47 protein-coding genes (2 of these 47 only partly in view) are annotated in these 57,671 nt (G+C 71.9%); 25 read left to right on the top strand and 22 right to left on the bottom strand.

Annotation, left to right across the window (positions count from 1 at the left end; genetic code table 11):
* The 3 genes from WMF19_RS09200 to WMF19_RS09190 all read left to right on the top strand — a co-directional run.
* Positions 1-2,758: the 3' portion of a CHAT domain-containing protein gene (locus WMF19_RS09200; protein ID WP_437898745.1), read on the top strand. Its footprint begins 29 nt before the window's first position; the window shows 2,758 of its 2,787 coding nt (coding positions 30-2,787); its start codon lies off the left edge, out of view; its stop codon occupies positions 2,756-2,758.
* A gap of 45 nt (positions 2,759-2,803) precedes the next feature.
* Positions 2,804-3,055, top strand: coding sequence for a hypothetical protein (locus WMF19_RS09195; protein WP_437898744.1), 252 nt, complete (start codon positions 2,804-2,806; stop codon positions 3,053-3,055).
* A gap of 403 nt (positions 3,056-3,458) precedes the next feature.
* On the top strand, positions 3,459-3,899 hold the full coding sequence (locus tag WMF19_RS09190; protein WP_437898743.1) for a hypothetical protein: 441 nt from the start codon (positions 3,459-3,461) through the stop codon (positions 3,897-3,899).
* Between the two features lie 58 nt (positions 3,900-3,957).
* On the opposite strand, the gene WMF19_RS09185 is transcribed toward WMF19_RS09190, so the two are convergent.
* From WMF19_RS09185 to WMF19_RS09160, 6 genes are all read right to left on the bottom strand, one after another.
* On the bottom strand, positions 3,958-4,251 hold the full coding sequence (locus WMF19_RS09185; protein WP_437898742.1) for a type II toxin-antitoxin system RelE/ParE family toxin: 294 nt from the start codon (positions 4,249-4,251) through the stop codon (positions 3,958-3,960).
* Entirely contained in the window at positions 4,248-4,463 is a 216-nt protein-coding gene (locus WMF19_RS09180) for an addiction module protein (protein ID WP_437898741.1), read from the bottom strand. Before WMF19_RS09180 ends, WMF19_RS09185 begins: the two co-directional genes overlap by 4 nt.
* A 374-nt stretch (positions 4,464-4,837) precedes the next feature.
* The gene (locus tag WMF19_RS09175) at positions 4,838-5,428 is read right to left on the bottom strand and encodes a Uma2 family endonuclease (RefSeq protein ID WP_437898740.1); all 591 of its coding nucleotides are present in this window, start codon (positions 5,426-5,428) and stop codon (positions 4,838-4,840) included.
* Between the two features lie 57 nt (positions 5,429-5,485).
* Positions 5,486-6,106, bottom strand: a complete 621-nt coding sequence (locus tag WMF19_RS09170; RefSeq protein ID WP_437898739.1) for an RNA polymerase sigma factor — start codon at positions 6,104-6,106, stop codon at positions 5,486-5,488.
* Positions 6,088-6,720, bottom strand: coding sequence for a hypothetical protein (locus tag WMF19_RS09165; RefSeq protein ID WP_437898738.1), 633 nt, complete (start codon positions 6,718-6,720; stop codon positions 6,088-6,090). The genes WMF19_RS09170 and WMF19_RS09165 overlap by 19 nt, the downstream gene beginning before the upstream one ends.
* A 93-nt stretch (positions 6,721-6,813) precedes the next feature.
* A complete protein-coding gene (locus tag WMF19_RS09160; protein WP_437898737.1) occupies positions 6,814-6,945 on the bottom strand; it encodes a hypothetical protein in 132 nt (43 codons plus the stop codon).
* 371 nt (positions 6,946-7,316) lie between these two features.
* Here WMF19_RS09160 and WMF19_RS09155 point away from each other — a divergent pair, with 371 nt between their 5' ends.
* The 3 genes from WMF19_RS09155 to WMF19_RS09145 all read left to right on the top strand — a co-directional run bounded on the left by WMF19_RS09155 (position 7,317) and on the right by WMF19_RS09145 (position 9,627).
* Positions 7,317-7,973, top strand: a complete 657-nt coding sequence (locus WMF19_RS09155) for an RNA polymerase sigma factor (RefSeq protein WP_437898736.1) — start codon at positions 7,317-7,319, stop codon at positions 7,971-7,973.
* Positions 7,970-8,692 carry a zf-HC2 domain-containing protein gene (locus WMF19_RS09150; RefSeq protein ID WP_437898735.1) on the top strand — a complete coding sequence of 241 codons (723 nt, stop codon included), beginning with the start codon at positions 7,970-7,972 and terminating at the stop codon, positions 8,690-8,692. The genes WMF19_RS09155 and WMF19_RS09150 overlap by 4 nt, the downstream gene beginning before the upstream one ends.
* A 71-nt stretch (positions 8,693-8,763) precedes the next feature.
* Positions 8,764-9,627 carry a DsbA family protein gene (locus tag WMF19_RS09145; RefSeq protein ID WP_437898734.1) on the top strand — a complete coding sequence of 288 codons (864 nt, stop codon included), beginning with the start codon at positions 8,764-8,766 and terminating at the stop codon, positions 9,625-9,627.
* A 188-nt stretch (positions 9,628-9,815) separates the two neighbouring features.
* Here WMF19_RS09145 and WMF19_RS09140 read toward each other — a convergent pair whose 3' ends face one another.
* Both WMF19_RS09140 and WMF19_RS09135 read right to left on the bottom strand, forming a co-directional pair.
* Entirely contained in the window at positions 9,816-13,490 is a 3,675-nt protein-coding gene (locus tag WMF19_RS09140; protein WP_437898733.1) for a serine/threonine-protein kinase, read from the bottom strand.
* A gap of 105 nt (positions 13,491-13,595) precedes the next feature.
* Positions 13,596-14,651: a hypothetical protein gene (locus WMF19_RS09135; RefSeq protein WP_437898732.1), complete on the bottom strand. Its 1,056-nt coding sequence runs from the start codon at positions 14,649-14,651 to the stop codon at positions 13,596-13,598.
* 239 nt (positions 14,652-14,890) lie between these two features.
* On the opposite strand from WMF19_RS09135, the gene WMF19_RS09130 reads away from it, so the two are divergent.
* Entirely contained in the window at positions 14,891-15,808 is a 918-nt protein-coding gene (locus WMF19_RS09130; protein WP_437898731.1) for a hypothetical protein, read from the top strand.
* Here the strand turns inward: WMF19_RS09130 and WMF19_RS09125 are convergent.
* Positions 15,774-16,004, bottom strand: coding sequence for a hypothetical protein (locus WMF19_RS09125; protein WP_437898730.1), 231 nt, complete (start codon positions 16,002-16,004; stop codon positions 15,774-15,776). The genes WMF19_RS09130 and WMF19_RS09125 overlap by 35 nt on opposite strands.
* Positions 16,005-16,719: 715 nt before the next feature.
* Here WMF19_RS09125 and WMF19_RS09120 point away from each other — a divergent pair.
* The gene (locus WMF19_RS09120; RefSeq protein WP_437898729.1) at positions 16,720-16,995 is read left to right on the top strand and encodes a hypothetical protein; all 276 of its coding nucleotides are present in this window, start codon (positions 16,720-16,722) and stop codon (positions 16,993-16,995) included.
* Between the two features lie 45 nt (positions 16,996-17,040).
* On the opposite strand, the gene WMF19_RS09115 is transcribed toward WMF19_RS09120, so the two are convergent.
* Together WMF19_RS09115 and WMF19_RS09110 are read right to left on the bottom strand one after the other, a co-directional pair.
* The gene (locus WMF19_RS09115) at positions 17,041-17,457 is read right to left on the bottom strand and encodes a hypothetical protein (protein WP_437898728.1); all 417 of its coding nucleotides are present in this window, start codon (positions 17,455-17,457) and stop codon (positions 17,041-17,043) included.
* Between the two features lie 801 nt (positions 17,458-18,258).
* Positions 18,259-21,723, bottom strand: a complete 3,465-nt coding sequence (locus WMF19_RS09110) for a nitric oxide synthase oxygenase (RefSeq protein ID WP_437898726.1) — start codon at positions 21,721-21,723, stop codon at positions 18,259-18,261.
* Between the two features lie 636 nt (positions 21,724-22,359).
* Here WMF19_RS09110 and WMF19_RS09105 point away from each other — a divergent pair.
* Positions 22,360-23,208, top strand: coding sequence for a DUF5995 family protein (locus WMF19_RS09105; RefSeq protein ID WP_437898725.1), 849 nt, complete (start codon positions 22,360-22,362; stop codon positions 23,206-23,208).
* On the opposite strand, the gene rlmN is transcribed toward WMF19_RS09105, so the two are convergent.
* On the bottom strand, positions 23,186-24,388 hold the full coding sequence (gene rlmN, locus WMF19_RS09100) for a 23S rRNA (adenine(2503)-C(2))-methyltransferase RlmN (protein ID WP_437328347.1): 1,203 nt from the start codon (positions 24,386-24,388) through the stop codon (positions 23,186-23,188). The two genes, WMF19_RS09105 and rlmN, sit on opposite strands and share 23 nt — an antisense overlap.
* Positions 24,389-24,956: 568 nt before the next feature.
* On the opposite strand from rlmN, the gene WMF19_RS09095 reads away from it, so the two are divergent.
* Positions 24,957-26,651 (top strand): hypothetical protein, encoded by a 1,695-nt coding sequence (locus WMF19_RS09095; protein ID WP_437898724.1) that lies wholly within the window; start codon positions 24,957-24,959, stop codon positions 26,649-26,651.
* On the top strand, positions 26,652-27,638 hold the full coding sequence (locus WMF19_RS09090; protein ID WP_437898723.1) for a hypothetical protein: 987 nt from the start codon (positions 26,652-26,654) through the stop codon (positions 27,636-27,638).
* Positions 27,639-27,737: 99 nt separating this feature from the next.
* Here the strand turns inward: WMF19_RS09090 and WMF19_RS09085 are convergent, their stop codons facing one another.
* The 4 genes from WMF19_RS09085 to WMF19_RS09070 all read right to left on the bottom strand — a co-directional run bounded on the left by WMF19_RS09085 (position 27,738) and on the right by WMF19_RS09070 (position 33,233).
* The gene (locus tag WMF19_RS09085; protein ID WP_437898722.1) at positions 27,738-28,634 is read right to left on the bottom strand and encodes a hypothetical protein; all 897 of its coding nucleotides are present in this window, start codon (positions 28,632-28,634) and stop codon (positions 27,738-27,740) included.
* Between the two features lie 8 nt (positions 28,635-28,642).
* Positions 28,643-30,919: a hypothetical protein gene (locus WMF19_RS09080; RefSeq protein ID WP_437898721.1), complete on the bottom strand. Its 2,277-nt coding sequence runs from the start codon at positions 30,917-30,919 to the stop codon at positions 28,643-28,645.
* An 11-nt stretch (positions 30,920-30,930) separates the two neighbouring features.
* On the bottom strand, positions 30,931-31,872 hold the full coding sequence (locus WMF19_RS09075; RefSeq protein ID WP_437898719.1) for an alpha/beta hydrolase: 942 nt from the start codon (positions 31,870-31,872) through the stop codon (positions 30,931-30,933).
* Between the two features lie 230 nt (positions 31,873-32,102).
* Entirely contained in the window at positions 32,103-33,233 is a 1,131-nt protein-coding gene (locus tag WMF19_RS09070) for a CAP domain-containing protein (RefSeq protein WP_437898718.1), read from the bottom strand.
* An 846-nt stretch (positions 33,234-34,079) separates the two neighbouring features.
* On the opposite strand from WMF19_RS09070, the gene WMF19_RS09065 reads away from it, so the two are divergent.
* From WMF19_RS09065 to WMF19_RS09030, 8 genes are all read left to right on the top strand, one after another.
* Complete coding sequence (locus WMF19_RS09065) at positions 34,080-34,919, top strand: SDR family oxidoreductase (protein ID WP_437800165.1); 840 nt, start codon at positions 34,080-34,082, stop codon at positions 34,917-34,919.
* A gap of 10 nt (positions 34,920-34,929) precedes the next feature.
* Positions 34,930-35,262, top strand: a complete 333-nt coding sequence (locus tag WMF19_RS09060; RefSeq protein WP_272101253.1) for a hypothetical protein — start codon at positions 34,930-34,932, stop codon at positions 35,260-35,262.
* Positions 35,263-36,408 (top strand): S-methyl-5-thioribose-1-phosphate isomerase, encoded by a 1,146-nt coding sequence (gene mtnA, locus WMF19_RS09055; protein ID WP_437898717.1) that lies wholly within the window; start codon positions 35,263-35,265, stop codon positions 36,406-36,408.
* A gap of 97 nt (positions 36,409-36,505) precedes the next feature.
* Positions 36,506-37,663 (top strand): lipoyl synthase, encoded by a 1,158-nt coding sequence (gene lipA / locus WMF19_RS09050; RefSeq protein ID WP_437898716.1) that lies wholly within the window; start codon positions 36,506-36,508, stop codon positions 37,661-37,663.
* Between the two features lie 224 nt (positions 37,664-37,887).
* Positions 37,888-38,457, top strand: a complete 570-nt coding sequence (locus WMF19_RS09045; protein WP_437898715.1) for a tellurite resistance TerB family protein — start codon at positions 37,888-37,890, stop codon at positions 38,455-38,457.
* Between the two features lie 203 nt (positions 38,458-38,660).
* A complete protein-coding gene (locus WMF19_RS09040) occupies positions 38,661-39,851 on the top strand; it encodes a thiamine pyrophosphate-dependent dehydrogenase E1 component subunit alpha (RefSeq protein ID WP_437328337.1) in 1,191 nt (396 codons plus the stop codon).
* A gap of 161 nt (positions 39,852-40,012) precedes the next feature.
* On the top strand, positions 40,013-40,987 hold the full coding sequence (locus WMF19_RS09035; RefSeq protein WP_272101248.1) for an alpha-ketoacid dehydrogenase subunit beta: 975 nt from the start codon (positions 40,013-40,015) through the stop codon (positions 40,985-40,987).
* A gap of 3 nt (positions 40,988-40,990) precedes the next feature.
* Positions 40,991-42,427 (top strand): dihydrolipoamide acetyltransferase family protein, encoded by a 1,437-nt coding sequence (locus WMF19_RS09030; protein ID WP_437898714.1) that lies wholly within the window; start codon positions 40,991-40,993, stop codon positions 42,425-42,427.
* Positions 42,428-42,584: 157 nt separating this feature from the next.
* Here the strand turns inward: WMF19_RS09030 and WMF19_RS09025 are convergent, their stop codons facing one another.
* Entirely contained in the window at positions 42,585-43,382 is a 798-nt protein-coding gene (locus WMF19_RS09025) for a class I SAM-dependent methyltransferase (protein ID WP_437898713.1), read from the bottom strand.
* 213 nt (positions 43,383-43,595) lie between these two features.
* On the opposite strand from WMF19_RS09025, the gene WMF19_RS09020 reads away from it, so the two are divergent.
* Positions 43,596-44,408 (top strand): hypothetical protein, encoded by an 813-nt coding sequence (locus tag WMF19_RS09020; RefSeq protein ID WP_437898712.1) that lies wholly within the window; start codon positions 43,596-43,598, stop codon positions 44,406-44,408.
* 149 nt (positions 44,409-44,557) lie between these two features.
* Entirely contained in the window at positions 44,558-45,040 is a 483-nt protein-coding gene (locus WMF19_RS09015; protein ID WP_437898711.1) for a hypothetical protein, read from the top strand.
* A 137-nt stretch (positions 45,041-45,177) separates the two neighbouring features.
* Here WMF19_RS09015 and WMF19_RS09010 read toward each other — a convergent pair whose 3' ends face one another.
* Both WMF19_RS09010 and WMF19_RS09005 read right to left on the bottom strand, forming a co-directional pair.
* Entirely contained in the window at positions 45,178-45,549 is a 372-nt protein-coding gene (locus WMF19_RS09010) for a VOC family protein (RefSeq protein WP_437898710.1), read from the bottom strand.
* Positions 45,550-45,900: 351 nt separating this feature from the next.
* Entirely contained in the window at positions 45,901-46,860 is a 960-nt protein-coding gene (locus WMF19_RS09005) for a hypothetical protein (protein WP_437898709.1), read from the bottom strand.
* 879 nt (positions 46,861-47,739) lie between these two features.
* Here WMF19_RS09005 and WMF19_RS09000 point away from each other — a divergent pair.
* From WMF19_RS09000 to WMF19_RS08990, 3 genes are all read left to right on the top strand, one after another.
* Positions 47,740-49,035, top strand: coding sequence for an RNA polymerase sigma factor (locus WMF19_RS09000; RefSeq protein ID WP_437800146.1), 1,296 nt, complete (start codon positions 47,740-47,742; stop codon positions 49,033-49,035).
* Positions 49,032-50,168 (top strand): hypothetical protein, encoded by a 1,137-nt coding sequence (locus WMF19_RS08995; protein WP_437898708.1) that lies wholly within the window; start codon positions 49,032-49,034, stop codon positions 50,166-50,168. The genes WMF19_RS09000 and WMF19_RS08995 overlap by 4 nt, the downstream gene beginning before the upstream one ends.
* Before the next feature lie 165 nt (positions 50,169-50,333).
* Positions 50,334-51,461 carry a hypothetical protein gene (locus WMF19_RS08990; protein WP_437898707.1) on the top strand — a complete coding sequence of 376 codons (1,128 nt, stop codon included), beginning with the start codon at positions 50,334-50,336 and terminating at the stop codon, positions 51,459-51,461.
* Between the two features lie 319 nt (positions 51,462-51,780).
* Here the strand turns inward: WMF19_RS08990 and WMF19_RS08985 are convergent, their stop codons facing one another.
* The 3 genes from WMF19_RS08985 to WMF19_RS08975 form a co-directional block, all read right to left on the bottom strand.
* Positions 51,781-51,999 carry a serpin family protein gene (locus tag WMF19_RS08985; protein WP_437898706.1) on the bottom strand — a complete coding sequence of 73 codons (219 nt, stop codon included), beginning with the start codon at positions 51,997-51,999 and terminating at the stop codon, positions 51,781-51,783.
* 51 nt (positions 52,000-52,050) lie between these two features.
* The gene (locus WMF19_RS08980; RefSeq protein ID WP_437898705.1) at positions 52,051-53,847 is read right to left on the bottom strand and encodes a glycoside hydrolase family 15 protein; all 1,797 of its coding nucleotides are present in this window, start codon (positions 53,845-53,847) and stop codon (positions 52,051-52,053) included.
* A 371-nt stretch (positions 53,848-54,218) separates the two neighbouring features.
* Positions 54,219-55,301 carry a TIGR03118 family protein gene (locus WMF19_RS08975; protein ID WP_437898704.1) on the bottom strand — a complete coding sequence of 361 codons (1,083 nt, stop codon included), beginning with the start codon at positions 55,299-55,301 and terminating at the stop codon, positions 54,219-54,221.
* Between the two features lie 1,096 nt (positions 55,302-56,397).
* Here WMF19_RS08975 and WMF19_RS08970 point away from each other — a divergent pair.
* Positions 56,398-57,671, top strand: the 5' portion of a protein-coding gene (locus tag WMF19_RS08970; RefSeq protein WP_437898703.1) for a spondin domain-containing protein. Its footprint extends 139 nt past the window's final position; only the first 1,274 of its 1,413 coding nucleotides appear in the window; the start codon lies at positions 56,398-56,400; its stop codon lies off the right edge, out of view.

The raw sequence follows: 57,671 nt of genomic DNA, 5'->3' as shown, positions 1-57,671 counted from the left end.
GATGCCGCCCCTCCGCCCCGCGCGCGGCGCCCGCCGCCGCGCGCGGCTCCTCTCGCTCGCGGTGGCGGCGCTCGTCTCGGCAGCCCGGCCCGCGCCGATCGCGGCGCAGCCGAGCCCCGCCGAGCAGGCGAGCGAGGACCTCTCCGCGGCCCGCCAGCGCTGGAGAGCGGCCGTGGAGAGGGACGATCTGGCCGAGAGCGCTGCCCTCGCCGACAGGTACTTTGCGCTGCTGGAGGACACCTCCGAGCTCGACAACGATCTCGCGCATTTCTACCTCGGCTACGGCGACTACGCGCGCGCCGAAGCGCTGCTGGTGCGGGGCCTGACGCGCGAGCAGCCCTCCTTCAACGACGAAGGGATGCTCTATGCCCGGCTCGCCAACGTCTACATCGACCTCGGGGACCTCCAGAGCGCCGAGGAGCTCCTGAAGCGAGCCCAGCCGCTCCTCCAGGGCTGGGGCGAGTTCTATGCCGTCGACTCGCTCGCGCGGCTGTACCTGGAGCGACGCGCGCTGCGCTCCTTCGCGGAGGCGCTCGACAGGATGCGCGCGATCCTCAAAGAGGCCAACGGCGGCTCGGGGTGGGCCTACGCGATCCCGGATCTGCGCGCCGCGCAGCTCTGCTTGCGGCGCGGGCAGGTCGAGGAGGCCGAGCGGCGCCTCCTCGACCTGCGCCCGCGGCTCGAGCCCGCGCTCCCGGCGCAGAGCGCTGTGCGCGCCGATCTGCTGGAGGAGCTCGGCGTGCTCTTCACCCGCAAGGGCGATCCCGCGGCGGAGGCGCTGCTCCTCCAGGCGCTGGTGATCCGCGAGCGGCTCTTCGCGCCGGATCACCCGGCCATCGTCCGCGCGCTGGGGCACCTCGCGAACCTGTACGTCGCGCAGGGCCGGACCGCCGTCGCCGTGCGGACGCGCGAGCGGGCCGCCGGCCTCCAGGACCGGAGCGCCCGGGCCAACCTGGCGAGGGGCTCCGAGCGGCAGAAGCGCCTGGTCATGGGCCTCGTCCAGCGCGACACCGACGCGACCCTCTCGCTGCACCTCCAGGGTGCCCCGCGCGACCAGGCCGCGGCGCGGCTCGCCCTGCGGTCGATCCTCCGGCGCAAGGGGCTCGCGCTCGACGCCATCGCCGAGAGCTTCGCGTCGCTGCGGCGCGACCTCGACGCCGAGGGCCGGGCGCTCCTCGGCGCCCTCACGCAGCTCGACGCGAAGCTGTCCGCCGCGATCACGCGCGGCCCGATCGACATCCCCGCCGAGGAGCACCAGCGCGAGGTGCAGCAGCTCGAGGCCGAGCGCCAGCGGCTCGAGTTCCGGCTGGCCGCGCGGACGTGCGCCGCGCGCCCGGCGGACGCGAAGGAGCCGCCGATCACCGTCGAGGGCGTGCAGGCGGCGATCCCCGACGGGGCGGCGCTCGTCGAGATCGTCCAGTACCGGCCCCACGACCCGTTCGGGCCGCCGGTGAGGCCGACGTGGGGCAAGCCTCGCTACGCGGCCTATGTCGTCGGGCGGCGCGGGGACGTCACGGGGGTGGATCTCGGCGACGCCGCCGCCATCGACGCGGCCGCCGCGGAGCTCTCGCGGGACCTCTCGAACCCGGAGCGAGACCCCCGGGAGCGCGCGCGTCACCTCGATGCGCTCGTGATGCAGCCGATCCGGGCCGCCCTCGGCGCGGCGCGCTGGATCCTCCTGAGCCCGGACGGCGCGCTGAACCTCGTGCCGTTCGCCGCGCTCGTCGACGAGGACGGCGGCTATCTCATCGAGCGCGCCTCGTTCACCTATTTGACCAGCGGGCGCGATCTGCTGCGCACCGCGGGCGCCGCGGCGCCACAGGCCGCGGCGCCGCGTGGAGGCGTGCTGGTCATCGCCGATCCCGCGTTCGGCAGCCTCTCGGAGCTCGCGCCGGACGACGGCGCCACGCGCGGCCTGCGCTCCGCCGAGCTGGCCGGGGCGCGCTTCCCGCCCCTGCCGGGCACGGAGCGCGAGGCGGAGGCGGTGCGGAGCGCGCTGGCCAGCGCGACGGTCCTGACCGGCCCGTCGGCCACCGAGGAGGCCCTCAAGCGGGCGCAGCGGCCGCGCGTGCTTCACATCGCGACGCACGGCTTCTTCCTCCCGGACCAGGGCTCCCCGGCGGATCCGGCGAGCACCCGCGGCGCCGAGATCGAGGGCCCCGCCTGGAGCGAGAACCCGCTCCTGCGCTCGGGCCTGGCGCTGGCCGGGGCCAACGCGCGGCGGAGCAGCTCGGACGAGGACGATGGCATCCTGACCGCGCTCGAGATCTCCTCGCTGGACCTCCACGGGACCCAGCTCGTCGTGCTCTCGGCCTGCGAGACCGGCCTCGGCGAGGTCCCGCGCGGCGACGGGGTCTACGGGCTCCGCCGCGCGCTGCTCCTCGCCGGGGCGGAGACGCAGGTGATGAGCCTGTGGAAGGTCGGCGACATGGCGACGCGGGATCTCATGACGTCGTACTACGCGGCGCTCGCGCGCGGCGGAGGGCGCAGCGAGGCGCTGCGGTCGGCGCAGCTCGAGATCCGGCGTGAGCGCCCGCACCCGCACGCGTGGGCCGGCTTCATCACCTCGGGCGAGGGCGCCGCACTCGACGGCAGGCAGGTCGCGCCGGCCTTCCCGCGCGTGGCAGAAAGCCCGCGCGGGTGCGCCTGCGCGGCCGGCGAGGGCGGCCCGAGCGCTCCGCCCGCGCTCGCGGCGCTCGCCGCGGCGCTCGTCCTTGTCGCGCGGAAGCGCTGGCCCCGCAGGCCTGGGAATTGGTAGACGTCAACGCCGGAGCCCACCCATCGCGGGCTCGTGGAGGTCTGCATGCGTCGATCGGCGATCGTTCTGGTGCTCCCCGTCCTGGCCTGGATGCTCTCTGCCTGCGGAGGCGCGCAGGCGCCCGAGCAGCCCGCCGCGAAGGAGGGCGAGGCCGAGATCTGCCCCACGGGAGATCCCGGCGTGCAGCCCTGCCCGGAGGGCTGCGTGTGGGACGAGAAGGTCCAGAAGTGCAACAAGGACCGCGGCATCATCGTGCACTACACCCCGGGCGCGGCGGCCACCAAGCCGGCGAAGTGATCATCCCTCGTCGAGCCGCGCCGCCACCTCCGGCGGAAGGCCGCGCAACAGGCCGATGACGCGCGGGCTCGACGCACGCACCTCCCCGACGAGCTGCCGGCGCTCCGCCTCGATCCTGGCGAGGAGAGAATTCGGGCTCGTCTTCCTATCGCATCACGAGCTTGGAGGATCGAGGCAGGCCGCTCCTCGTCGGGTCAAGCCGCCTTGACGGAGGCTACCCTTTGATCTCTTCTTCTGCTGTGTCAGCGAGGTCTGTCACGAGAGCGCATGTATGCAAGAACCGATGACCCGGGGCTCTCTGATACTCAATGCAGCAGCCTACTCGGACGTGCTGTGTGACGAGGCTGGGGTCCGCCGGGTTCGTCACGGGCTCTCTCAGGATCTCAGGAGGGCGCTGGCCACCATGTCCGGCGCGGCGTGGTACCCTCGCGCCTACTACGTCGAGGTGCTGCGCGGCATCGTCCAGGTCCACAACGAGCCATCGCAGAGCTACCTGGACGTCGTGCGGTGCGGCCGGACGGTCTTCGAGAAGGAAGCGAACACCTTGATGAAGCTGCTTCTCAGGGGGATGAACGCTCGGCTCTTCCTCCGGAAGTTCCCCGACTTCTGGGCGCAGGATATGGTCGGCGGGACGCTGCGGGTGGACTCCTCGCAGATCGAGCGGAACGAGGTGACGCTGCGCGTGACCGAGGTCGCAGGGTTCGAGCACCTCGGACCGCTGTGCGTCGGTTTCGCCGGCCGTGCGCTGGAGCAGGTGACCGGCAAGCAGGTCGACGCGACCCAGACTGGCTGGTCGTTCGACGAGCCAGACGCGGATGAGGTCACGTTGCGCTTCTCGTGGTGAGCGCGCCGACGCGCCGGCGCTATTTCGTTGGATGCGTGGCTGCCATTCCGGAATTCGCTCACGCGCGGCGCTTCCACTCGCGAGGATGTCGGCGGCCGTGAATCACTCCAACAACCACGATGGCGGCGGGCAGGATCCGGTAGAAGACCGCGTACGGGAAACGCTCGACGAGTACGCGCCGGACGTCTCGGTACAGCGGCGGGTACGCGAGCGGTGCGCTCCGAATGCGCTTGATGGCGTCCTCCAGCTCTCGCCGGAAGACGGCGCCAAGCCCAGACCGCTGCTCCTCGTACCAGCGGAAGGTCTCGAGGGCTTCGGCGCGAGCTTCGACGAGGAAGACAACGCGGCTCACGGCTCGTCGGTGGTCATCTCGGCACGGACGTCCTCCCAGGGGACACCGATGGGGCCTTCGAGATCGAGGCGATCAAGCCGGCGGTCAAGCTCAGCGCGGAGCTCGGAGCTCAGAGGCAGGTCGTCCGAAGAAAGGCTTCGCCAAAGATCATCGATCAGAGACAGCTTCTCGTCTGCGGTGAGCTTGGAGAGGTCGAGCGCGGGCTTGCCCATGGGCGTATCCTGCGCCAGAGGGGCCGGCAACGCCAGCGCACGCGAGCCTGGGCGGGCGTCGAGGGCTCCGCCGTCCGTCTTCCGGAGCGTGGCGCCGGCCCCCTGAGGTCGGCGAGTGCCGGCCGCCGCTGCCCACCGATGCTCTGGCGAGCGACCCGCCTCGCTCCTGGTAACCGAACGCCCGGTCGGCGTGCAGATCGGCGCCGGAGACGCGGTCCATGAACTCGCGGATGTGCTTCAGACCGAGCTTCTCTCGATCGGGCTTCTGGATCGAAAGCGAATCGGCAACAGTCACGGGCGGTATCATGCCGCATCAACCATCCGCCATCCGCCGGGCGATGGACTCCCGGCTCCGTGACGGACGAGGGGCTCCCTTAGCTCGCCCAGAGCACCGAGAGATCGAGCTCGACGGCGTCGAATGGCTCGACGCGGACGCGGGCGGCGTCGCGGTGGACGACCGCAGGTCCCCAGCGGCGATCCGCGCCGAGCACGTACACCTCCAGCGTCCGCTGGATGGGGTCGACCAGCCACGCGTGCCGCACGCCCTCGCGCGCGTAGATCGGCATCTTCTCGTCGCGATCGACGTCCTCGGTGGAAACGCTCAGGACCTCGCAGATCCAGTCCGGGGCGAGCGTGAAGTACGCTGTCTCGGGCAGTTCGGGCATGCGCTCGCGGCGCCAGCCGGCGATGTCCGGCACGAGCGCGTCGATCTCACCAGGCGCGTGCGGGTCGGGGAAGTGCAGTTCGGGCCCGTGCAGGATCCACCAGCCACCGGGGCCCCCTCGCCCGCGCTGGAAGGCGCTGTGCAGGTCGGCCCCCAGCGACGACGCGGCATTCGCATGTCGCGGCGCCGGCCGGGGCATGACGTGGAGCACGCCCCGGATGAGCTCCGCCACCTTGTGCGGCGGGACGGCCTCGAGGTCGGCGTACGTCGCGCGGCGCTGCTTCTCGGCGGACTGGCCCACGACGGAAGCCTGCCCGTGGGCGGGCGGCGGGGCAAGGCGTTCAGGTCCGCCCGTCGCTCACCCTCGCCGCGGCCGCAGCGCCCTGATCAGCGCATCGATCCCGCGGGAGCGCCACCTGTAAGCCGTGCTGACCGGCGCGTCTTGCTGCTCGGCCACGTCCTCGATCGACATCTCGAAGATGTCGTGGGCAATGATCACGTCGCCCTCATGCACGGGGAGCTGATGCAGCGCCTCGAGGAAGGCGAGGCGCCGCTCCTCACGCTCGATGGCCTCATCAGGAGTCGGTGCCTCGTGCTCGGTGCTCGGCGGGGTCGCGACGATCTCCTCGCGCTGCACCCGGGCACTTTCGAGGTGATGGCGGACGCGGTGATAGGCCAGCGCCCGTATCCAGACACGAAGCGCTTCTGCGGGCTGCACGTCCGGGTCGGGGCGGTAGCGGTCCTCTTCGCTGGCCTCCCACGCGGCGAGGAGCACGTCTTGCGCGAGGTCTTTGACGTCCTCGCGTGTCGCCCGGCGACCTCGGAGGTACCGCGCGACGAGGGCGCTGACGACGCCTGCTTGCGCGACGAGCTCGGCAGACGTGAGGCGCCTTGGCGCGAAGCGCCGGTTGTGAACGACGATTGCGAGAAGGAAGACGACGAGCTGAGCGAGGGTAAACGCTACTGCGTCCGTCGCCATACCGCTACGCCCTGAACAGGAACGATCGTGACGTACAGCGCGATCAGCATCGACTGCGCGAGATCCCAAGCAGTGAAGACGCCGAAGCGGTAGGGGCCCGCGAGCATCGACAGCTCGGTGATGATGATCAGGCCTGTCGCGACGTGGTGAACCTTCGCCCGCTCCCTCCCGGCGAACCACAGCAGCAGACAGCCGACGGACGTGCAAAGCGCCGCGAGCTGCAAGGCGACGTAGGCCTTGCCGAGGAGCTCACCTCGGAAGGTGGGGTATCCGGCAGCGAGGCCCGCGAGCGCCACGACGTACACCGCGAGCACACCCCACGGGCGCCGCCGGCTGAAGATCCACACCGCGAGCGCCGCCACCCCGGCCATCCAGCCGACGAACAAGGCGCTCTCGACGTGCCCGGCGACGCGAACCCAACCCGTGAATGGGGCTCCCCCGAGCTCGGCCCGCGCCGGCTGCAAGACGTAGAGCCGGATGACCCGGCGCACGACGTCGGAGACAACCCCGTACCCGAGGAGCCATGCGATGGGGCGGTGCTCGGGGCGATACCGCGCGACGACCAAGGCCAGGGCCGCCGACAGGACGGCGAGCCCATACAGCGAGGGGATCACCCCGCCGACGGTACGCGGGGCTTCGTTTCGGGCCAAAAACCGCGCCCCTCCGGTGCAGGAGCACGGGAGGTGTCCGGGGCGAGCTCGCGCCTCCTACGGCTTCCGGTGGCGCCGGCGCGGCCGCTGGATGGCTCGGGGGAGCACGGCGGTCCCGAGGCCGATGAAGACGAGGAAGTGCTGGAAGAAGCGGGCGAGGCTCAGCGGGTCGGGCGGTTCGATCGGCATGTCCGGAAGGCTATCAGCGCCGGCTCGTGGACGTCGTCCGCTTTCTTGGCCCGGTCGGGCGACCTGTGGCACGCGCGTGCGCGCGCGAGGAGCCCATACAACGTCAAGAGGAAAGCCGCGCCCGAGCGACGGCCTTCGCTGCGCGAGCGCCTCGACGTCGCTGCGCGGGAGGCTACCAGGGCTTCCAGCCGGTGGGTGTCGATTTCGTGAGAGAAGATCCGTGGCATCCGTAAGTAGCATCGGCGCGTCACGCGGCGAGCGCCGCCGCTGCGTGCCAGCAGGAGATTCCAGCTCCGGCGGACACTCACCGCCAGACGGCAGCCGGGGAGGCCTTCCGATTATTTCTGTAACTCCGGGGCGGGTCCGGCCACATGAGGCTCGTGGCATCGCTCTCGGAGGTCTGGATGGCGGCCCCGGCGCTCGCGGTCCAGGAGGGGGAGGAGCCGGTGAGCACGCCGGTGGAGGGGGCGGAGCCCGCCGCGCAGAGGCGCGCGCTGGAGGCGCTGTACGCGGCGCACGCGCGGGCCATCCACCGCTTCCTCTGCGATCTGCTCGGGGACACGGCGGCGGCGGCCGACGCGACGCAGGAGACGTTCGTGCGGGCCATGCACCGGCTGCACACGCTGGAGACGCCAGAGCGGCCCGCGCCGTGGCTGTTCGGCATCGCCCGGCACGTGTCGCTGGAGCACCGGAGGGCGCGGCGGCGGCGGCGGCAGGTGCTCGACGACGGGCCGCTCGACGCCTGGGAAGAGCGCCCGGCCGCGTGCGCGGCGCGGGCGCCGGGGGCGCCGCGCACGCCGGAGGACGAGCTGATGGGGCGCGAGGCGCTCACGGTGCTGGCCGGGGCGCTGCATCAGCTCGGCGAGGACCGGCGCGCGGCGCTCTTGCTCCGGCTGGATCACGGCCTCAGCTACGAGGAGATCGCGCGGCTCATGGAGTGGAGCCTGCCCAAGGTGAAGGTGGAGATCCACCGCGCGCGGCAGGAGCTGCGCGCGGAGCTCGTGCGGTACGACGGAGGTGGGCGATGAGCGGGTGCCGTCCCGAGGTGGTGGAGGCGTACGCGCTCGGCGAGCTTTCGGCGGCGGAGGCGGCCGAGGTGGAGGCGCACCTCGCCGGCTGCAGCGCGTGCGCCGAGGAGCTCGCGTGGGTGCGCCGCGAGCAGGCCCTGTTCGCGGCCCGCGGGGCGGAGATCCCGGAGCCGCCGCCCTTCGAATCCATCCTGATGCGCGTGCTCGACGAGGGGCGCGAGGCGCGCGCCGAGGAGGCCGCGCCCGCGCGCGCGGCCGCGCCGACGGTCGACCACGCAGCAGCCCCGGCGCCAGCGCGCCGGCGCGCGGCGGGGCCCTCGGGGAGGTGGGGCAGCCGAGCGCACGCCATGAGCGCGCCGAGCACCCTGAAGAGGTGGCTCCCGCGCGCCGCGGCCGCCGTCGCGCTGGCGCTCGGGGCCGCGCTGCTCGGGCTGCCGCGCGACGCCGCGACGCCGCTCGCGCCGGAGCCGCGCGTGGCCGCGCCGAGCATCGCCCCGAGCGCGCCGCCTGCCCCGCCGGAGATCGTCGTCGAGGAAGAGCACGGCGCGGCCTGCGGGGAGGTCTGCGATGACACGCCCGGGGGGCACGACGTCGACGGCGATCCGTCCGAGCAGCCGGGCGGTGACGGCTCGAGCGCCGGGCCGGCCTGCGACGACGAAATGGCGTGCGCTGATATGTCGTGTGTAACTCCCGAGTCGCAGCGGCCACAGGGAGAGTGAGGCCCGACGAAACGGCGACGCCACAATGGCGACGCGAATCCCGCGCGCCGCGGGCCGAGGAGGAACAGACCATGCGCACTTCGACCCGCTCCCCGCTCGCCTTCCCTCTCCGCGCTGCCGCCACAGCCCTCGCCCTCGTGCTCACCGCCGCGTGCAGCAATGCGCCGGACGACACGGCCCCGATCGAGGAGGTCGCGCCGACGGCCGCCGCGCTCCGCGCTGTGGCTCAGAATCCCGAGGCCAAGAAGCCCGAGGCCAAGAAGGCGGCGGCACAGAAGCCCGCGGCCGCAAATGCGGCGGAGGTGCCCGCGATCCACGGGCCCGGGCGGGCCTGCGATCCGGAGCCGGGGGGCGACTGCGGCTCGTGCGACGGGGCCGGGAATCACGGGCCGGAGCACATGATCGGCGAGGAGGTCGAGCACGTCGACATCCGCAATGCGCCGACCCGCGGCCCAGCCAATGCGCCGGTGACGCTTGTGGTCTTCTCCGATTTCCAGTGCCCATTTTCCAGCAAGTTCGCGGGCGTGCTCGACCAGATCGAGCAGGAGTACCCCGGCAAGCTCCGCCTCACCTTCAAGCACCGTCCCCTGCCCATCCACAAGCAGGCGCGCGTCGCGGCGCGGGCGTCCCTGGCGGCGCACGCGCAGGGCAAGTTCTGGGAGTACCAGGCGGCGCTGTTCGACAAGGCGCAGGGCGCGCTCGACCAGGCGGGCCTCGAGTCGCGCGCGGCGGATCTCGGGCTGGACGTGGCGCGGTTCGCGCGGGACATGCAGTCCCCCGCGCTGGAAGCCCAGGTGGCCGCCGACTTCGAGGAGGGCGACCGGCTCGCGATCGAGGGCACGCCCACGCTGTTCGTGAATGGCCACCGCGTCATGGGGGCGCAGCCCATCGGCGTGCTGCGCACCGCCATCGACCGCGCCCTGGCGGGGAAGTAGCTTCCTTCCGCCCGGAATAGCTCTGCCAGACCTGGATCTGAAAGCAGCGACGCGGCGGGCGGCGCCGGAGCTTCGTTCTCCGTCTGCTTTGGCGCCCTGGTGTGCTCGCGCTCCGGCGCTTTCTCGTCCGCCTTTGCGTCATCACACGCCCTTTCAAGCCGGCCGTGGCGCCCAAGCCGGCGACGTGATCACCCCTCGTCGAGCCACGCCGCCATCTCCGGCAGGAGTCCCCGCAGGAGGCCGATGACGCGCGGGCTCGACGCGCGCACCTCCCCGACGAGCCGCCGGCGCTCCGCCTCGATCCTGCCGAGCTGCGCGCGGCGCAGCGCCGCCCAGAGGCGCGCGCCGGCGGCGATGCTGTCGTCGCCGTGCTCCTCGGCCACGCGCCTGGCCTCCACCGCGTCCTCCAGGGCGTCCCCCACCCGCTCCAGCTCCCACTGAATCTCGGCGCGCCGGAGCAGCGTCAGCGCGTGGTACCGGTCCCCCCGCGCCCGCTGGAGCTGCTCGGCCTGATCCGCGCTCTCCAGCGCGGCCGCGGGCCGGCCCGCCCGCGTGAGCGCCGCCGCCAGGAGCGAGAGCGCCGCCGCGCGGAGCGCTGGGTCCCCGTCCTGCGCCGCCAGCTCCGCGGTCCGCTGCGCGACCTCCGCCGCCTCGGCGGCGCGCCCCTCGCGCATCAGGAAGGCCGAGAGGTTCTGCAGGAGCAGCCGGAGCTGGCCCCGCATCCCCTGCTGCTCGGCCTCGGCGACGAGCCTGCGCAGCCGGTCGATCGCCACGCCGGTCCGCCCCAGCTCCGCCTCGAGCACCGCGAGATCGCCCCCGATGTGGACCCTGTGCCACGCCGAGGCCAGCGGCGCCGCGATGGCGAGCGCGCGCTGGAGATCGCGCTCCAGCAGCCCGTGATCGCGGCGGTTCTGCGCGTAGTTCAGCTCGCACCGGAGCACGCGGGCCGCGAGCTCGGCCGCGGGGCCCGCGCCCGCCGCGAGCTCCACCGCCTCGCCCGCGAGCTCCATCGCGCGATCCCCGGCGGCGACCCCTGCGAGCGCCAGCCGCGCCTCGCAGCGGAGCGCGGCCTCGCCGAGCGCGTCCGCGTCGGCGAGCAGCCCGGGATCGTCGGCCCCCGCCTCGCTGAGCCCGCGCGCCACCTCGAGCCGGTGGATGCGCCGGCGCACGTCGAGCGGCCCGCCGCGCGCCACGACGGCGTGCTCCGAGAGGCGCGCGAGCCGCCGGCTCGCCTCCTCGAGCTTCCGTCCCTGGATGAGCGCCCGGACCGCGTCGATCTCGAGGCCGGCGCGCGCCTCGGGATCCGCCGCGAGCGCGGCCAGCCGATCCGCGAGCGCCGCCGCCTCCTCGAAGAGCCCTGCGGCGGCCGCCTCGGCCATCGCGCGGCCGAGCCAGCGGCGCGCCTCGGCCACAGCGCCGAGCCGCTCGTAGCCCGCGCCGAGCAGCCCCGCGTCCACGCGCCCCTGCGCGCCCTCCGCGAGCGCGTCGAGCAGCGCCCGGTGCAGCCGCTGGAACCACGGCCGCCGCTGCGTCAGGTGGAGCGCCGCCTGCCGCAGCATCTCCTGCGGGAAGCTGTACTCCTGCGCGTCGCCGGAGGCCGTCAGCACGCCCGCGCCGACGAGCGCCTCGAGCGCCGCCTCGGCGCGCTCGTCGTCCCCCACGACGCGGAGGAGCACGTCGACGCCGAGCCCGCCGCCGCAGAGCGCCACCGCGGCGAGGGTCCGCAGGGCGCTGCGCTCGGCGGCGCTGTCGGCCGCGAACGAGGCCACCCGGGCCTCGAGCAGATCGGCCACGCCGGGGACCTCCCCCCGCAGGGCCCGGTCGTCTGCGGCGCAGAGGCTCCCGTCGCGGAGCGCCAGGGCGCCGCTCTCGTTCCACGCCATGAGGGCGTGCACGATGTAGAAGGGCACGCCTCCGGACGTCGCGACCACGGCCCGCTCCAGCGCGGGCGCGAGCGGGGCAGCGGGCGCCGCGGCCCCGCCCAGCGTGCCCTCCAGGTGCAGGCCTCGGCCCACCGCCTGCGCGAGCTCGGCGGCGGCCTCGAGGTCGAGCGGCGCGAGGCCGAGGTAGGCCACCCCGGGGCACACCCGCGCGCGCACCTCGCCCAGCAGGGCGCGCAGGGGCGCCGGCCGGCTCGGCTCGCTGCGCGCGGCTGCCACAACGAGCAGCCGGCCCTGCCCTTCCGCGGCGGCGCGCCGCAGGAGCAGCTTGATCAGCTCCAGCGTCGCCGCGTCGGCCCATTGCAGATCGTCGACGAGGAGCAGCAGCGGCTCGCGCGCGCTCGCCCGCAGCAGCGCGTCCTCGATGGCCTCGACCGTGTGCGCGACCTCGTCCGCGGAGGGGAGCAGCGCCGGAGACAGCGCCCGCTCCAGCGCCGCGGGGAGCGCGCGGAGCTCGGGGACGTCGCTCTCGACGAGCTCCTCGGCGGCGCGGCGCAGCGGATAGAACGGGCTGCGTCGCTCCGGCAGGCACCGGAGCCGGACGACGTGGCGCAGGTCCCAGCCGGTGCGCTCGACCGCGGCGTCGAGCAGCCGGCTGCGCCCGATCCCCTGATGGCCGCCCACCACGATCCCGCGCACGCGGCCCTCCTGTGCGGCCTGCGCAGCGCGCGCGATCGCGTCGAGCTCGGCCCGCCGTCCGAGGAGCGGCGGCCGGGCGGGACGATCCTCGGGCGGCGGCCGCGCGGGGCGGTCCTCGAGCGGCGGCCGCGCGGGGCGGTCCTCGGGCGGCGACCGCGCGGGGCGGTCCTCGGGCGGCGACCGCGCGGATCGCTCGGACCCGCGAACTGGCGGCTGCGACCCTTCCTTGCTCCCTGCCGGGGCGAGCTCGGGATCGAGCGCGGCGAGGATGCGATCCAGCTCGCGCGCGACCTGATCGGCGTGCCGGGGGCGGCTCTGAGGATCCAGGGCGATCAGCGTCGCGGTGAGGCGAGAGAGGAGCCCGGTCGCCGCCGTCGGGTCGGGCACGAGCGCCTCGAGCGGGGGAGCCGGTCGCCGCGGCACGAGGAGCCAGTGCGCTGCCTCCCCGTTGCGCCGCTCGATCTCGGCGGGGAGGCTGCCGGTCCTCAGGCGGAAGATCAGGACGCCGAGCGCGTAGAGATCGCTGGCGGGCGTGGCGGACTGGCCGACGGCGCACTCTGGGGCGATGTAGCCGGGCGTGCCCGCGAGCACGGAGCCCAGCTCCCGGACGCCGCCGGCGACCACGGGCACGCTCAAGGTCATGGTCGCGCCGGCCGGCTCCTCGGCCAGCACCGTGCCGGAATAACCGTCGACCGCCACGGTCGGCGGCGGCCCCGCGGGGGCGGTGCGCCCCCGATCGACCCAGCTCCGCGCATTTCCCCCGGAGATCCCGAAATCGATCAGCTTGTAGACGCCCGACCCCCGGACGACGTTGGCTGGCTTGACGTCCCGATGGACGAGCCCGGCGGTGTGCACAGCGGAGAGCGCCCAGGCGACGGCGGACGCCGCTTCGAGGACGACGCGCTCGGGGAGGCGGCCGGCCTCGCGAGAGAGCTCATCGAGGCTCGTGCCGGCCACATACTCCATCACGAGGCCGACCACGCCGAGGGCGTCGTCGCGCTGGAACGAATAGAACCGCACGACGTTCGGGTGCTCGACCCGGCAGAGCGCCTGCGCCTCGTCGAGAATCGTGTCTCGCCACGCCGCCGTCGCGTCGGGGGAGCCCGCGAGCTGCTCTGGTACGAAGAAGAGCTTGATGGCGACGTCGCGGAGCTTCCTGCCTTCGTAGACCTCCTCGGCCAGCCAGACCGGCGCGAACCCGCCGCTGCCCAGCTGCCGGACGAGCCGGAAGGGGCCGAGGCGGGCGCCCTGCCCGAGCGGGGCTCCGGAGGAATTCGGCGACAAGCTGGGCATCCGCCGCCGAGCATACCCTAGCCACCCCGGCGCTCCCCCAGGAACCGGTCGCTCGCGCTCTCCATCGTGCGCTCATGCGTTCGTGCGCGGGCGCCGTCAGGGCACGATCTCGCGGACGCTGCCCTTCTTGTAGAGGAGCCCGTCGGAGCCCACCCCGTCGCTCCGGAAATAGACGCTGATGTTGGGCTTACCGGTCTCCGAGCCCTCCCGTGTCGGCTCCCGCGTGAGCCTCATTGCGGGATCGACGCCCGGCCGGCAGGGCTCGCCTCCGACGCCGAAGTCGGTCCCCTGGTCGACGTGCTCGTGGATCTTCACCCAGGTGCCCCCGCTCGCGCCGTCGGTCTCGTCAATCCAGAGCTCCTGCTTCACATCGCCGTTCGGCAGGTCGTAGACGAGCTGCTTGTACCCGATCCATACCTGCTCCGGCATGCCGCCTTCCCAGTACGTCTTGCCGAGGATGGCCGTCGACGCGGGGTGATTCGTCTCCTTTTCGAAATCGATCTTGCCGTCATACCGCATGCGGGCGGCGATCCCGCGCGTGTCGCATTGGTTGACGTCCTCGTCCCCGATCGTGCCGTGGTTGGTGCGCGTCATGGCGACGAGGCCGCCATAGGGTGTCCCGTCGTCGGCGGCCCGCAGGAAATACATCGTCACCTCGACGTCGCGCCATGAGTCGGCGAGCGCAGGGTCGTGCACATACATCCGCGGGACGCGGCCGCTGATCTTGAGAATGCCCTGGCCGTCGGTGTCATAGGACGCATCGCCGTGGTCGGCGTCGAACCAGGCATCGGCCGGGTCGATCCCCGAAAAGCTGCGCGCGACGCCGTTGTCCCAGGTCGAGAACCACGCTTTGCCGGAAGGCAGCGTGGGCCGCAGCATCGCAATCCCGAACCTGTCGAGCTGTCCCTCCTCCCCTCCCCCGGCGCCGGCCGAGCTGGACGCGTCTGCGCCGCTCGATGCGGACGACGCCTCCGCGCCGCCGCCGGGGCCGTTGCCGCCGAGCCCCCCGCCGCCGGGGCCATTGCCGCCGAGACCCCCGCCGCCGCCGGATTGGCTTCCTGAGGCGGGGACGTGATCGTCCGCGCAACCGGCGCTGCTCAAGCCGACGGCAGCCGACGTGACGGACATCGCGATCGTGAAGAAGAGTCGCACGCCCTCGTGCATAACATGCTCTCAGCCGGTCCGCGAGGCCATTGACGGCGAGATACCGGCGGCAACGCACCTGCCAGCTGCTTTACGGAGACAGCTCAATTTTAGTTCGAGAATCGCACATTTCATCGCGCTCCGAGCGGCGACATCGCGAGATTTGTCCTCAGACGGCGATCCGTGAGATTGCCGCCTGCACGTGACGTTGGCTGCAGCGCTCCCAGTCTGCTACCTCCCGCAACACCATGGGTCAGCCGGACCTGTTCGCGAAGCGGACGTTTGCCGAAGAGACAGAGCGGGTCACGGCCGGTGCGGTATTGTGGCGGGATCCACCCGAGATCAGGCTGGAGAAGGTGCAGGCCGACGGACTGCTCGTGATTCACCGCCCGGGCATCCTTGCGCATCTGCCGGCTCCGTGGCCGGCCGCTCAGATGTACGAAGAGATCGTGGTCGAGCTGAAGCTCGCGGGGGATCATCTGGACATGAGCGCGGTGGAGCGGGCCCTGCTTCGCCGGCAGGCCAGGCAGGTGCAGCGGGTCGAGGAGCGGGCTCCGTCCTGGCCGGGTGAAACGCCGCTCTGGCTGGCAGCGCCACACGTTCCGGAGTGGCTGAGGCAGGCGCGCCATCCCGTTCGCTTCGCTCCTGGCTGCTACGCGGTGGAGCCGCTGGGGCGCTGCTTCGTGTGGGTGGCGGCGAACGAGCTCCCGCTGCGCGACGAGCTGGTGCCGTTCCTTGTCGCCCGTTCGGGGCAGGCGCTCGACGAGTTCGCCCGCTGGGTGGCGCCGCGCCGGCCGCTTGAATGGGTGCTGTCCATGCTACAGTACTTGCCCATGTCGACGATGGCCCGTGAGGAGCTCCTGTGGCGGTTCGCCAGGACCGGCGATCCCGAGATCGACGCGCGCCAGGACCGCATCCTGGAGGTCCTGCTCACGGCCAATCCCAAGATGAAGCAGCGTCTGGTCGACGAAGGTCGCCATGAAGGCCGCCTCGAGGGTCGCCTCGACGAGGCGCGCGCGGCCCTGTGCCGCGTGCTTGCACACCGGCAGCTCGGGCTCGCCCCGGAGGATGCGGCGCGCATCGAGACGTGCACCGACCTCGCGACGCTGGAGCGGTGGCACGCGCAGGCGCTCACCGCGTCCAGCGCACAGCAGGCTCTGCGCTGAGCGCCGCCGCCGGCGCACCTCGGCACCGGAACGGCCGCGGCAGCATGAGCGGCCCTTCCGGAAAGGGCCCTCGCACCATGAGCCGCACAGCGCCCGCGCCGCCGATGGCATCGTCGCCGTCCACGAAGACGTGCGGGTCCGCCGTCGCCGCCATGCCGAGCGCGTCCGGGCAGGCGAAGAGCTCGAAGCGCCGCACCGGCCGTCGGTCGAGCCGCGGCGCGGCCCCATCGACGACCTTGTGCTCGTCGACGGCCCGAGAGCCGAACGGCTCGTAGATCTCCGGCTGCGCCGTTCAGAGCAGCGCCGCTGGATACCGCTCATCACAAAGCGCGAGCGCCGCCCGCGTGGCGGACGCGAAATGTCCCTGCCGGCGGTGCGCCGGCCGGGTGCATGCAGACCGCGTGGATGCAGCCCGCGTCCGTCGGGCTCCCGTCCAGCGCCAAGGGCCAGGAATGCGAGAAAGAGACAAACCGCAACAGCGCGAGGGGCGCAAATGACCAGAGACGAGATAGTCTTTGTCTTCCCCTTGCGCCCCTTGCGCCCCTTGCGGTTTGTCTTCCCTTCCGTTGATTTCTTCGGAGCTTCAACGTGTTCGATGCTCTAGCCATCTCCACGTATCACATCCCGGCACGATGGACGCGCCGCCCACGTATCAGAGCACGAACAGGCCGACGCGCTCTGGAAGATGCAGAGGGCTCGTTCCACGGAGGCACGGAGAATCACGGCTTCAGAGCGCAGAAGACCAGCGCTCCGGCCTCCACGCCTCTCCGCGCCTGCCGCGTCTCTGCGGCTCGATGGTCCACGCTCGGGACCAGGGCCCCGGTTCCAGCAGGATTGCGCATCCGGAGCGCCCGCCCCAGGAGATCGTCAGCAGCACCGCTCCGCAGGGCGGTGCGCCAAAGGGGGGAACCATGAAGAAGTTGCTCGGCGCGCTGGTCCTCGGCGCGCTCTCGCTGTCTGCCGTGCTGTCCAGCAGCGATGTGGCGCAAGCTCAGGAGCGCGATCGGCCACCACGCGGCTCCTACAGCAGGACGTGCAGGGACATCCGGACGGAGCGAGGCACGTTGTTCGCCAGGTGCGAGGACCGGCGGGGACACTTCAACAGGACACGCCTGGACGACTTCAGGAGGTGCAGAGGAGATATCGCGAACGACAACGGCCGGCTCCGCTGCGCCCGCGGCCGCTGACGCGCGCCGCGGCCGCGCAGGGCGCCCTTCGCGCGGTGGGCTCCCTCAGCGACGAGGAAGCGGGGCCCCCGCCGGGATCGGCCCTTCCTCGACGGCCACGACGTACGGCGGCAGGCGGCCCGCACGCACCGCGCGGACGTCGCCGCGTATCGTCGCCGCATCGGGGTAACGCTCGACCTTGTGGAACGCGAGGGGGCGATCCACGACGTCGCGCACGTCGCACACCTCCGAGGGCACGTCCGGCGCCCACAGCGCGAGCGACGACGCCCGCTCCGTCGCCGCGGCGATGAGCAGGCGCGCATCGGCCACGTCGCCGTGGATCGCGCGCCCGGAGAGCACCCGAAACATCGTGGCGCCGAGGCCGAAGACATCGGTCCGGCCGTCGATCTCGCGAACCATCCCCGTCGCCTGCTCGGGCGCCATGTACTCGCTCGTACCGAGCGCCACGCTGTCGCGGCGCACTCGATCCGTTGCGCCCCCCCTCCGCCACCCCCTCGCGGTTCACTCGATCCGTTGCGCCCCCCCCTCCGCCACCCCCTCGCGGTTCACTCGATCCGTTGCGTACCCCCTCCGCCACCCCCTCGCGGTTCACTCGATCCGTTGCGCCCCCCCCTCCGCCACCCCCTCGCGGTTCACTCGATCCGTTGCGCCCCCCCCTCCGCCACCCCCTCGCGGTTCACTCGATCCGTTGCGCCCCCCCTCCGCCACCCCCTCGCGGTTCACTCGATCCGTTGCGCCCCCCCCTCCGCCACCCCCTCACGGTTCACTCGATCCGTTGCGCCCCCCCTCCGCCACCCCTCGCGGCTCACTCGCTCCGTTGCGCACCATCCGTCCCCCTCGAGCATGTCCGCCCGTGTCGGCGGCCCGCATGAGCGCCTGAGTTCCTCCTGGTTCTGCGTCCGCGGTAGGCCCGCGGAGGGGGTGCTCGTCGCGCGGGCGCGGGGTGGGGATGGGCCGATGTCTGAGCCTGAGCCCTCTCGCCTCCGGCTCTGCCGGAGGAGAGAGGGCTCAGGCGAGTTCGGCGGGGCCCCACCCCGCGCCCGCGCGACGAGCACCCCCTCCGCGGGCCGGGCGTCTCGGCAACACCTCGCTCACATCCAGGGACCGAGTTCGGCGGGGCCCCACCCCGCGCCCGCGCGACGAGCACCCCCTCCGCGGGCCGGGCGTCTCGGCAACACCTCTCTCTCTGCCAGAGAGGAACTCCGTCAGGCGACGCGGTACCAGACCAGATTCCTGCGTCCGCTCGTGGATGCGCCTCCGCCGCTACCCCTTCCGCTCCTTCCACGGATCGTCCTGATACAGATAGTTCGGCTTCAGGATCTTGTTCTCCATGTTGGTGTGGAACACCGCCATGGTCGACGCCGACATCGGCGGGACGATCCACGTCCAGTCCGCATAGACCGGGCGCTCGCACTGCCGCTCCTGCTGCTCGAACCTCTTGAAGTACTCCGAGAGCGTGTGGTGGTCCATCATTCGCACCTTGGCCTGCCGGAACGAGTGCAGCACCGCGATGTTCAGCTCGACCAGCGCCGCGTCCTGCCACAGCGTGTCGCTGCGCGTCCGGTCCAGCCCCAGGCGATCCGCGATGAGCGGCAGCTGGTCATACCGCGTCACGTCGCTCAGATTGCGCGCGCCGATCTCGGTGCCCATGTAAAAGCCGTTGAACGGCGCCGCCGTGTACTGGATCCCGCCGAGATCGAGGGCCAGGTTGGAGACCGCCGGCAGCGCGTGCCACTTCAGCCCGAGCTCGGCGAACCACGCATACCGCGGGTGCTCGATCGGCACCTCGAGCACCTTCTCCCGCGGCAGCTCGAACCACTTCGGCCGGCCGTCGCCGATCTGGATGATCAGCGGCAGCAGATCGAAGCGCGTCCGCTCCCCGCCCGGCCAGCCCAGCGCGAGCGCCTGGTCCGTCAGCTCCACGTTCCCGGGATCGCCGAGGATGCCGCCCTCCGGGAGCCGGTAGCCCGCATAGCGGACCAGCTGACCGTTCCAGATGCGGATCCGCGGCTCACCCGGCCTGAACACCGTCATGGTCGCCCGGATGTCGCCCCCGTTGGTCGCCAGATCGAGGTGCTCCACCAGCGCCTGGAAGATCTCCTCCTCCGTCTTCAGGTGGCGCAGATCGCGCACGTGGAGCGTCGACCAGAAGAAGCGCCCGATGCAGCGCGAGCTGTTGCGCCACGCGAGCCGGGCGCCATAGGCGAGCTCGTCGGGCAGGTGCGTGTACGTCCCGTGCTTCTCCAGGCTCGCCCGCACCTCCTGCCAGCGCTCTTCCACCGCCGAAGGCACCCCGAGCTCCGCGTAGCACTGGCGCAGGAACGCCTCGGCCTCGGTCGGCACCGCCTCGGGCGCGGTGGGGGTCACGTGGAACGACCCGTGCTCGACCGGACACACCCCGCCAGCCGCCCGCGCCGCGCCGGCGCGCCGGAGCGGCGTCGGGCGGACCTCGCCGGCGGTGTCGACGTTCGAGCTGAACAGCTCCTGCTGGATGGCGTCCGGCGGCCAGCCCACCGCGCGCAGGTGCTCCTGCGCGTCGCGCATGAAGGCATCGGGACCGCACACGAGCGCCCGCGATCCCGGCCGGTAGGGATACAGCTCGGCCACCTGCTCCCTGGACAGCCGCCCCTCCGCCTTCGTCGCGCGCAGGCGGAACGCGACGCCGGGCGTGCGGCCGGCGATCGCGCGCAGATCCTCCTCGAAATAGGCGAAATCCGCGGCGCGCGACGCCGACCAGTCGAGGAGGAAGGCCCGCGCGTCGGGGCGGCCGGCCCTCCCGTCGAGCGCCCGCAGCATCGCCATCGCCGGCGTGACGCCGATCCCGCCCGCGAGGAACACCACCCGCTCCACGGGCGGCGCCGGAAGGACGAAGCTGCCCTTCGGGGCCGACGCGCGGAGCAGCGAGGCCGCGGCGCGCTCGCACAGCCACCGCGAGAACACCCCGAGCTCCTCGCGCTTCACCGTGATCTCGTAGTCGCCGCCGGCGCGCGCCGGCGCCGAGAGCGTGTACGCGCGCGCCACCCAGCGCCGATCGAGATAGCCCTGCACGAGCACGTGCTGCCCGGGCGCCGACGCCGCAGGCGCGCCGCCGACAGGCGCGAGCGTGATCTGGAAGATCCCGGGGGAGAGCTCCCGCGCGGCCTTCACCTCGGCCTGCTGGAGGCTCGATCCGCCGAACATCTCGGCGACCGCCGGGGCGCAGCCGCCGCAGATCTGGCCCGCCCGCGTCCGCTCCGACAGCTCGGCGGGCGTCGCGCACCCGGCCTCGATGAGGCTCGTGATCTGCCCGCGCTTGACCCCGGCGCAGTTGCACACGACCTCGTTCGGCTCGAACAGCGCCGCGGGCTGATCGATCTTCAGCTCGCCGAGCTCCCGGAACGTCGTGAGCTGCCAGCCGGGCAGCGGGCCGCGCGCCATGAGCAGCCGCATCGCCGAGGGGAGGTCCTGCCATTCGCCCTCGACGTGCAGCCCCGTGAGCTGCCCGCTCGACACGAGCAGCGCGCGGCGCTTGTCGCGATCCCCGCACGGCACCCACCGGAGGCTCTCCGTGGGGGCGTCGAGCCACCGCGCCGACACGCCGCTCCCGTCGAGCGCGCGGGAGAGCGACAGGATGCGGCCGCCGCCGTCCACGATCTTCGAGATCGCTGCCTCCTTGCCCGCCAGGGCGCCCATCGCGGCGCTGCTCTCGACGACCCCCTCGCGCCGCGAGAGCAGCCCCTGCCCGGGCAGGAGGTGGACGTTGACGAAATCGAGCGCGTGCCGCTCGGCCCAGGCGTCGACGCCCGCGGGCGGCAGCTCGAGCCAGGCCTCGTCGGACCCGCGGACGTCGGCGGGGATCCCCTCCCTGGCCAGGCTCGCCCAGCCCTCGATCAGCGCCTCGGCCGCCGCCTTCCGCAGGCCCGCCTGGACCAGCGCCGCCACGGATTGATCGGCGGGCGTGTCCACGTACCGGAGCTCGAACGAGTCCTCGCGCAGCAGCTGCTGGACCAGGTTGTCGAGCCGCCCCCGCAGCCCGGCGGTGAACTCCTCGAAGTCGACGGTCCCGTCCCCGGTCGTGTCCGCGGCCAGGAGCAGCGCCTTCGCCTCGTCGGCGTGCATCCCGAGGCCGGTGAGGTACGGCAGGAGCTCGTCCTCGCTGAGCTTGCGGTTGTGGTCGCGATCGATCTCCTCGAACCGGCGCCACGCGAAGCGCTCGCTCGTCAGGCCGGCGCGGAGGCCGCGGGAGAGCGCGGCCGCCACCTCGGCGCCCGAGCACGCGGCGGGGCCGCAGACGACGGGCGCCGGCGCGCCGGGCTGCTCGAGCGCTCGGATCGCCCTGCGGGCCACGTCCGCGGGCGCCACCCAGGGCAACACGCCGCCGCCGAGCGGCAGCGGCAGCGTGCGGCGGAGCCGGATGTCCTCGCGCCAGAGGCTGAGCGCGCTCAGCAGAGGTCCGTGCCACACCGTCGTCACCGGCTGGCCGGAGGCGCGCACGGACGCCTCAGCGTCGCGGATCTGCTGCCCCACCCGGCTCGAGGGAGGGAAGTACGGCGCCACCCAGAGGAGGTGCGACGCGCCCACCTCCCTCGCCGACGCGAGGAAGGTCCGCGCGGCCACGAGCGGATAGGCGAGATCCGCGGTGCTCATCACGAGCGCGATGGCCCGCTCCGCGGGCTCGATCGGCAGCGACTGGAGGAAGGAGGCGAGGTCGTTTCTGGGCTCGGAACAGACGATCTTGAGGAAGCTCATGGTGCTCGGCAGGGGCAGCCGCGGAGGAGCGCAACCGCCCTCGCGGCCGCCGGGCGGCATCGACGATCGATGGCCGATGGCTGCGCGCAGGCGCGGAGCGCTCCGCCCCAGGATACGGCGCATCCCCCGGCCGGCCGAAACCCGAAAACGCCCGCGCGATCCAGCACACACCGCCGCACCCAGGCCACCAGGGTGCGCGCAGCGTAGGGGGATCCCCTGTTTTGCGTGGAGGGGATCCGTCCGCGCGTCACAATCTGCCCCATGGGGCACTTTGGTGCGCCGGCCTGCGCTGTCACCGCGTCTGGGCGCGACGCTGACGCGTCACCGCTCGACGGTCCCGCCGCCGGCAGCCGCGGGGCGTCACCCAGGCCTCGCCCGCTCGTCCGGGCCTACGGGCGAGCGTCCTCCGCTGTATTCGCGGGAAATCCGACATGAAGGGAGACCAGGCGAACGAGCGTGCAAGCGCCTGCCGCGCGCGCTCGAGCGCCGTTCTGCGTGCGCTCGTACATCCTGTGGCTGTGTACGACTGCGGACCGGACATACGGGCACGATCCTTGAATTCGCCCGCTCAGCGCAGCCATGAAGACCCTTACTTCGGATCAACCCCTGGCGATGAGGAGCAAGCAGACGCGGTCATTGGCTGCGTCCCATCCCGCGGCGTCCGCCGCGCGTCATCCCGTCCTGCAGGGCGTGACGATGGCGCCGGCGAACGTCTCCGAGGCGCTGGTCGCGCTCGAGACGGTCGCCGCGCGGCTGCGCGAGAGGAACGATCCGCGGGCCGTGTTCCCCGACGTCTACGCCGTGATCACGCGCCGCGTGGAAGAGGCGGTCGTCGGCGGCTCGGATGGCCGGTTCCTCGAGCCGGCGTGGATCTCGCGCCTGGCGGGGATCTTCTGCGAGTACTACCTGACGGCCCTCGCGGCGTCGCTGGAAGGGCGGTCGACGGGCGTCGAGGCGTGGGACGTAGCGTTCCGGTGCGCCAGCGCGGGCGGGGCGGCGGCGGCGGTGCACGGGCTGCTCGGCATCAACGCGCACATCAACTACGACCTGGCCCTCGGGCTCTACCGGAACATCGTCCAGCACGGCGCGGCGCAGGACGCCCGGCTTCTCGGGCGCTACCGTCACGACCACGACCTTGTGAATGAAATTCTCGCGGCGGCGATGCCGGAGATCTTCGCGATCCTGCGCGTTCGTTATGGTTGCCCGCTTGCCCGTGTCGCGACCTTCAGCCGGGACGTGGAGCGCGCCGTCTCGAGCGTCGTGATGTACCTGCTCAAGTGCTGGCGGGACCGGGTCTGGACCGACCTGCTCTCCTTGCTCGCGACGCTCGGGCACACGGGCGAGGCGGGCAAGCGCGCGGTGCTCGTCCGGATGAACCAGCGTTCGGGGAAGATCGCCCGTACGTTCGCGGCGGGCCATGGAGCGCTCCGCGTCGGGGCGCCGCTCGCCCGCGGCGCCGCCCTCACGCTGGCCCTGGCTGCCTGACGCGGGCCATCCCCGCGAGCTGACCGCAGGCGCCGCCCACGTCGCGCCCCCGCGGCCGCCGCACGAGCGTCGTCACGCCAAGGCCGGACAGCCGCGCAACGAAGGCGTCGAGCCGCGCGGCGGACGGCGGGCGCAGCGCCGGATCCGGGCCGGGGTTGCAGGGGATGACGTTCACCCTGCACCGGAGCCCGGCGACGTACGCCGCGAGCAGATCCGCGTCCTCTGGGGCGTCGTTGAAGCGATCGAAGAGCACGTACTCGAAGAGCACGCGCCGCCCCTGCGGCAGCGCACGCGCGATCGCCTCCTTCAGCGCCGCCATCGAGAAGCGCGCGTTCACGGGCATGATCGCCTGCCTGCGGGCGTCGTCCGGGGCGTTGAGGCTGACGGCGAGCTCCGCCCGCGCCTCGCGGAAGAACGGCTCGATCTTGTCCGCCACCCCGACGGTGCTCACGGTGACGTGCGACGGCGCGAACCGGAAGGCCCGCGGATCGGTGAGCAGCCGGATGGCCTTCAGCACCTCGCCGAGGTTATCGAACGGCTCCCCCATCCCCATGAAGACGAGGTTCCGGAGGGGCGCGCCGCCGCGCTCGGCCGCGAGCGCCCGCGCGATCCGGACCTGATCGACGATCTCGCCGGCGGCGAGCTGGCGCTCGAGCCCGAGGCGCCCCGTCTCGCAGAACGAGCAGGCCCGGGCGCAGCCGACCTGGCTCGAGACGCAGAGCGTGGTGCGGGCGGGCCCCGGGATGAGCACCGACTCGATGAGCGCGCCGTCGCGCGCGCGGAGGACGAGCCGGAGCGTGTCGTCCTGCGCCGGCGCCCGCTCGGCGATCTCGAGCGACGGCGCCGGATCGAGCTCGAGCAACGCCTCGTGCGCCCAGGCCCCGACGCCCAGGGCGGCGAGCGCGCGGGCGTCCCAGGCCGGCGCAGGCACAGGCGCGCCCGGCTCGGCGCCGAAGGCGTGGCGCACCACCTTGCCGGCGACCGAGCGCGCCGCCGACGCGGTGCCGCCGGCCCGGCAGAGCAGCTCGGCGAGCGAGGCCGCGTCGTGGTCGGCGAGCTGCGCGCGCCGACGTGGGACGCGCGCGCTCCTCCGGATCAGCGGGCGCCCCGCGACCTGCGCCGGCGGGTCGCCGGCGCGCGGGGGCGACGCCATCTCTTCGGGGATCTCCGGAACGCGCATGCGCACCCGCTAGCACGCCGCGCGCGGCGCCGCGCGGCCCAGCGACGCCGCGCTTGTCAATCGCATGTCGATCGCCACCCGAAAGACAAGCGAGAACTCGCCCGGCGCCCCCTGTCCGACACGAAACCTGCGCGTCGTCTGGGGCCATCAGGTGGCCAATCTGTGGACAAGCATGTGGACTGTCAAACCGGGCTCGGGAACGTGATTTTTGGGTTGCAGATTGGTTCCGAAGGAGGGAGTTTAGCGCCCGGAAGTCGGGAGGCGCGCCGGGCAACGGAGCGCCAGAAATCGCAGAAAAATCAATTGCATCGGTGTGGGCGGCGCGTCCATGCCCGGGCTGGCTTCGGCTGGCGCCGGCGCTTGGAGGGGTCGCCGCCCCGCGATCGGCGCAGGACCCGGCAGCTCCGCGGAGGTGTCAGGGTCCCACGGGGTTTCCACAACCTGGGAACAACCTGTGGATTATTTGTCCCTCCTGCGCGTGGCGTGTTCCAGGATCGGGTGAGCGGGGCTCCAGCGCCCGAGCTTTTCTACCGCTCGCGGACACACCGGTGGGCTACGTTGCGGGCCGATGTCCGCACGCAACGGCCCTGTTTCCCGCGCGCCGCGCGCGCTCCTCGCGATCGCGGGGGGCGTCGCCGGGTGGCTCGCCGCGGGCGCCGCGGCCGCGCAGGCTCCGCCGCGGAATGCGCAGGCGGAGGCGGCCCTGAAGGAGGCGATGGGGACCGACTACCTCGAGACGCGGTTCGCCCAGGCGGAGCGCAAGCTCCGGGCCGCGCTCGACGCCTGCGGCGAGTCAGGCTGCTCGCCTGCGGTCAAGGCGAGGCTGCTGGTCGCGCTGGGCACCGTGCTCGCTCAGAGCAGGAACGGGCTGGAGGACGCGCGCGGCGCCTTCGCCGACGCCCTCCGCGTCGATCCGTCGGCGAAGCTGGACCCGGATCTGGCGAACCCGGAGTCCTCGTCCGCGTTCGAGCAGGCGCGCGCGGCCACCGGCGCCGGGGCAGCCGGGTCGCCCGCGGCGCCTGGAACGGCCGGGTCGCCCGCGCCGCCTGGAACGGCCGGGTCGCCCGCGGCGGGCGAGGGGGCGGAGGCGCAGCTCCAGATCGCGCCGCTGCCCGAGCAGCGCGTCCGCACGCCCGTCCCGCTCTATGTCGAGGTCCCCGCCGAGCTGCTGCCCAGCGTGAAGCAGGTGACCGTCTGGTACCTGGCGCCCGGCGAGCGCGAGGTCCGCTCCCTCGTCATGAAGAAGCTGCGGGGACAGGGGTTCGGCATCAACGTGCCCTGCGCCGCGGTGGGAAAGAAGGGGGCGCTCCGCTACCACGTCGCGGCCGTCGACGAGGACGGCGCGATCCTCGCGAGCGCGGGCACGCGCGACGCCCCGCTGGTCACGCAGATCCGGGAGAGCATCACCTCGGCTCCGCCCCGCTGGCCCGGTCACGCTCCGCCGGCCGAGTGCGCGGCTCCGGAGCAGGAGCGCCCGCGGCAATGCCTCGACGACCGGCAGTGCAGCCGCGGGCTCGCCTGTGCCGGCGGCGCGTGCGTCGCGCGACCCGCAGCGGAGGCTGCGCCGGACGTCCGGAGGCGCTGGGTCGCCCTCACCTTCTCCCCCGACGTCGCGCTGCTCTCCGGCCGGGGCGTGTGCACCGTCGCGTCGCAGCGGAGCGACCATTTCGTGTGCCTGCGCGGCGACGGGACCCGGTACGACGGCACGCCGACGCCGGACGTCGCGAACGACGTGAACCTCGGCTTCGCGCTCGCGACGTCGCGGGTGACGATCGCCTACGATCGGCTGGTCCTCGACAACCTCACGGTCGGCGGCCGCGTCGGCTTCGCGGCCGGCGGCACGACGGGGGGCGGCGCCTCGTTCCTGCCGCTCCACCTCGAGGCGCGCGCGCAGTACTTCCTCGGCGCGCGGCCGTTCGAGCGGCTCGGCGCGCGCCCGTTCGTGCTCGCCGCGGCCGGGGTCGCGCAGGTCGACACCGAGGTCGACGTGGAGGTCCTCGAGGACGCGACCGCTTGCGGGGCCGACCCTTCCGACAGGACGAGCCCCTGCACGAGGCCGGGGGCGAGCGGGAGGGTCGAGGCCCGGCGACAGACGCTGCTCGCGACCCGGCAAGCGGGCCAGGGGTTCGCGTCGGTCGGCGCGGGCGTTGCCTATGCGCCGATCGAGGCCCTCTCACTGAACCTCGCGCTCCGCGCGAGCCTCACCTTTCCTGCCGTGACCACCGTCCTCTCCCCGGAGGTCGGTCTTTCCCTGGGGTTCTGAATGGCTGACACGTCGGATCTGCGCCGCGGGGCGACTCCCCCGGGCGCGCTGCGCAACCCGAAGATCGATGCGGCGATCGAGCGCGCCGTGCAGCTCGGCGATCCGGCCGAGCTGCTCGCGCTGCTCGATCGCAGCTCCGGGCTGCCCGCCCGGCGCGGCGGGGTGCGCGCGCCCGGCCCCGACCTCGGGCCGAACGCCCCCTTGCCGCGCGTGAACCTGGACCTCGCGCGGGCGGTCGGCGCGGCGATCGCGGACCGCGGCGCGCCGGCCGAGCGGCTCGTGCGGGCGCTCTGCTCGACCGCCGAGGAGTACGCGCTCATCGTGGCGGCGCAGGCGCTCGCGTCGCTCGCGGTGCAGGGCGCGGCGCGGGCGGGCGGAGCGGGGCAGGCGCCGCGCGCGGGCGGCGCGCGCCGCGGGAAGGGCGGGCTGGATCCGCTCGAGGCGCTCGAGGAGCTGGCCGAGGACCCGCGGCGCGTCGTGCGCGACGGGGTGGTGGCGGCGCTCCGCGCCGTCATCGCGGCGCGCGGCGACGCGGTGGTCGGCGAGCTCTCGTCCTGGACCGACGGCTACCTGCAGGCGTACGTCGCGCTCGAGGCGCTCGCCGAGCGCACGCTGCTCGCCCGGCTCTCGGCGGGCGCGGAGGTGGTCGAGCGCCTCGAGGAGGCGTTCGTGCTCTCGGATCGCTCCCCGCGCGCGGACGAGCGGCTGCAGGGCCTGCGCCTGCTCCGGCAGGGGATGCCCGCGCAGATCGCGGCCCTCGCCGGCCGCTTCCCCGAGGTCGTGCGCTGGCTCGAGGAGAAGACGCGGGCGGAGCGCCCCGAGTCGCGCGACGTCGTGGCGGACGCGATCGCGGCGCTCCGGAAGACGTCCTTCTCGGATGCGGAGGTCGACCGCCTGTCGGCGGCGCTCGGCGCGACCGCCCCGACGCCGCGCTACGCGGCGCGCATCGTCCAGGGGACGCGCAAGCGGAGCAAGGGGCGGCGGTAGGGGCCAGGCGCCAGAGGGGACATCCCGGCAGAACGATTCGCGCTTCGCAAGGGCGCTCGGCACGCGCCATCGACGCGAGTCCGGTGCGGGACACGCGCCCTACCTCTTCCCCTCCCCCATGCTCTTGCGCACACCGAAGGCCGGATCCTTGGTCTGAGGACGGGCCTTTGCGGCGAGCTTCTCAGCCAGCATTTTCATCTGGGGCCAGCGCATGCCGAGCCTGGACAGGACGATACTCCGCACCATGCCTGCATGCAGGCGCTCCTCACCACCGAGCGAGACCAGTGCCTCGGCGTGGATCTGTGCACTATCGAGCTTGCCGTCGACGAGCGCCTGTTCGAGCCCTCTCGCGTGCCGGGTCGCGTCCTCCGCGAAGCCCTGCCGGACATTGCGCAGCGATTCACGGCGGGAAAGCCCGAGCGTGAGGATCGTCGCCTCCCCATATTCGCTCCCATTACGGGCGATGATGTCGCCGAGCGCGCTGAACTCCAGGTGATCGACGGGATCTTCCACGCCGAACGGGTTCAGGAGCAGCGGCGTGTAGCGCTGGCCCGAGCCCGGCGGGCAAGGGTGCGGATGTTCTCGCACCGGAAAGAGCGATCGCTTCCAGCCCGTGTTGCAACGTTCGCACGCAAGCAGCCAGTTATTCCAGTCATAGGCAAGCCAGTGATAACCGGTCGAGCTGATCTGTCGCGTGGCACGATCTCGAACGCCATAGAGCCCGTCCGCCTCGATCCCCTCGTTGGCCAGAGCCTGAACTTCGCCCTTCGGCGCGTAGTGCTCGATGGCCGGGGGGTGGTTCAGCGAGTACGTCTCGCAGTAGCCACATTTCCCGTGCTGTGCAGCCACAAACTTCCGTTTGTACTCGTCCTTGCGCCACAAGGGGAGGAAGTCCGGCGCCTGCCCCGCGGCGCACGCGCTCGCCACGGCGCGGCGGACCGCACCGACCTCCTTCGCAAACCCCCTGGGACGCTTGGGACGCCGGAACCCGAGCATGTCCCCGCTCAACCTGCTGATTGCTTCGGCCGTCTCGCCTTTGCCTTGCTTTTCATCGGCGCCGGCTTCACCGGCCCCGGCTTTTCATCGAGCATCGCCGCGACCTTCGCCCGAGCCTGCTTCCGCTCCTCGGGCGTCAGCTCGCGCAGATCCTTCTCGACGTGCTCCGCCATCGCTTCGTGTGCCAGGCGCTCCACCCGCGTATCCGCGAACGACCCGAGCCGCCGCCGCAGCTCCTCCTCGAGCTTCACCGCCTCGGGCGCGTCCAGACCGCGCTCGCGGATCAGCCGCTGGTGCTTCGCGAGCATGTCCAGCGTCTCGTCGTCAAGCGTTGACGGAAGCCCGAACCACTCGCCGGTGAGGATCCGCTCCGCGCCCGCGCCGGGCGGCAGATCCCGCTGGAGGATCTCCACGTTGCCTTGCGTATCCCGCCGCAGCACGTGGATCTCTCCCGGCTGGGCGCCCAGAAGCGTCAGTGGGTTGTGCGTGGTGACCACGAAGCTCATCCGCGGAAAGTGTCCACGCACCATCGAGATCACGTCACGCTGCCATCGCGGGTGGAGGTGCAGATCGATCTCGTCGACCACGGCGACGCCGGTCATCTTCTCGTGGAAATCACCGTCGACCTCGATGTTGCGCCGCCTCGCTTCCTCGACCCAGCGCGCCACCATGTCGAGGATCCAGCCCATGGTGGTACGGTAGCCGTCGCTCAGCGCTCCAAGCGGCACCCGGCCGAGGGTGGGGCCCTCGACCTCGACCCCTTTTGCGCTCACGTGGACCGCTTTGACGTCCGGCAGCAGCTCGCACAGCGTGGAGAGGATTGCATCGAAAAAGAGTGCATCCTGCGAATCCTTGCCGCCTTGCAACGCAGCGAGCTGCCATCGAATCAGCCATGAATCCGGCTGCATCAGGCTGGCCCCCTCGTCGAAGAGGGTCTCGACCGCGGCGAGGGGCGTGGCATCGGCGCTGCGTCCCGAGTCGAGCAAACCGGAGCCGCGCCGGGAACCGTAGGCCACAACGAATGGCATGGCGGCTTCGGTGAACGTCCGCCGCCGGAGAACTTCGCCGCCAGGGGATGGCTCCAGGGTGAGCGTCGTGAGGTCGTCTTCTTCGTGAGTTCCCAGGCGGATGATAGCCTTGGCACTGCCGGCCCGCAGGGTGGGAGAGGTAGCCCCCATCCTGCCCAGCACGGCGTGAACCACATCGCTCGGAGAGAGCGCGAGCGTGAGGGCGCGCAGGATGGTGGTCTTGCCGATCCCGTTGTCGCCCAGGAGGACGGTCCACTGTCCCTGGTCCTGTTTGGCCGACGGCATCATCGGCAGATCTAGCAGCGGAAATCCTCGTACCGACGAGAGAGACAGGCGCTTCGCCCAGAATACTCTCGTGAGGTCGACCTCCCTCTCGGAAGCAGCCTCGGTGGCTGCTGTAACGTTCGCGGCCGCCCGGCGTGGCTCGATGGGGCGCGCCTGCAAGAAGGCCAGCGCAAACGATGTGGCCACTCGACAGGCGTAACGAATCCATGCAGGGTCGCGCTCCATGCCGAGGATTTCGCTGACACCTCTGATCGACATGATGGGCAGCCCGTGCACATGCGCGGCACCGTACGCATTCAGGGACTTGACCTCGACGGCGCGGACACTGCGCCGCAATCCATTAAAAACGGACTCCAGATCGTCGTCGCTCATCACGTAATCGCTCGCAACGATTGCGCCTGCCACACAGCGCGACTTCCTGACCTTCACGCGCGGGATCGCATTAACAAGAGGCGAGAATGGTGTAAATTGATGCTTGAGTGACAAGGCTACCGCATCTTTGAGCGAGACATTTCCTGCAAATTCATGGGGTATGCTGGGAGCCGGGCCCGTGAATTCTTGATGGTTCCACCCCGACGAGATCAGCGCTGGCAGGTTCGACGCCCATTTCACGACGTCCTTATGCATGTGCTCTATCGGAAGAGACCGAGATTCACGCATTGCTATCCTGCTCGCTTTGACGACGGCGGTCGCTACCACGACGTCTCCGAGCGTGACCTCCTCGGACGGTATCCCTGCCGCGATGCCGACGATGAGCAGCAGGCGAGGTGCCAGGTCTTGGACGAGCTCGTCGATGGCACCCGCGACATCGCTGCTGGGGAAGTCCGCGACGCAGCGGGTTACCGCGACGGTGTAGCTCTCACCTTCCTCGAGGGGTAACCGGCTAATACTGTAAATCCGCGCTCTGGAGACGGTCGTCTCCCGCGGAAAGCGCTCCAGGACGGCCTCGAGCTCGTCCTCTCGGAAGGTCAAGATCCCAACATCTACCCTCGGCAACACGTCCCGCATGCGCAGGGCCATGTCATACCACGACTTGGGCACACCGCAGACCTGTCCGAGCGGTCAGGCGTACCGCGTACGCTGCCGAGGCACTTGCCGGCGGCGCGTCGCCGTTCAGGCGGCCTGCTGCGCCCCCTCGGACCCCCCGCCAGCGCCCCCTTGCTGCTCCCTGGCGGCATCTGCGAACAGGAACTGCAGCGCCCCCGGCGCGCGCCGGCGCCACGCGTCCTCGCAGTGGGTCCCGTCCTTGTCCGGGCAGAAGAGCAGCTCGGCATCGCCGTAGCCCGGTGGCGCAGGTGCTCCACGAGGTGCGCGGCGTCGCGCAGCACCGAGCCGTCGTCCTCCTGCGCGCCGGCGTCGATATACAGCCGCGAGCTCGCCGGGACGGCCTGGGAGGCGATGAAATCGAAGATCTTCCGCTCCGCGAACCAGAGCGACGGCGACATGCAGAGCGCGGCCCCGAGCACGTCAGGGCGGCGGAAATGAGCGTAGAGCGCCGCGAGGCCCCCCATGGACGAGCCGCCGATCGCCGTACCGGCCGGGTCGCGACGCACCGCGAAGCGCTCCCGCACGGCCGGCACGATCTCGGAGGTGATCCAGCCGAGGAAGTCGTCGAGCCTCCCATCGCTGCCGTCGCCCGGGAACGGCGACAGCTCGGTCAGCCGCTCGCTCCCGCCGTGATCGATCCCCACGAGGACGGGCGCCGCGAGGCCTCGGCCCGAGAGATCGCGCACCGCCTGGTGCAGGTGCCAGCCGCCGCTGTAGGACGGGTCGTCGTGAAAGACGTTCTGCCCATCGAACAGGAAGAGCACAGGCGACGGCCCGGCGTTCCCCCCCTCGCTGGGCAGGTAGACGCGGACGTTGCGCTCCCCCTGGAAGCCGGGGATTCGATAAGGACCGAGGAGATAGATGATGTGTTCCGCCATGAGAGCTTCGAGGCGGACGAATGGCGCAGCTCGTTTGCCGTGAGGACACCATCGTTCCGCCGTCCGAAGCCCAAAGCAATCGCCGGGCCGCCCTCGCCTGCCGCTCTCCGGCCGCAGTGCGCAGCGCAGCGCGGTCCTCTCCGGCCCAGACCGCGCCGCGTCGCCATGGCAGAACGCCTCACGCGTGACACGCTGCTGCGAGCAAGCGGCCGCCGCCGCGGGTGCCCGGCCTAATTGCAGCTCGCCTCGGAGGCGCCGCCGAACACCGTGGTCCAGTAGGACCCGTAGGTCCCGCCCCCGGTCGCCCGCCCGATGCCGATGACCTTGTAGGCGGAGCCGAGCATGTTCTTGTTGTGGCCGTCCGAGTTCTTCCACTGAGTGAACGTCGCCTGCGCCGCCGAGTTGCCAGCGGCGATGTTCTCGGCCATGGCGGTGCCCCCGCAGCCGAGCTCGTAGCAGGCGTTGCACATGCGGGTCCAGGGCGTCCGGCCGTCGAGGCTCGTGTGCGAGAAGTAATTTTGATCGCGCATGTCCTCGCTGTGCCCCTGAGCAGCGCGGCTCATCGAGGTGCAGGCCGAGAGCGCGCCAAGGCCGTTCTGCGCGCGATACTCGTTGATGATGGTGAGGAACGCCTGCTCCTCGGTGTCGAGCGGAGTCGTGCTGGGCCCGGCGCCGCTGCACATCTGGCAGGCGCCGCAGTCGCTCGAGCAGCTCGAGCAGTCCTCGCCCGCGCCGCAAACCCCGTTGCCGCAGACCTCACCGCTCGTCGAGCCGCCCGCGCCTCCCGTGCCGCTCGTCGAGCCGCCCGCGCCTCCCGTGCCGCTCGTCGAGCCGCCCGCCCCGCCCGCGCCTCCCGCACCGCTCGTCGAGCCTCCCGCACCGCTCGTCGAGCCTCCCGCGCCTCCCGCGCCGCTCGTCGAGCCGCCCGCGCCGCTGCCCGGCGTCGAGGGGCCGCACGCCGACTGCACGTAAAGCCGCTTCGCGGTCCTCCTGCACGGATCGCCAGAGAATGTCGCGTTGCTCGCCCGCACGGTACAGCTCGCCTTTCCGAGACACGCGCGCTCCACGACGGCCTTCGACGTCGGCGCGTTGCACGCGGTGGCCGCGTAGCCGCCGCAGACCCCGCGCGGCCTGCCATAACTCGCGAACTGGATCGCGGTGATGACCTCGCCAGCAGGACAGGAGAGCTCGACGTCCGCCCCCTCCGACGCGGTATCGCAGACCGCCCCCGCGAGCGGCGCGGACTGGTCGTCCGACAGCTCCGCCGACGGCTCCTCGCCGACCTCGGACGAGGCGAGGCAGCCGACGGCAGAACAGCCAGCGATGAAGGCGAGGACAAGCGTCCTGTGCAAAGCGCTCATGTGCATGCTCCTTGGTTCTCTAAGCCCGTCTGAGCTCGACCCATCCCTGCGTCGCGGCGCGCGCCGGCATGTACGCCGGGGCACACGACACCTCGACGGGCCACCCCAGTACAGCGTTGTTCAGGGGGCGGAGTAGCGCACAGCGCGATCCCACGCAGCGCAGCGCCTCCCTTCGATTCGCTCACACCACGGTGTCACCTGGCCGCTGGCATGTCCAGATACGAAACACGCGGGCGCGCATGATTTGCCGTCGAATCGCTGGATCTTTTCAAGGCCCGTGAAAACGATCTTCGCGACGCTCGGCGACACAGGATTTATTCACGCTGGTGTGAGACATGGCCCCAGCAGAACACACCATCTGCCTTGGTCCGAAGGGTGGGTGTCCGTGCTCCGACGGCTGACCGCGATCGACAGCGCGGCTGAGCGGCAGCGTCATGCGAGCCTCGAACGGCCGGGCTCGTGCATCGATGTGCTCCCCGGGGAGCGGCGGCCGCATGTCAGCAGCATGTCAATCGAACGCCCATGACATTCCGCGCGACTCCCCCGCTCCTCGCCACACCGCCACGCCGCGCAGCTCGCCTGAGGACCCTCGCCCGCTGACGGCCGCGGCAGAGCTCGTCCCTGCGTCACACGCGGGGTGGTGGATGTGGCCTCCCGCCGCACGCGCGCGCCGCCTCCCCCGCGCGGCGCGGCAGCCGTCGCGCTCGTGAAAAGGCGCCCCGACGGCCTGACGACCCGACGACCTGACGCCCTTACAACGGCGGCGCGGCGACCCCGCAGCACGGCCGCTCGACAGCGAACCGCGAGGCAGCACCCGCGGCGGCTCCTGTGCTATGACCGCAAAACATGCGCCTCAAGGACCGCGTTGTCTTCATCACAGGAGCTTCCCGCGGGATCGGCCGAGCCGTCGCCCTCGCCTGCGCGCGGGAAGGCGCCGATATCGTCGTCGCCGCGAAGACGGAGGTCGCCGAGAACCCCCGCCTCCCGGGCACGATCCACGACGTCGCCCGCGAGGTCGAGCAGCTCGGCCGCCGCGCGCTGCCCATCAAGCTCGATGTCCGCGACGACGAGGCCTGCAGGAGCGCCGTCGCCACCGCCGTCGAGCGCCTCGGGCGCATCGACGCGCTCATCAACAACGCGGGCGCGCTCTGGTGGGCCGACGTCGTGGACACACCCATGAAGAAGTTCGACCTCATCATGGGCATCAACGTGCGCGCGTCGTTCGCCCTCTCGCAGGCCGTCCTCCCCCAGATGATCGCGCAAAAATACGGCCACATCATCATGATGTCGCCCCCCGTCGACGCCGAGGCCTGCGCCCACCACGGGGCCTATGCGGTCTCCAAATTCGGCATGACGATGATCGCCGACGCCATCGCCGGCGAGTACGCGGAGCACAACATCACGGCCCACGCCCTCTGGCCCGCGACCGCGATCGAGAGCTTCGCCACGATCAACTTCGGCCTCGGCGGCCCGGAGCTCTGGCGCAAGGCGGATATCCTCGCCGACGCGACGCTCGCGCTGCTCTCGCGCGAGCCGTCGGCCCGGCGCGGCAAGGCGTGGATCGACGAGGCGCTGCTCCGCGAGGAGGGCGTCACCGACTTCTCGAAGTACCAGTGCGTGCCAGGCGTGGAGCCGCCGCACTTCCCCTTCACCGCGATCCCCAAGGCCACGGCCACCAAATCATGAGGCGCGATCCGTGACCCGCGAGGACGACAAGAAGACGCGCCCCGCCGCCGGCGGCGGCATCGATCCCGGGCCAGAGCTCGCCGCGGTCTTCGACGACCTGGAGACGCTGCTCAAGAACGGCGACGTGATCGAGGCGCTCACGGCGCGCGGGATCAACGCGAGCCTCGCGCTGCTCGCCGCCGACGCGCTCCGCGCCTACCTTGCGGGCCGCAAGGCCGACGCGGCGGAGGACTTCTCGACCGTCGCGGAGGAGATCCGCGGCCGGCTCGCCGCGAGCGCCGAGGCGCAGGGGCCGGACGACGGATCGCCAGGGGAGCCGTCGCGCTCGAACGGGAGGGGCTGAATGGGCACGAGCTTCGAAGCAGAGCAGACACCGAGGCCAGGCGACGGCGCGCGGCCGGCGCCGCCCTGGGAGCCGGCCGCGGCCCTCTCCGGCGCCGACTACTCGGCCGTCGAGCTCGCGCAGGGCGACGACCGCGTGTTCCTCCTCGAGCAGCGCGAGCTGCCCGAGCGCGAGCGCTACCTCACCGTGACCGACTCCGCCGGCGTCGCCGAGGCGATCCGGACCATGGCGGTCCGCGGCGCCCCGGCCATCGGCATCGCCGCGGCGTACGGGATGGCGCTCGCCGCGCGCGCCGCCCGCGACGAGGGCGCCTCCAGCTACGTCGCCGCCATGCGGGCGGCCGGGGAGCACCTCGCCTCCGCCCGGCCCACCGCCGTGAACCTCGGGTGGGCGGTGCGGCGCGCGATCGCCGCGGCCCTGCAGAACGCCGGGCGCCGCGGCGAGGAGCGCGCGCGGGAGCTCGCCGAGCTCGCCCGCGAGATCCACCGGGAAGACGTCGCCGCCTGCCACCAGATGGGCCGCGCCGGCGCGGCGCGCCTGCCGGAGTCGGGCACGGTCCTCACCCACTGCAACGCGGGCGCGCTCGCGACCGGCGGCTACGGCACGGCGCTCGGCGTGATCCGCGCCGCCATCGAGGAGGGCAAGTCGCTCCGCGTGCTCGCGTGCGAGACCCGCCCGTACCTCCAGGGCGCCCGCCTCACCGCCTGGGAGCTCCAGCGGGACGGCATCCCGGTCGAGGTGATCTCCGACTCGATGGCCGCGTGGTTCATGCAGAAGGGCGAGGTCGGCGCCGTCGTCGTCGGCGCCGACCGCATCGCGCGGAACGGCGACGTCGCGAACAAGATCGGGACCTACGGCCTCGCCTGCCTCGCGCGCCACCACGGCATCCCGTTCTACGTGGCCGCCCCGTGGAGCACGATCGACCTCGCCACCGAGAGCGGTGCGTCGATCCCCATCGAGGAGCGGAGCCGCGACGAGCTCGCCGTCGTCGGCGGTCGCCGCGTCGTCCCGCCCGGCGTGCCCGTCCGGCACCCGGCCTTCGACGTCACCCCCGCGGAGCTCGTCACGGCCGTCTTCACCGAGCGCGGCAAGCTGACGACGCGCGAGATCAGCCGCTCCGTGCCGCCGGCGCCGCCGGCCGGCTAGCGCCGGCCGGCTCTAGTACCGCGCGCCAGAGGGCGGCGGAGCCGGCGCGCGCCCTCCCCCTCGCGCTCCCCCGCCGTATGGGCTAAGGACACCCCTGATGGCGCAGTTCTCGCCCAAACCTGAATGGCTCAAGGTCCGCGCTCCCGGGGGGGACACGTACCACCACCTCAAGGAGACGTTCCGCAAGCTCGATCTCCACACGGTCTGCGAGGAGGCGCGCTGCCCGAACGTCGGCGAGTGCTGGCGCGAGGGGACCGCGACGGTGATGCTCCTCGGCGACGTGTGCACGCGCGGCTGCCGCTTCTGCGCTGTCACGACGGGCGATCCGCGCGGCGCGGTCGACGTGCGGGAGCCGGAGCACGTGGCCCGCGCCATCGCCCGGCTCTCGCTCCAGTACGTCGTGATGACGATGGTCAACCGCGACGACCTGCTCGACGGCGGCGCCGAGCACGTCGCCCGCACGGTGAGCCGCCTGCACGCGCTCCGGCCCGACCTGCTCATCGAGACGCTGGTCGGCGACTTCCAGGGCCACATGAGCGCCGTCGACATGGTGGTCGACGCCGGGCCCGACGTCTTCGCCCACAACGTGGAGGTCGTCCGCCGCATCACGCGCGTCATCCGCGACGTCCGGTCGAGCTACGACCAGTCGCTCGCCGTGCTCCGGCGCGCGAAGGAGCGCCAGCGGCGCCTCGCCGCCGACGCCGCGGAGGCCGCGGGCGGCAGCGCCCCCGCGCCGCGGCGGCTCACCAAGAGCTCGATCATGGTCGGCATCGGCGAGACCGACGACGAGGTGCTGGAGGCGCTCCGCGACCTGCGGGCGGCCGGGGTCGACATCGTGACGATCGGCCAGTACCTCCGCCCCTCCTCGAAGCACGCGCCCGTGCAGCGCTTCGTCGAGCCGGAGACGTTCGCCGCGTTCGAGCGCGCGGCGCTCGAGATGGGCTTCCTCTACGCCGCCAGCGCGCCGCTCGTTCGCTCGAGCTACAAGGCGGCCGAGGTCTTCGTCCGCAGCCTGATGGACCGCGGCGGCGCGCCGCTCCCCGCCGCCGCCTCGGGCGCCCCAGCCGGCGAGGATCCCGCCGGCGCGGCGGCCGTCGAGGCGCTCCTCGAGGAGCGCCTCGCCGTGGCGCGCCGCGAGGCCGCCCGCCTCACCGCAGAGCTCGACCCCGACGAGCCCCATCCGCCCGGCGTCCCAGCGACGGCGTCGGCCGGCACCGCGCGCCTCGTCCCGGCAGCCTCCCTAGTCCGCCGCTAGAGCGGCGCCCACCCGAGCGGCTCCCCCCCGAGCGGCGGCCACCCGCACAGGAGACGGGCCCAGATCGGCGTTTTCGGCGCGCAAGCGCACTCCAGTGCGCTGAGCACCGAAAACGCCGAGATGGGCCCGTATCCGAAGCGGGTGGCCGCCGCTCGCGCCAAGCGCCTTGACGCTTACCGGCGTTTGGCCGAGCGTATTGCTCGGCAGGAGGGTCCAACACCACGATGTCCGCTCCCATCAACAGGCGCCTCGGCGGCATCGCTCCCGGCGTCTCGCGCCTCGGCTCGGAGTCGCCCCGCGTGCGCGTGGCGTCGATCCTGGCCCAGGCGGCGAGGGCCTACAGCGCGCGCCCTCCGATCGAAGACATCACGATGCCCACCGGCTTCGATCCCGCCGCGGTGGCGCTCTTCGAGACGATCATCGAGGCCGCGTTCCTCGTCGCGAACGCCGACGGCCACTTCGACGACGACGAGCGCGGGCGCTTCCAGGCGATCGTCGCCGGCGCGTGCCAGAACCTCGTCCACGAGAAGCAGCTCGAGGCGCTCCTCGCCGATCTCGGCGAGATGCTGGCCGAGGACGGGCTGGAGAAGCGCATCAGCATGGTCGCCCGCACGATCGCGCGGACCGAGCACCAGCGCGAGGTGCTCCGCGTGGCGGCCTCCATGGCGCACGCCTCCGGCGGCGTGAGCGCGCAGGAGCACGGCGTGCTCGAGCAGCTCGCGCGCGGGTTCAAGCTCGACGCGGCCGCCGTCGACGAGGCCCTCGCGCAGGCAGCCGAGCCCGTGAACGTCTAGCGTGGACATCAGCGCCGCCGCGTACGGCGGGAGACGCGCATCAGGGAGCGCGCGGGTTCGAGCTCGCCGCGGCGAGTCAAACCCCGGGCGAGATCGCTGCGCCGAGTCAACGTCACATCAACGTCACGCGTAAAGCGAATGAGCGTGCGCCGCGTCTGGGCACTGGTCTCGGGCAGCGCCTTTGGTTAGTGTCCCGCGAACCGATGAGCACCGCGACGTACTCCACCGACCGCCCGCCGAACGTCTCAGGGGCAAGCCTCGAGCCGCAGGCTGCCGTCGCGCGGCACCCGCTCGATACGTGTGCCGACGACGTGATCAAGGTCCTGCGCGACGACGGCTCGCTCGACCCCGCGCACGATCCGAAGCTCGAGCCATCGGAGGTCATCGCCCTCTACAAGGCCATGGTGCGCACGCGCCTGCTCGACGAGCGGCTCGTGGCGCTGCAGCGCCAGGGGCGCATCGGGTTCCACATCGGCTCGCTCGGCGAGGAGGCCACCGTCCTCGGCAGCGTGTCCGCGACGCGGCCCCAGGACTGGGTGTTCCCCTGCTACCGCGAGTTCGGGGCGGCGCTCTGGCGAGGGCTGCCGCTCCAGCGGTACATCGACAACATGTTCGGCAACGCGAACGACACGGTGAAGGGGCGGCAGATGCCGGACCACTACACCTACCGCGAGGGCCACTTCGGCTCGGTGAGCTCGCCCATCGGCACGCAGATCACCCAGGCCGTCGGCTTTGCGTGGGCCGCGAAGCTGAAGCGCGACGAGCTCGTCACGCTGGCCTACTTCGGCGACGGCGCGACGAGCTCGTCGGATTTCCACAGCGCCCTGAACTTCGCCGGCGTGTTCAAGGTGCCGGTCCTCTTCCTCTGCCGGAACAACGGCTGGGCGATCAGCGTGCCGACCGAGCGCCAGACGTCGAGCAACACGTTTGCGAGCAAGGGCGTCGCGTACGGCGTCCCCGGGGTGCGGGTCGACGGCAACGACGTGTTCGCCGTCGTGAAGGTGACGCGCGACGCGATCGCGCGCGCCTCGCGCGGCGAGGGCGCGACGCTCATCGAGGCGATGACGTACCGCCTGTCGGGCCATTCGACGAGCGACGATCCCAAGGCGTACCGCCCCGACGCGTGGCTCGATCCGTGGCGCCGGCTCGATCCGATCGCGCGGCTCCGTCGGCACGTCGAGCGCACCCAGGGCTGGACGGACGCGCAGGATCGCGAGATCGAGGCGGCGGTCGACGCCGAGGTCAAGGCCTGCATCGCTGTCTCGGAGAAGGTCCCGCCGCCGTCGCTCGACTCGATGTTCGAGGACGTCTATGCGGAGCCGCCCTGGCACCTCGTGGAGCAGCGGGAGCAGCTCAAGGCGGGCCCGAGGCCCAAGGGCCACGGCGGCCACTAGGCAGCGCGGACGGCGGCGTCGGCGTGGCGGCTCGCCGGACGGCGGCGCGGCGGCGCGGCGGGGGTGGCGCCGCTGCCCGCGATCGGCGAGGACCCCCGGGGGGCCGGGGCGCCGGTGAGGTTGTACCCCCACCTGTTGGCCGAGAGACGGAGACGAAGAGCATGCCTCAGATGAACATGGTCCAGGCGATCAACGACGCGCTACGCCACGAGATGCGGCGGGACTCGCGGGTCGTCGTGCTCGGCGAGGATGTCGGCAAGGTCGGCGGCGTGTTCCGCGTGACCCAGGGCCTGTTCGACGAGTTCGGGGACGACCGGGTGATCGACACGCCGCTCTCGGAGAACGGGATCGTGGGGACGGCCATCGGGATGGCGCTCTACGGGCTCGTGCCGATCCCGGAGATCCAGTTCGCCGACTTCATCTATCCCGCGTACGACCAGATCGTGTCCGAGCTGGCGAAGTACCGCTACCGCTCGGGGGGCGAGTACCCGTCCAAGCTGGTCATCCGGACGCCGTTCGGCGGCGGCATCCGCGGCGGGCACTACCACTCGCAGTCGCCCGAGGCGCAGTTCGTCCACGTGGCGGGCCTGAAGGTCGTGTGCCCGTCGAACCCGGCCGACGCGAAGGGGCTCCTGCTCTCGTCGATCCGGGACCCGGATCCGGTGCTGTTCTTCGAGCCGAAGCGCATCTACCGCGCCGCGAAGGGCGACGTCCCCGAGGGCGAGTACACGGTCCCGCTCGGCCAGGCGAAGGTGGTCCGGCCGGGCTGGCACGTGACGCTCGTGGTCTGGGGCGCGATGCTCTACGAGGCGCTCGACGCGGCGAACCAGGCGGCCGCGCAGGGCGTCGAGTGCGAGGTGATCGACCTGCGCACGCTGTGGCCGCTCGACATCGACACGGTGATCGAGTCGGTGAAGCGGACGGGCCGGTTCATCGTGGTGCACGAGGCGCCGAAGAGCTGCGGCCTCGGGGCGGAGCTCGTCTCGCTGGTCAACGAGAAGGCGTTCCTCCACCTGGAGGCGCCGCCGCTCCGGGTCACGGGCTTCGACACCCCGTTCCCGTACACCCTCGAGAACGAGTATCTGCCTCTGTCCCATCGTATCCTTCCGGCGATCCTCGAGACGGCGAGGTACTGACGCATGGGCAAGTACGAGTTCAGGCTTCCGGACATCGGCGAGGGCGTCACCGAGGGCGAGATCGTGACCTGGCTGGTGTCGCCGGGCGACATGGTCGCCGAGGACCAGCCGATGGTCGAGGTGATGACCGACAAGGCGACGGTGACGATCACGTCGCCGCGCACGGGCCGGATCGTGGAGACGCGGGGCAAGGTGGGCGGGGTCGTCCCTGTCCACTCGGTGCTCGTCGTGTTCGACCTCGACGACCGGCCTGCGGCGGCGCCGCCCGCGTCGGGGGCGGGGGTGCGAAATGACGCCGCGAAGGCCGGGGCTGCGGAGCCCGCGGCGACGGCGGTCGGCGACATCCGGGAGGACCTCCCGGGGATGAACCTGGTGGCGCCGGCGCGGTCCGCGTGGGCGAACGGCAGCGTCGGCGCGGGCGCGCGCGGTGCGGCTTACTTCAACGAGAAGCCGCTCGCGACGCCCGCGACGCGCAAGCTGGCGCGCGACCTCGGGGTCGACCTGCGGCGCGTGCCGCCGACCGGCCCGGCGGGCCGCGTGACGAAGGACGACGTGCGGGCGCTGGAGGCGCCCGAGGCGGAGACCGCGGCGGCCCCGGCGCTGCCCGAAGCGGCGCCGAGGCGGGCGGCAGACGCGGCGGAGCGCGCGGCGGCGGCGCTCGGCCGGCTGGACGAGGAGCAGGGGCGCGGGGCGGCCCGGCCCGAGGCGGAGCGCGGCCGGGGGTTGCCCTCGGCGCCGGGCGACGAGCGCATCCCGCTGCGGGGCGTGCGCAAGCGGATCTTCGACGCGATGTCGCGGTCGAAGCACACGGCGGCGCACTTCACCTTCGTCGAGGAGTGCGACGTCTCCGCGCTGAAGGAGCGCCGCGCGCGCCTGCGCCCGCTGGCCGAGAAGGCGGGCGTCAAGCTGACCTTCCTGCCCTTCTTCGTGAAGGCCGTGGTCGCGGCGCTCAAGAAGCACCCGACGTTGAACAGCGCGTTCGACGAGGCGACGCAGGAGATCGTCGTCAAGAAGAGCTATCATATCGGCATCGCGTCCGCGACCGAAGCCGGGCTCATCGTGCCGGTGGTGCGCGACGCGGATCGGCGGAGCGTGCTGGAGATCGCGCAGGAGATCTCGCGGCTCGGCGAGGACACGAAGTCGGGGCGGGTGAAGCCGGAGGATCTCGGCGGCTCGACGTTCACGATCACGTCGCTCGGCCAGCAAGGGGGGCTGTTCGCGACGCCGATACTGAACTTCCCCGAGGTCGCGATCCTGGGTATCCACCAGATGAAGCAGAAGCCGGTGGTGCGCGACGGGCAGATCGTGATCGGCGAGGTGATGCTGGTGTCGCTGTCGTTCGACCACCGGATCATCGATGGTCACGTGGGGGCGGCGTTCGCCTACGAGATCATCGGGTACCTGGAGGATCCCGATCGGCTGTTTTTGGAGATGAGCTGAGCAGAAGCCCGGCTGCCGGGCTGGTGCCGCTCAGGCTCGTCCCTGGTCGCGCGTGAGGTCGTGCCGAGCTGCCTGGCATCGCGCGCTGGCCTCTCTACCGTCCGGGTGCCCTACCGGGATCTCCCGGAGCACGCCGATACTACCGAGCGAGCTCGGCTCAAGACGAAGACGCGGTGACCACCAAGCTGCGCGCCGCCATCCAGACGCCCGTGCTGCTTGCAAAGGGGCGAAGGGCTTCGCTCAGCGCCCGCTCGAACGCGGGCTTGAGCGAGGGGTCCGTGTCCGCCATGAAACGGGCCGATGGCCCAATTTGCATCGAGTACTCCACGGCCTCGGCGATGTCTCGCGCCGCTCCCAGTTGAATCATCGTCTCGCGGGGTTCGATGTTCACGCGCTTGAAACCCGCGGCGCCGAGCACCTGCTGAACGAACGCGGGAGCGGAAAAGTAAAACGGACCAGGCTGGCCGGGTTGCAGCAGCGCGGGCGTCGGATGATCGGGCGAGACGCTGCGCGCCGCCATGAGCGGCACGTGAGCCCAGTCATTGCGCTCCAGCTCTTGCCAGCACACGAAAGCCAGGCGCCCGCTCGGTCGCAGGCTCTCACGCATCTCGCGGAAAGCCGCGACGGCATCTGGGAAGAACATCACGCCGAAGCGTGAGTAGATGGCATCGAACGGCACCTCAAAGGTCTGACGTGCTGCGTCTCCCAGGATGATCTCGACGTTGCCGAGGCCCGCTTGCGCGACGCGCCCGCGCGCAGCCGTCACCATCGGCTCCGATATGTCGACCCCGACGACCGTTCCCGTCGCTCCCACGCGGACCGCGAGTTCGATGCAGCTCTGGCCCGCGCCACAACCCACGTCGAGCACCCGCTCACCCGCTTCGAGCTGCAAGCGATCCAGCGCCGGGCGCCCGAGGGGCTCCAGCTGCGCGTCAGTCTGCGCCTGCAACTTCACCCACGCTTGCCCGCTCGATTCTCGCCATGCGTCTTGAGCTTGCATCACGCCGTCCCTCTGCCGCAGAGGATATGCGCCTCGGCCGGCCGACCGCAAGCCGGCTCAGCGCGGCAGCCATGCGTTCGCGTGGAGATGCCCTGTGGCACGTCGAAGACGTGGGCGGACGGAAGGATCCCTTGTCGCGCGGGGCCGGAACCGGCAACATCGCGCGCCGTGATCGCGATTCCCAAGACCCTCGAGGACGCGCTGCGCGACCGGTTCGTCGTGCCCTTCGTCGGCGCCGGCGTGTCCATGGCCGCGCTGGACCGGAACGGGAAGCGGATGTTCCCCAGCTGGGGAGACCTGCTCCTCGGGGCAGCCGCGCGCCTCCGCGAGGACGGCAAGAGGCCCGAGGCCAACGTCGTGGAAGGGCTGCTGGAGAAGCGGATGCCCGACTACTTCGAGGCGGCCCGGCACGCGCGCGAGGGCATGGGGCCGGGCTGGTACCGCTACCTCCGCCAGGTGCTGGATCCGCCGGGCAATCGCATCGACACCGGATCTCTGTCGCTCGCGCGCGCCGTCTGGGACCCGTCCCTGTTCTCGCGCCACCCGAAATCGACCTCGGAGTTCTTTCGCCGCAAGTACTGGGCCTGGGATTTCCTGCCTGCGTATCGCCTCCAGCTCGTCTGGCAGTCATCGGACAGCACCTCGCGGAGCGTGGTCCTCGAGGTGGTGTCAGACACGGGCTTCACGCGCAGCGGGAGTGATGAGCCGGATCCGACGCGCTTCGGCGGCGCGCGCGCGGCGGGCTCCGAGCTGCAGATCAACCTGATGCGCTCCTCCGTTCGGAACCTGCCGTGGAACCAGATCTGGTCGTCCTTGAGCGGACAGGAGGACACCATCTACGACGGAAACGATCACGAGATCGACGCCGGCGGGCGCCCGTGCGCCTACCGCTACCTCCGCGTCGATCTGGGCGCTGCGCTGGACAAGGAGGCGTTCAGCGAGCGCGTCATCGCCCCTGTCAGCGCCTGGCTCGCTCGGTGATCGAGAGCCTCGGACGAGCGCGCCCCGCGCTGGCGTGCCGGCTGCGCCAGGCTGCATGGAGGAGAGACACCCCGCGGACCACGTGGCTCCCGGTGCAAGGACCGCTTCAATTCCGTCGAGGTCTTCGAACGTCGCGGGAGGGGTGAACCGTGGGCCGTCGCGATCATGAACGAATCGAGCAGGAGCCGACGGGCGCAGCGGACAAGGTGGCCGAGGTGCTTGCTCGGTTGTACCGCGCAGCCGATCGATGGCCGAGAGTGAACCCGCAGGAACTCCGGCATCTCGAGCGGCTGGTCGCTCGCCTTCCTCCCGATGACCGCTCGCACGTGCTACTCCGAGCATTCGTTGCGCCGCCTGCCAATGCGTACCTCGCGCAGCAGTACGCGGGAGAGTTGCTCAAGCGGCTCCGCCCGCCGTGCTCCGGTCCGCTCACAGACCTGCTGCGCAGTGTTTTGCCCAAGTGGAACCGGTCAGTAGAGCAGCTCCCCTGGTACCTTGCCGACGTCTTCGGTTCGAAGGCGATCGTCAAAAGCCTCGACGAAATCGATCGTTGCGACATGGTCGATCGCGTGCAAACTGCTACAGTGCGTTACTGGCTCAAGGGCCTCGACCATGGCGCGCGACGTGGCTAACAACCCGTTGCAACGGCGCATCGAACAACTTCTCAAGGAGGACGAGTGCCTCGCCTCTTGCGAGCTCGGCTTAACTGAGGTTGGGCAAGCCCTCACCTTCCGGTTCGGGGTCGTCAACTGGCGCGGCGCCTCGGAGCTCAGCGCACCATGGTGAAGAAGTTGAGCTTGTTACCGTCCAGGTCGCGGAAATACCCTCCGTAGAAGCTCTGTCCGCGCGGCCCCGGCGCGCCCTCGTCCTTGCCGCCAAGCTCCACGGCCTTCTTGTGGAGCGCGTCCACCTTGGCTGGGCTATCGACGGCGAGCGCGACCATCACGCCGTTGCCGACCGTGGCCGGCTGGCCGTCAAAGGGCAGGGCGACGCCGAGCGCGGGCGCGTTCGGCTTCACCGCCCAGATGATCATCCGCTCGGATTGCATGAGCCGCGTCGCGCCCAGCTCGCCCAGCAAGGCGTCGTAGAAACGGGCGGCACGCTCCAGATGGTTCGTGCCCAGCGTGACATAGCCGATCATGGATCTCTCCGTTCGTTTGAATGGTTCGTCTTCGTTGGCCCCGGCGTGCTCATCCGCGCTCCAGCTTCTTGCCGCCCGCCGCGACGGCGGCCTCCTTCGCTGCTCCGGAGCTGTACATGAGGGCGGCGGTGCCGTGGGAGAAAATCCAAACGCTTCGGAACCGTCAAGCCCCGACTGCCGGACCTGGCGACCGCGCGGTGACGCTCGCGCTCGCCGCTGTGGCCTGCTATCACGCGGGCCACAGCGGCTTCGTTCACCTGCGGGCCATGGCTGCGGACCACGGCGCGGCGCCTGCGCCCGTGCGCATATCGGCGCGGGTTCGCGGCGCTCTGGCTGGGCTCGACCGCAGAGCTAGGCGAGGAGGGGCGGCACGCCGTTGGGTGCTGGGCCGGGCGCCGCCGCGCCGGGCGGCGCAGCGCCGGGCGCCGCCGGTGCAGCCAGGCTTCGCGGCACCACCGGAGGCGCGGCGCCCGGCGATGCCGGCGCCGTCGGACCAGCCGTGGCGGCGTCCTCCGGGGCTGCGGCGGTATCGCTCGAGGACGCGGAGCGACCGCCGCGGCCCTTGTACAGCGACGGCGCGATCGTGTCGGCGTCACCCTCGTTCCAGCGGAGATAGGCGACGGCCCTGCGTGTCTGATCGTAGGCGTGCACGAGCAGCGAAAACGCGCGCGCTCGCTTGTCCGCCGCCTCGGTGGGCCCAGGCCCCTTGCCGTGCTCCCTCACGCCGAGGGCGGCGAGGAGCTGCGGCCCGATCTCTCCGGCGCGGCGCACCTCCTCCTCGGTCGCCGCCGTCTTTCCGGCGATCTCCGGCCAGCTCCCGCTGAACAGCGCCGAGAGCGCCACGAGATCGTTGGCCGTATCGATGTGCCCCTGCCCTGCGCGGATCTCCGCGACCGTCTCCGCGTCGAGCAGGCCGCGGCGGGCCAGCGCCTCGGCGTCGCTCAGCAGGTTCTCGCGGAGCGGGACGGCCTCTTCGAGGAGCGGTTTCAGCGCGTTCTCCGCGCCTTCGCTGGACAGCCACAGGAGGTGCGCGTACCACGCGGCGAGCGCGTATGTCTCGAGCCGGTCGAGCAGCGCGACATCATGCTTGTGGAGGTGCTCGGCGACGGCGGGGCGCAGCGCGAGGAGGCCGGGCAGCACGCCCAGCACCTGGGAGACGACCCGCGGGATATCGAGGTTGATGGTGATGAGCCGATCCGCGCTCAGCGCCTCTATCTCGCGGAAGGCGTTGTCGAACGCCTTCGCCGCCTGGAGCGGGGTCGCGGGCTTCTTGGGAGCTGCCTTTTTCTTGTTCGAGAACGGTCTGGCCATGAGGGGATTACCTCTCGTTGATGTCCGTCGCGGAGCGGCGAAAGAATGGATACGCCATGCCCCCTACCCCCCGCGCTGGATGTGATGTGAACGCCCAGCGCACGCCGGACGTTCCGGCAGGGGTAATCATGCCCGCTTTCGTGTCAATTCATCAGCCGGACGATTTTCAGAGCGCGTGCCCCTCAACGTCGTAATCTTGCTCAAGGGCATCCATGCCTGCGAGTCGAAGGGGGGCTGTCCTATCGTCGTCTCGCGCGCCTGGTGTCCCGCGGGACGGGCGGTGTACGGGACCTGGATGATGGAAAGTTACAGGCTCGGGCAGTCCGGTTGCGCGAGGGCTGCTCGGCTGCCTGCCCATAACCGGATCCGGTTCCCCGAGGGCTGCTCAGCTGCCCGCCTGTAACCGGATCCGGTTCCCCGAGGGCTGCCCAGCTGCCTGCCCGTAACCGGATCCGGTTTCCCGAGGGCTGCCCAGCTGCCTGCCCGTAACCGGATCCGGTTTCCCGGGGCTGCCCAGCTGCCTGCCCGTAACCGGATCCGGTTTCTCGAGGCTGCCCAGCTGCTTGCCCGTAACCGGATCCGGTTGCCGGAAGCCTGGTCGGCTTTCCGGCCGCAGCCATCCCCGGTTGCCGGGGCATGCGCAGCTGCCCGGCCACGCTGCTTCCCGTGTCCCGGAGGGCGCTCAGCGGGTCGCCTCCGGCCGCATTCGGCCGCAAGCGCGACGGCCGGGCGCGCCGCCGCCCCACGCCACGCACCGAGCCGTGCATTTTCTCAAACGGAACCGGAAATCCCGCCGCAATTCTGGATATGAGCACCCTCCTTTCGCCTGCCGACGACACCTCCCGCAACGCGACATGGAATTCCGTTCACGCTGCCGCAGTGGACACCCTCCCCAGCGTGCTCCGGCTCCTGGGGGTCTCCGAGCCCGATATCGACGACCTGTTCCAGGAGATCTTGCTCGCGGCGTACGAGAGCCTGGATCGGTTCGATCCCGCCTTCCCCGCCTCCACCTCGGCGCCGCTGGAGGAGGCCGACCCCGCCGGCGATCCGCCGCCGCGGGATGGCAGGCGCCAGAAAGGCAGCGCGGAAGCCCGGTGGGTGTTCGGGATCGCCTGGCGGAAGGTCAGCCGCTACCTGGACCGCGCTTACCGCCGCCGCGAGGTGCCGACGGGCTTGCACCCGGCGCCGCACGAGCAGGCCGTCGATCCCGCGCCGAGCAGCGAGCAGCGCGTCGCGGACCGAGAGCGGCTGGAGCTCGCGATCGCGGTGCTCGGCACGATCGCGCCCGAGCGGCGGATCCTCCTCGTCCTGCACGAGGCGTTCGACGTGCCGGTCGTGGAGATCGCGCGCATGCTCGGCATCAACTACAACACCGCCTGCAACCGGCTGCGCCTCGCCCGCGAGGACTACCGCGCCGCCGTCGCGCGGTTGCGCCCGGAGCAGCGACAGGCGCTGCGCGCCTGCTGGCTCCTGTTCCCGCTGGCGTCCGACTCCCTGGTGCGCGACGACGGCACGAGCGCCTCGGTGCCGCCGGCCGCCCCGCCGGCGCCGTCTCCGCCTGCTCCGCCGACAGCGCCGGCACCTGCTCCGCCCGCACCGCCGCCTGCTCCGCCGGTGCCCCCTGCCTCTGCTCGACCCGTGCCTCCGGCGCCCTTGCCGCAGACGCCGGCGACATCGAGCCTCCGGCGGACGCTCGCTCGGGTCGGCCGTTACCTCGGAGCGGTCGCGGCAGGCATCGCCGGTACGATCGCCGTGCAGCTCGCCCTCGCGTCACCGCCGGCCCACTGGGCTCGCCGCTTCGAGGCGCAGCTGCCCGAGCCGCCGCCCGCGAGCAGCGCCTGCCTTGCACCGACGCCGCAGCAGCAGACACCGGAGCCAGCGCCCGTGGCTCCCGCAGCCGAGGCGCTCCCGCGCCCGTGCCCTGCCGCGCCGCGGGCGGCAGCACCGGCCGGCGAGCGGGAGGACACCTTCGCGGAGGAGCTCCGGCTGCTCTCCGCAGCGCGAGAACGCCTCTCGGCCGGTGATCCCGCCGGGGCGCTCCGGCTGCTCGCCGCACACGAGGCGCGATTCCCCGCAGGCCGGCTGACAGGCGTGCGGGAGCGGCTCCGCACCGTCGGCCGGGCACGCCTCGCTCCTCCCGAGCAGAGGGCGCCGGGAGGAGCGCCGTCGCGATGAGCTGCACCAGGCCCAGACACGGGCTCGGCGCGCGCCACGCGCGGTGCGCTGCCGGATCGACCCGGGGCGCCGGGCGCCCGGCGCGCGTCGCCGTGGCGGCGGCCATGGCCACCACGGTCCTGCTCTGCGTCGCGGCAGCCCGCGCCGCGCCGGAGCTGCGACCGGCTGCGATGCGGCTCGAGGTCGTGCGGGGCCCCGGCGCCGAAGCCTGCGCCGACGAGGCGTTCCTTCGCGCGGAGGTGGCGCGCGGGCTCGGCGCCGACCCCTTCCAGGACGACGCGCCGCGGGTGCTCACGGTCACCATTGCGCAGGCAGGGCCGGAGCTCACGGCCTCGATGGCCCTGCGCGAGAGCGAGAGCGCGGGCGATACAACCTGGGCTGAGGGGTTCGGCACCCGGAACGGCTGCGAGGCGCTGCTCTCCGGCGCGGCCCTCGCGATCGTGGCGCAGATCCTGAACATGCCGGAGCGGGCGCCACCGCCCTTCGAGGCCTCGCCGGAGCCCGAGCCCTCAGCGCCGCCTTCACCGCCGCCTCCGCAGACGCGCCGGGCCGCGCCCGAGCCAGTGCGCCGGGCCGAACATCCGAAGGCGCCAAAACCGCCGGAGGCGGCACCGTCCCCGCCGGAGCCGCTGCGGATCGAAGCGGGGCTCGGCGCGACCCTGGGCCTGGGGATCACGCCGGGAGCCGCGGCTGGCATGACGTTGTCCTTCGGCGTTCGCCGGCCCGCCTGGTCGGTCGCGGTGGAGGGGCGAGGGCTCGTGTCCGTGGCGCAGGAGGTCGAAGCGGTGCCCCTCGGCACGAGCGCCTTCACGATGGCTGCCGTGGGCTGTCTTCGCAGCAGCCACCTGTTCGGCTGCGGGGTCGCATCCGTGGGCGTCGTCCGGTTCGCCGCTCGGAGCCCGTGGAACCTGGCCTTGCGCAACGACGCACTGCTAGGGTGCGGGGCGCGGCTCGGCAGCGACTGGCCCCTCTCGGACACGTGGTCCGCGCACGGATACGCCGAGGCCACCGTCATCGTGGCGGACGCCGTGCTCCGGCGGCAGAGCGATCCGCGCAACGTCCCTGGAGCCATCATGTGGTCGTCACCTCCGCTCGCTGCGACGCTCGGGCTCGGAATCACGGCAGCCTTCTGAACAGGCTCGTCCACATCGTGTCCTTCTCGCAAGGAGTCAAAGAAACATGAGAATCATCAAAGGGAATCCACAATGCTCGACGTGAACGACTGTCTCGCGAGAGCCGCCCGTTGTCAGCGCAAGGCGTCTTTAAGTACTCTGCTCGAGATGCGAATCGTCCCGTCCATGCTCATCGGAATCCTCTCTTTGGCAGGTTGCCCCGGCGATCCGACCATCACCGGTCCCTGTCAGCCCCAGGAATACGGCCACCCAGGCTGCCCCTGGCCCGAGCAAGGGGGCGGCGGTGCCGGTGGTGAGGGCGGAGGCGGCGGTGCCGACAGTGCCGGCGGCGAAGGCGGGACCGGCGGCGGCGATGAGACCGCCTGCGCCGGCGATTGCGTCCCGCCGGCGCCGCTCGGCTGGTTCGGACCGGCGCTCCTCTGGTTCGGCCCGCGGGACGAGGCGCCAGCCTGCCCCGCCGCCGCGCCGAACGTCGGCTACGAGGGGTTCGCCGACCTGGCGCCCGCGCCGCTCGTCTGCGCGGCCTGCCTGTGCGACCCGCCCGACGCGGTCACCGCCTCGTGCCAGCTCCCGCTGGGCTGGTCGGCGCACACCTCGACGACGTGTTCCGGCGACCCCGGCAGCGTCGAGACCACCTTCGCGGCGCCCGGCGGCTGGGACGGCGCCTGCACCTCCGAGAACGCCATCCCCGCGGGCCAGGACTGCGGCGGGCAGCCGTGTGTGAAGTCGATCTCGATCGACGCGCCCGCCGTGCTGGTCACCGCCGCCTGCACGCCGAGGGTCGACGAGCCCCCGCCGCCGGCGCTCCTCGATCCGTGGCAGACCCGGGCGCTCGCCTGCCTGCCCGGCGCCTACACCGAGTGCCCCGGCGACCGGAGCACCTGCATGCCCTCGCCGGACCAGCCCGGAGTCCCGCCACCCGGCAGCTTCCTGACGTGCATCTTCCACGAGGGCGACGTGACGTGCGAGGCGCCGTACCTGGACAGGCACGTCTTCTACGGCGGCGCCGACGACACGCGCGGCTGCTCCGAGTGCGGCTGCGGGGAGCCGGAGGGCGCGTCGTGCACCATCATGGCCTCCGTCTACAGCGACGGGGCGTGCGCCGAGCAGGTCGCGTCGACCCTCGTCAGCTCCAGGGCGCCGTTCTGCGGGGTCACGCCGCCCGGCATCGGCCTCGGCAGCAAGTCGGCAAAGGTCGTCGACGTGGATCCCGGCGGGTGCGCCCCGAGCGGCGGCGAGCCCACCGGCGAGCTGCTGCCGGCCGAGCCGTCGACCTTCTGCTGCCAGGCGTAGAGGCACGCACCGACACTGCCACCGCGGCAGCGACGCCACGACTACGATCGGTACCGCGGAGATCTCCAGGACGACGTGCCCGCGCAAGGGGGCACCGGCGTCGAGCGGCTAGCGCGCGGAGCGCCGTCCGACCCGCGCTCCGCCGCCGCCCACGGCAGCAGCGGGAACTGGGAGAGCAACTACTATCAGGCATTCTTCGCGCTGCTCACCCTGCTGGCACGAGATACGGACAACGCCGCAATCGGGGTGCAACAGCTGGACGACATCGACTTAGGACTTGACATCTCCGAGACGTCTGGACTTCCTTCTCCCCCGATCCTCAGCGCGCCGTCGGGTCGTTGACGCGTCCCGCGAAGAGGATCGCCTGCGTCGACACGTCGCGGATGAAGAAGAAGAACGGGCGGTCCAGGACGATCGCCGCAGGCGCGGCCGGGAGACCCGAGCCTGTGGAATTGAGGATGACCCCGGTAGATGGCTGAGCTCGACCGCAGTGCCGGGCAATGAGAGGCGGTGCGCCGCCGAGCGCTGCGCCGGACACCGCCGCGACGGACCGTGATGGCGCGTATCCAGCTCTCCTTTCCTCGGAGCGTCAACGGGACCGCTGATCCGCGGGACCGGAGCGGCCCGGGGCCAGGTTGAACGCGGAGCCGACGAGCGCAAGGTGGCTGAACGCCTGGGGGAAGTTGCCGAGCAGCCGCCCGCTCGCTGGGTCGTACTCCTCCGAGAGCAGGCCGACGTCGTTGCGCAGCGCGAGCAGCCGCTCGAACAGCGCCCGCGCCTCGCCGGCGCGGCCCATGAGGGCATAACAGTCCGCGAGCCAGAAGCTGCACGCGAGGAACACCCCCTCGGCGCCGGGCAGGCCGTCGGGCGTCCTCCCAGGGCCGGTCGAGTAGCGGAGCACGAAGCCCCCGCGCACGAGCTCGCGCTCGATGGCGCGCACCGTGCCCGCGATGCGCGGGTCGCCGGGCGGCAAGAAGCCCACGAGCGGGATGAGCAGCGTGCTCGCGTCGAGCTCCTGGCTGCCGTACGACTGCGTGAACGTGCCGCGGCCCGGGTCGAACCCCTTCTCGCACACCTCCGCGTGCACCGCGTCGCGCAGCGCGCGCCAGCGATCGACAGGGCCGTCCAGCCCGAGCTGCTCCACGGTCTTCACGGCGCGATCGAACGCGACCCAGGCCATCACCCGCGAGTAGGTGAAGGGGCGCGGCCCGCCCCGCACCTCCCAGATGCCCTCGTCGGGCCGGCGCCAGCTCGATTCGAGGAAGTCCATCAGCTTGCGCTGGAGGCGCCAGGCCTCCGGCTCCGGGGCGAGGCCGGATCGGCGCGCCTGGTACATGGTGTCCATCACCTCGCCGTAGACATCGAGCTGGAGCTGCTCGACCGCGGCGTTGCCGGCGCGCACCGGCCGCGAGCCCTCGTAGCCCGGCAGCCAGGGGAGCTCGATCTCGCGGAGCCGCCGCTCGCCCGCGATGCCGTAGAGGATCTGGAGCTTCGAGGGGTCGCCCGCGATGGCGCGCAGGAGCCAGTCGCGCCAGGCCGCGGCCTCCTCGCTGTAGCCGCCGAGCAGCAGCGCGTAGAGCGTCAGGGTCGCGTCGCGCAGCCAGCAGTAGCGGTAGTCCCAGTTGCGCACGCCGCCGATCCACTCGGGGAGCGAGGTCGTCGGCGCCGCGACGAGCCCGCCCGTTGGCGCGTGGGTGAGCGCCTTGAGCGCGACGAGCGACGTGACGACCGCCTCCTTCCAGGGTCCGGCGTGGGCGCAGCGGCTCGACCAGGCGCGCCACCACGCCTCGGTGTGCTCCACCGCGCGCTCGGCGTCGATCGCCTCGGGCGGCGGCTCGTTCGACGGGTGCCACGTGAGCACGAAGGGGATGCGCTGGCCCTCGTGGACGTCGAACTCGGCGACCGTGGTGAGCCCTGCGCCGTGGACCGGCACCCCCGCGCGCAGGATCAGCGCGTCGGGCCCGGCCACCGCGCGCAGCGCGCCGCCGCTCGACCGCACCCAGGGCACGATCGAGCCGTAGTCGAAGCGAATGATGAGCTCCAGGGAGACCGGGACCCGGCCGCGCACGCCCTCGACGACGCGCACGACGTCCGGCGCCCTCCCGCGCAGCGGCATGCAGTCCACGAGCCGCACCGCGCCCTCGGCCGTCGTGAACTCGGTCTCGAGCACGAGCGTTCCCTCGCGGTAGCGGCGTGCGACGCGGGGCGCCGGGTCCTTCGGCCCGATCCGGAAGCGGCCGTGCTCCGGCGTGCCGAGCAGGGCGGCGAAGCAGGCGGGCGAATCGAAGCGCGGCAGGCACAGCCAGTCGATGGATCCATCGCGCCCGACCAGCGCCGCCGTCTGTGTGTCCCCTAGCAACGCATAGTCCTCGATCCGCAGCGGCATGCGAGCTCCTGACCGGCGCGGCGACGAGCGCCGGCGCCTCGGCGGCGGCGAGAGCACGGAGGGTGCCACGCGCCGCGCCGCGGGCTCAGGCCGTGGCCCAGGGGGGCGATGGCCACGCCGTGCACAGCGGGCGCCGCCGGGCACGACCTTGGGCTCGGGCGTCAAGCGGTGGGCCTGCCGCTGGGCGCCGCGCCGGACGCCGACGCGCCGAGCGGTGCAGCGCCGGACGCCGCCGGCGCCGCCGTGTCCCGCGGCGCCACGCGAGCTGCTGCCGGCCGAGCCGTCGACCTTCTGCTGCCAGGCATGAGCTCACCCGCGTGACCTCTGGCAACCGAGCTGTCCGATCGTCGCTGTCGCCTCGGCCCCGGCGCTCAGAATTTCGGCCGGAGACTGCCAACGACGCCGTCTTCCTCCTCGTTCGGCCCCGAGGCGAAGAAGAGCTTGGGTGTGCGGCCGGGGACGGGCAGGAAGGTGAGCCCCCAGAGACCGTCGATGAAGACAGGCTCGCCGCTGCCGTCGTCGCAGAACCGGAGCTGATCGATGAACTCGCCCGAGTCGAGGTCAAAGGCGCTGATGTGGCCGTCGCCGAAGTTCCCGACGAGGAGGCTCTCGCTGAAACGGCCCAGCCTGCGCGGCGCCCTCACCATCGCCCATGGAGCGTTGAGCGGCCCCTCCGAGGCGAAGCGCCGGATGAACCTTCCGGTCAGCGAGAACTCGTCGATGAAGCCGTTGTCGGGCTCGTTGTCGATGCCTCCTTCCTCCCGCAGCGCGAAGGCCACGAACACATGACCTTTGATGACCTCGACGTTGAACGGCGCGAACCGGCTGTTCTCCGTCGCCGGCACGCCGGGCGTGCAAGGCTCCGTCAGCGAAGCGATGCAATCGTCGGTGAACGTATCGAGAAATTTGTACCGCCCGCTGTACCGCTCGACCTTCCCGCTGACGAAGTTCGCCAGATAGAGGAAGTCGCGCCCTGTCTGGGCGCTGTGCCCGATGGTGAGGCCCTTGTAGACGGCCGATTTGTTGGAGTTGTCGATCACGATCCGGGCCTCGTTCGGATCGACGAACGGGTTCCACGCGGCGCTGGCCCCGTCCTCGCTCGCCGTGAGAAAGAGCGCCGGCAAGTCGAAGTTGCCGGGTACCGGGAAGCTCGATGTCTTGTTCAGGACGAGGCCCGTCGGCGCCGAACCAGAGCTCAGGACCCCGGCCGGAATATCGATGATGACCTGCTGGCTGCCGAACAGGAGGGGCTGACCATTGCTCTGGTAAGCCGTGACCTTGCCCGTCCCGTTGTCTGCCACCCAGAGCACATCCCCCGCCGACGCCCGGATCCCCCAAGAGTTCTTGAGGTTGGGATCGACGAACTGCGCGTCGAAACCAGTCCGGTTCGCGACGAGGTTCCGCCGCACGAAACAGAGCTCGCTCCCCGCCGCGCCGGCGTATTCCGCGAACAAGGCCGATGCCGCAAGGGCGCATCCGCCCACCAAAGCGCTCGCTTTCATGTGTGTCCCCCCGCTCCGAGAGGCCAACGGCAGAGCGAACGGATAATCGCCCCACCGCACAAAAGCTCCAGGAGCGCTCTACTAAGGCCTGATGAGACTTCCCCGTCAAGCGGGAATCACCGATACTCCTGCGCGCGAATGTCGCTTACGACATCCGTATGCCAGGAGCGATAGCCGGTTCGACCACGCGATGCGCGACCGCGGGTGACCCACCGCGGAGCAGCAAGGCGGACGATCCGTTTCGACGTAGCGGTGAGCCTTCGCCGGGGGCGCTTCAGCACGGCGCGCTCGCCAGGCTCGGGCGTCGGCGGCTGGGCCCGGGTTGGATCCATGTTTTCCGAGGAGGTGCGATCCGTCGTCTTGTGACGCTCCTCCGAAATCCCGGCAAAAATGCCAGATCTCGACGTCTCGGCACCGCTATCCCCCTACCCCCGCGCTGGATAGGATATGAACGCCCGGAACACACCGGACGTTCCGGCAGGGATCATCATGCTCGCTTTCGGCTGCCTGCCCATAACCGGTTCCGGTTGCCAGAACCATGGTCGGCTTCCCGGCCACAACCGTCCCCGGTTGCCAGCGCATGCTCAGCTACCCGGCCACGCCGTCCCCCTTGTCCCCGGGGACGCTCCGCGGATCGCAGGGTTGAGGTCGGCGGCGAGCAAGACGCGCTTCGCGTTCACCTGTACGTGGGCGCCGGCCTCGATCTCGCGCTCTTCCCCGAGGCGGACGCGCCGCAGGCTGTCCAGCCACGCCTGACCGCCGGAATCCGAGGCGAGCGCGCCGACGGCCGCCGGCAGCGCTGAAAAATTCCTCCATAGCAAGATCGAACGGGCGCGCGCGAAAGCCGCGAAACCGACCTGCCCTCCATCGCGTAGCACCATCGAACGACGCGCCACGAGCCATCGCGGGTGGAGGCGGGCGCCATGCGGGCGCCCGCGGCCGCTCCGGTCTCAGGGGTGTGTCGGAGGACCGATCGCCGTCACGCGGTTCGCCGCGGCGGAGGCGATCCAGGTCGCGTCATCTCAAGCACCGCTTCTGGAGGATGGTCATGAAGATTCGGAATCGCGCGCTGTCGGCTCTGCCCCTCGTCCTCACCCTCGCCGCCGCTTGCGGCGACGGCGAAGGCGGCGATACCACCGGAGCCGGCGGCATGGGCGGGGGAGGCGCGAGCGGGCCCGGCGGCGGGGACGCGGCCACGAGCTTCGACGTGACCCTCGAGAACGTGACGCCCGCGCGGGATTACCGGGTGGCCGGCGTGTTCAACACGCCCGTGGGCGAGAGCACGCCCGGGCCGCTCTTCCCCGAGAAGAGCTTCGAATTCCGCGTCGGCGCCCTGCCGGGCGACAGGCTCTCGTTCACGACGATGTTCGGGCAGTCGAACGATCTGTTCTATGCGCCCGATGGCGCCGGGATCGCGCTCTACGACGAGTCGGGCAAGCCGGTGAGCGGGGACGTAACCGACCAGGTCCTGCTGTGGGACGCGGGCAGCGAGGCCAACGAGGAGCCGGGCGCGGGGCCGAACCAGGCGCCCCGGCAGAGCGGCGCGAACACGGGCGCTCCGGACCCGGACAACACAGTGCGGCTGGTCCAGGATGGCTATACCTACCCGGCGGTCGAGGAGGTCATCCAGGTGACGGTGACGCCGGAGCCGGGCAACGAGTTCACGATCCGGATCACCAACATGTCGGAGGTGGGGACGCTGATGCCCGAGGGCGGGGAGCCGGCCGCCGTGCCGCTGTCGCCGGGGCTCTTCGTGGTGCACACGAAGGACAACCCGCTGTTCACGGTCGGGCAGGCGTACCCCGACAACGGGCTGGAGGCGCAGGCCGAGGACGGGAACCCGATGATGCTGCACGAGGGGGCCATTCCCCGCGCCGGGCTGACCTCGCCGGTGGCGCCAGGCGTCGCGGTGGTGCACGGGTCCGGAGCGCCCCTGTTCAGGACGGGCGAGGCGGACCGGGGCAAGGGCCTCGAAATGCTGGCCGAGGACGGGAATCCGACCGCGCTCGCGGCGTCGCTGGAGGCCGAGATCGGGGGCGAGAGCGGGATCTCGTCGGTGCTTGTCTACAACACGCCCGTGGACGCCTCGACGCCGGGGCCGCTGCTGCCCGGCGCGAAGTTCAGCTTCACGGTGACCGCGCGGCCCGGCGAGCGGCTGAGCTTCGCGTCGATGCTGGGGCAATCGAACGATCTGTTCTTCGGGCCGCGCGATGCGGGGATCGCGCTGTTCGACGCGAGCGGCGAGCCGGTGAGCGGCGATGTCTCCGACCAGGTCACGATCTGGGACGCGGGCACCGAGGCCAACCAGTGGCCCGGCGTGGG

Source organism: Sorangium sp. So ce124 (assembly GCF_051525235.1).
Lineage (GTDB): Bacteria > Myxococcota_A > Polyangia > Polyangiales > Polyangiaceae > Sorangium > Sorangium atrum.
The sequence above is the reverse complement of the archived record's forward strand: the minus strand, read 5'-3'. Positions and strand labels throughout refer to the sequence as shown.

Bases quoted from the DNA above. Each gene is read 5' to 3' on its own strand.
- WMF19_RS09170 (WP_437898739.1), bottom strand. From the start codon at position 6,106: ATGGCGACGGACGCAGTAGCGTTTACCCTCGCTCAGCTCGTCGTCTTC.
- WMF19_RS09030 (WP_437898714.1), top strand. From the start codon at position 40,991: ATGGGCAAGTACGAGTTCAGGCTTCCGGACATCGGCGAGGGCGTCACC.
- WMF19_RS09110 (WP_437898726.1), bottom strand. From the start codon at position 21,723: ATGAGCTTCCTCAAGATCGTCTGTTCCGAGCCCAGAAACGACCTCGCC.
- WMF19_RS09145 (WP_437898734.1), top strand. From the start codon at position 8,764: ATGCGCACTTCGACCCGCTCCCCGCTCGCCTTCCCTCTCCGCGCTGCC.
- WMF19_RS09180 (WP_437898741.1), bottom strand. From the start codon at position 4,463: ATGGGCAAGCCCGCGCTCGACCTCTCCAAGCTCACCGCAGACGAGAAG.
- WMF19_RS08980 (WP_437898705.1), bottom strand. From the start codon at position 53,847: ATGCCGCTGCGGATCGAGGACTATGCGTTGCTAGGGGACACACAGACG.
- WMF19_RS09075 (WP_437898719.1), bottom strand. From the start codon at position 31,872: ATGGCGGAACACATCATCTATCTCCTCGGTCCTTATCGAATCCCCGGC.
- WMF19_RS09130 (WP_437898731.1), top strand. From the start codon at position 14,891: ATGGGTCAGCCGGACCTGTTCGCGAAGCGGACGTTTGCCGAAGAGACA.
- WMF19_RS09160 (WP_437898737.1), bottom strand. From the start codon at position 6,945: ATGCCGATCGAACCGCCCGACCCGCTGAGCCTCGCCCGCTTCTTCCAG.
- WMF19_RS09005 (WP_437898709.1), bottom strand. From the start codon at position 46,860: ATGGCCAGACCGTTCTCGAACAAGAAAAAGGCAGCTCCCAAGAAGCCC.
- WMF19_RS09155 (WP_437898736.1), top strand. From the start codon at position 7,317: ATGAGGCTCGTGGCATCGCTCTCGGAGGTCTGGATGGCGGCCCCGGCG.
- WMF19_RS09035 (WP_272101248.1), top strand. From the start codon at position 40,013: ATGCCTCAGATGAACATGGTCCAGGCGATCAACGACGCGCTACGCCAC.
- WMF19_RS09195 (WP_437898744.1), top strand. From the start codon at position 2,804: ATGCGTCGATCGGCGATCGTTCTGGTGCTCCCCGTCCTGGCCTGGATG.
- lipA (WP_437898716.1), top strand. From the start codon at position 36,506: ATGGCGCAGTTCTCGCCCAAACCTGAATGGCTCAAGGTCCGCGCTCCC.
- WMF19_RS09150 (WP_437898735.1), top strand. From the start codon at position 7,970: ATGAGCGGGTGCCGTCCCGAGGTGGTGGAGGCGTACGCGCTCGGCGAG.
- WMF19_RS09065 (WP_437800165.1), top strand. From the start codon at position 34,080: ATGCGCCTCAAGGACCGCGTTGTCTTCATCACAGGAGCTTCCCGCGGG.
- WMF19_RS09090 (WP_437898723.1), top strand. From the start codon at position 26,652: ATGGCTGACACGTCGGATCTGCGCCGCGGGGCGACTCCCCCGGGCGCG.
- mtnA (WP_437898717.1), top strand. From the start codon at position 35,263: ATGGGCACGAGCTTCGAAGCAGAGCAGACACCGAGGCCAGGCGACGGC.
- WMF19_RS09190 (WP_437898743.1), top strand. From the start codon at position 3,459: ATGTCCGGCGCGGCGTGGTACCCTCGCGCCTACTACGTCGAGGTGCTG.
- WMF19_RS09010 (WP_437898710.1), bottom strand. From the start codon at position 45,549: ATGATCGGCTATGTCACGCTGGGCACGAACCATCTGGAGCGTGCCGCC.
- WMF19_RS09070 (WP_437898718.1), bottom strand. From the start codon at position 33,233: ATGAGCGCTTTGCACAGGACGCTTGTCCTCGCCTTCATCGCTGGCTGT.
- WMF19_RS09040 (WP_437328337.1), top strand. From the start codon at position 38,661: ATGAGCACCGCGACGTACTCCACCGACCGCCCGCCGAACGTCTCAGGG.
- rlmN (WP_437328347.1), bottom strand. From the start codon at position 24,388: ATGCGCGTTCCGGAGATCCCCGAAGAGATGGCGTCGCCCCCGCGCGCC.
- WMF19_RS08990 (WP_437898707.1), top strand. From the start codon at position 50,334: ATGCTCATCGGAATCCTCTCTTTGGCAGGTTGCCCCGGCGATCCGACC.
- WMF19_RS09045 (WP_437898715.1), top strand. From the start codon at position 37,888: ATGTCCGCTCCCATCAACAGGCGCCTCGGCGGCATCGCTCCCGGCGTC.
- WMF19_RS09120 (WP_437898729.1), top strand. From the start codon at position 16,720: ATGAAGAAGTTGCTCGGCGCGCTGGTCCTCGGCGCGCTCTCGCTGTCT.
- WMF19_RS09085 (WP_437898722.1), bottom strand. From the start codon at position 28,634: ATGCTCGGGTTCCGGCGTCCCAAGCGTCCCAGGGGGTTTGCGAAGGAG.
- WMF19_RS08995 (WP_437898708.1), top strand. From the start codon at position 49,032: ATGAGCTGCACCAGGCCCAGACACGGGCTCGGCGCGCGCCACGCGCGG.
- WMF19_RS09095 (WP_437898724.1), top strand. From the start codon at position 24,957: ATGTCCGCACGCAACGGCCCTGTTTCCCGCGCGCCGCGCGCGCTCCTC.